This window comes from Arthrobacter sp. CP30, from assembly GCF_053470025.1.
The window spans coordinates 227665-285335 of the sequence record NZ_JBQEMM010000005.1 but is presented as its reverse complement, the minus strand read 5'-3'; the positions used below and the strand labels follow the sequence as shown (position 1 = coordinate 285335).

Annotated in this window: 47 protein-coding genes (2 of these 47 only partly in view); 19 read left to right on the top strand and 28 right to left on the bottom strand. The window is 69.7% G+C overall.

All coding sequences use genetic code 11. The annotated features are described in order from the left end of the window. Nucleotides 1-1047 carry the 3' portion of a DUF6541 family protein gene (locus ACTIMO_RS09545; protein ID WP_448182257.1) on the top strand. It extends 1020 nt beyond the left edge of the window, so only the last 1047 of its 2067 coding nucleotides appear in the window; the start codon falls outside the window, past its left edge; the stop codon is at nt 1045-1047. 167 nt (nt 1048-1214) lie between these two features. Here the strand turns inward: ACTIMO_RS09545 and ACTIMO_RS09540 are convergent, their stop codons facing one another. From ACTIMO_RS09540 to ACTIMO_RS09510, 7 genes are all read right to left on the bottom strand, one after another. After that, the gene (locus ACTIMO_RS09540; protein WP_448182256.1) at nt 1215-1544 is read right to left on the bottom strand and encodes a hypothetical protein; all 330 of its coding nucleotides are present in this window, start codon (nt 1542-1544) and stop codon (nt 1215-1217) included. Nucleotides 1545-1701: 157 nt separating this feature from the next. Then, nucleotides 1702-2733 (bottom strand): hypothetical protein, encoded by a 1032-nt coding sequence (locus ACTIMO_RS09535; RefSeq protein ID WP_448182255.1) that lies wholly within the window; start codon nt 2731-2733, stop codon nt 1702-1704. 87 nt (nt 2734-2820) lie between these two features. Beyond that, nucleotides 2821-3564, bottom strand: a complete 744-nt coding sequence (locus tag ACTIMO_RS09530) for an ABC transporter ATP-binding protein (protein ID WP_448182254.1) — start codon at nt 3562-3564, stop codon at nt 2821-2823. 2 nt (nt 3565-3566) lie between these two features. After that, complete coding sequence (locus tag ACTIMO_RS09525) at nt 3567-4412, bottom strand: ABC transporter permease (protein ID WP_448182266.1); 846 nt, start codon at nt 4410-4412, stop codon at nt 3567-3569. Between the two features lie 41 nt (nt 4413-4453). Further along, on the bottom strand, nt 4454-6484 hold the full coding sequence (locus tag ACTIMO_RS09520; RefSeq protein WP_448182253.1) for a glycosyltransferase: 2031 nt from the start codon (nt 6482-6484) through the stop codon (nt 4454-4456). Then, nucleotides 6481-7668 (bottom strand): UDP-galactopyranose mutase, encoded by a 1188-nt coding sequence (glf, locus tag ACTIMO_RS09515; RefSeq protein ID WP_448182252.1) that lies wholly within the window; start codon nt 7666-7668, stop codon nt 6481-6483. The genes ACTIMO_RS09520 and glf overlap by 4 nt, the downstream gene beginning before the upstream one ends. 115 nt (nt 7669-7783) lie before the next feature. Continuing rightward, nucleotides 7784-9835, bottom strand: coding sequence for an acyltransferase family protein (locus tag ACTIMO_RS09510; RefSeq protein WP_448182251.1), 2052 nt, complete (start codon nt 9833-9835; stop codon nt 7784-7786). Between the two features lie 193 nt (nt 9836-10028). On the opposite strand from ACTIMO_RS09510, the gene ACTIMO_RS09505 reads away from it, so the two are divergent. Further along, nucleotides 10029-14228, top strand: coding sequence for an FtsK/SpoIIIE domain-containing protein (locus ACTIMO_RS09505; RefSeq protein WP_448182250.1), 4200 nt, complete (start codon nt 10029-10031; stop codon nt 14226-14228). Here ACTIMO_RS09505 and ACTIMO_RS09500 read toward each other — a convergent pair. After that, entirely contained in the window at nt 14191-14613 is a 423-nt protein-coding gene (locus tag ACTIMO_RS09500; RefSeq protein ID WP_448182249.1) for a hypothetical protein, read from the bottom strand. The two genes, ACTIMO_RS09505 and ACTIMO_RS09500, sit on opposite strands and share 38 nt — an antisense overlap. A 241-nt stretch (nt 14614-14854) precedes the next feature. Here ACTIMO_RS09500 and ACTIMO_RS09495 point away from each other — a divergent pair, with 241 nt between their 5' ends. Next, on the top strand, nt 14855-15103 hold the full coding sequence (locus tag ACTIMO_RS09495) for a WhiB family transcriptional regulator (protein WP_055769355.1): 249 nt from the start codon (nt 14855-14857) through the stop codon (nt 15101-15103). A gap of 91 nt (nt 15104-15194) precedes the next feature. On the opposite strand, the gene ACTIMO_RS09490 is transcribed toward ACTIMO_RS09495, so the two are convergent. The 4 genes from ACTIMO_RS09490 to ACTIMO_RS09475 form a co-directional block, all read right to left on the bottom strand. Then, a complete protein-coding gene (locus tag ACTIMO_RS09490) occupies nt 15195-16673 on the bottom strand; it encodes a sensor histidine kinase (protein ID WP_055768745.1) in 1479 nt (492 codons plus the stop codon). A gap of 135 nt (nt 16674-16808) precedes the next feature. Then, on the bottom strand, nt 16809-21638 hold the full coding sequence (locus ACTIMO_RS09485) for an NAD-glutamate dehydrogenase (protein ID WP_448182248.1): 4830 nt from the start codon (nt 21636-21638) through the stop codon (nt 16809-16811). A 47-nt stretch (nt 21639-21685) separates the two neighbouring features. Continuing rightward, nucleotides 21686-23017, bottom strand: coding sequence for an AAA family ATPase (locus tag ACTIMO_RS09480; RefSeq protein ID WP_448182247.1), 1332 nt, complete (start codon nt 23015-23017; stop codon nt 21686-21688). Then, entirely contained in the window at nt 23014-23670 is a 657-nt protein-coding gene (locus tag ACTIMO_RS09475) for a hypothetical protein (protein WP_448182246.1), read from the bottom strand. The genes ACTIMO_RS09480 and ACTIMO_RS09475 overlap by 4 nt, the downstream gene beginning before the upstream one ends. Before the next feature lie 186 nt (nt 23671-23856). Between ACTIMO_RS09475 and ACTIMO_RS09470 the strand changes: the two genes are divergently transcribed. Beyond that, the gene (locus ACTIMO_RS09470) at nt 23857-24084 is read left to right on the top strand and encodes a helix-turn-helix domain-containing protein (RefSeq protein WP_055768736.1); all 228 of its coding nucleotides are present in this window, start codon (nt 23857-23859) and stop codon (nt 24082-24084) included. A 50-nt stretch (nt 24085-24134) separates the two neighbouring features. Here the strand turns inward: ACTIMO_RS09470 and ACTIMO_RS09465 are convergent, their stop codons facing one another. Then, nucleotides 24135-24695, bottom strand: a complete 561-nt coding sequence (locus ACTIMO_RS09465) for a hypothetical protein (RefSeq protein WP_448182245.1) — start codon at nt 24693-24695, stop codon at nt 24135-24137. Between the two features lie 113 nt (nt 24696-24808). Here ACTIMO_RS09465 and ACTIMO_RS09460 point away from each other — a divergent pair, with 113 nt between their 5' ends. Then, nucleotides 24809-25609: a LysM peptidoglycan-binding domain-containing protein gene (locus tag ACTIMO_RS09460; protein WP_448182244.1), complete on the top strand. Its 801-nt coding sequence runs from the start codon at nt 24809-24811 to the stop codon at nt 25607-25609. 147 nt (nt 25610-25756) lie between these two features. Further along, nucleotides 25757-26287, top strand: a complete 531-nt coding sequence (locus ACTIMO_RS09455; RefSeq protein ID WP_448182243.1) for an Rv3235 family protein — start codon at nt 25757-25759, stop codon at nt 26285-26287. Here ACTIMO_RS09455 and secA read toward each other — a convergent pair whose 3' ends face one another. From secA to mtrA, 7 genes are all read right to left on the bottom strand, one after another. Then, nucleotides 26288-29008 carry a preprotein translocase subunit SecA gene (secA, locus tag ACTIMO_RS09450; protein ID WP_448182242.1) on the bottom strand — a complete coding sequence of 907 codons (2721 nt, stop codon included), beginning with the start codon at nt 29006-29008 and terminating at the stop codon, nt 26288-26290. 123 nt (nt 29009-29131) lie between these two features. Beyond that, entirely contained in the window at nt 29132-30346 is a 1215-nt protein-coding gene (locus tag ACTIMO_RS09445) for a winged helix-turn-helix domain-containing protein (protein WP_448182241.1), read from the bottom strand. A gap of 98 nt (nt 30347-30444) precedes the next feature. Next, a complete protein-coding gene (gene hpf, locus ACTIMO_RS09440) occupies nt 30445-31179 on the bottom strand; it encodes a ribosome hibernation-promoting factor, HPF/YfiA family (protein ID WP_055769350.1) in 735 nt (244 codons plus the stop codon). Between the two features lie 107 nt (nt 31180-31286). Next, entirely contained in the window at nt 31287-32417 is a 1131-nt protein-coding gene (locus ACTIMO_RS09435) for a phosphoribosyltransferase family protein (protein WP_448182240.1), read from the bottom strand. Between the two features lie 61 nt (nt 32418-32478). Further along, complete coding sequence (locus ACTIMO_RS09430) at nt 32479-34224, bottom strand: LpqB family beta-propeller domain-containing protein (protein ID WP_055768711.1); 1746 nt, start codon at nt 34222-34224, stop codon at nt 32479-32481. Next, the gene (mtrB, locus tag ACTIMO_RS09425) at nt 34214-36001 is read right to left on the bottom strand and encodes an MtrAB system histidine kinase MtrB (RefSeq protein ID WP_448182239.1); all 1788 of its coding nucleotides are present in this window, start codon (nt 35999-36001) and stop codon (nt 34214-34216) included. Before mtrB ends, ACTIMO_RS09430 begins: the two co-directional genes overlap by 11 nt. A 136-nt stretch (nt 36002-36137) precedes the next feature. Further along, entirely contained in the window at nt 36138-36815 is a 678-nt protein-coding gene (gene mtrA / locus ACTIMO_RS09420) for an MtrAB system response regulator MtrA (RefSeq protein ID WP_422390246.1), read from the bottom strand. A 202-nt stretch (nt 36816-37017) separates the two neighbouring features. Here mtrA and ACTIMO_RS09415 point away from each other — a divergent pair, with 202 nt between their 5' ends. The 6 genes from ACTIMO_RS09415 to ACTIMO_RS09390 all read left to right on the top strand — a co-directional run bounded on the left by ACTIMO_RS09415 (nt 37018) and on the right by ACTIMO_RS09390 (nt 43889). Then, nucleotides 37018-38541 carry a DUF7847 domain-containing protein gene (locus ACTIMO_RS09415; protein ID WP_448182238.1) on the top strand — a complete coding sequence of 508 codons (1524 nt, stop codon included), beginning with the start codon at nt 37018-37020 and terminating at the stop codon, nt 38539-38541. A gap of 42 nt (nt 38542-38583) precedes the next feature. Continuing rightward, nucleotides 38584-39255: a DUF4129 domain-containing protein gene (locus tag ACTIMO_RS09410; protein ID WP_448182237.1), complete on the top strand. Its 672-nt coding sequence runs from the start codon at nt 38584-38586 to the stop codon at nt 39253-39255. 77 nt (nt 39256-39332) lie between these two features. Beyond that, nucleotides 39333-40613 carry a DUF4350 domain-containing protein gene (locus ACTIMO_RS09405; RefSeq protein ID WP_448182236.1) on the top strand — a complete coding sequence of 427 codons (1281 nt, stop codon included), beginning with the start codon at nt 39333-39335 and terminating at the stop codon, nt 40611-40613. Next, nucleotides 40610-41686 carry an AAA family ATPase gene (locus tag ACTIMO_RS09400; RefSeq protein ID WP_448182235.1) on the top strand — a complete coding sequence of 359 codons (1077 nt, stop codon included), beginning with the start codon at nt 40610-40612 and terminating at the stop codon, nt 41684-41686. Before ACTIMO_RS09405 ends, ACTIMO_RS09400 begins: the two co-directional genes overlap by 4 nt. Before the next feature lie 57 nt (nt 41687-41743). Next, complete coding sequence (locus ACTIMO_RS09395; protein WP_448182234.1) at nt 41744-43036, top strand: DUF58 domain-containing protein; 1293 nt, start codon at nt 41744-41746, stop codon at nt 43034-43036. Between the two features lie 184 nt (nt 43037-43220). Further along, a complete protein-coding gene (locus ACTIMO_RS09390; protein WP_448182233.1) occupies nt 43221-43889 on the top strand; it encodes a DUF4166 domain-containing protein in 669 nt (222 codons plus the stop codon). A gap of 12 nt (nt 43890-43901) precedes the next feature. On the opposite strand, the gene ACTIMO_RS09385 is transcribed toward ACTIMO_RS09390, so the two are convergent. The 4 genes from ACTIMO_RS09385 to ACTIMO_RS09370 are packed head-to-tail and all read right to left on the bottom strand — an operon-like array spanning nt 43902 to nt 47706. Next, a complete protein-coding gene (locus ACTIMO_RS09385; RefSeq protein WP_448182232.1) occupies nt 43902-44930 on the bottom strand; it encodes a hypothetical protein in 1029 nt (342 codons plus the stop codon). Then, entirely contained in the window at nt 44923-45300 is a 378-nt protein-coding gene (locus ACTIMO_RS09380) for a chorismate mutase (RefSeq protein WP_055768688.1), read from the bottom strand. The genes ACTIMO_RS09385 and ACTIMO_RS09380 overlap by 8 nt, the downstream gene beginning before the upstream one ends. A gap of 43 nt (nt 45301-45343) precedes the next feature. Then, nucleotides 45344-46483: a tRNA 2-thiouridine(34) synthase MnmA gene (gene mnmA, locus ACTIMO_RS09375; protein ID WP_448182231.1), complete on the bottom strand. Its 1140-nt coding sequence runs from the start codon at nt 46481-46483 to the stop codon at nt 45344-45346. After that, nucleotides 46480-47706 carry a cysteine desulfurase family protein gene (locus ACTIMO_RS09370; protein WP_448182230.1) on the bottom strand — a complete coding sequence of 409 codons (1227 nt, stop codon included), beginning with the start codon at nt 47704-47706 and terminating at the stop codon, nt 46480-46482. The genes mnmA and ACTIMO_RS09370 overlap by 4 nt, the downstream gene beginning before the upstream one ends. 116 nt (nt 47707-47822) lie before the next feature. On the opposite strand from ACTIMO_RS09370, the gene folP reads away from it, so the two are divergent. The 7 genes from folP to ACTIMO_RS09335 all read left to right on the top strand — a co-directional run bounded on the left by folP (nt 47823) and on the right by ACTIMO_RS09335 (nt 53729). Further along, nucleotides 47823-48767, top strand: coding sequence for a dihydropteroate synthase (folP, locus tag ACTIMO_RS09365; RefSeq protein ID WP_448182229.1), 945 nt, complete (start codon nt 47823-47825; stop codon nt 48765-48767). Beyond that, nucleotides 48764-49537, top strand: coding sequence for a pyrimidine reductase family protein (locus tag ACTIMO_RS09360; protein WP_448182228.1), 774 nt, complete (start codon nt 48764-48766; stop codon nt 49535-49537). Before folP ends, ACTIMO_RS09360 begins: the two co-directional genes overlap by 4 nt. A gap of 229 nt (nt 49538-49766) precedes the next feature. Then, nucleotides 49767-50726, top strand: coding sequence for a J domain-containing protein (locus ACTIMO_RS09355; protein WP_448182227.1), 960 nt, complete (start codon nt 49767-49769; stop codon nt 50724-50726). Between the two features lie 9 nt (nt 50727-50735). Then, nucleotides 50736-51203 (top strand): tRNA (cytidine(34)-2'-O)-methyltransferase, encoded by a 468-nt coding sequence (locus tag ACTIMO_RS09350; protein ID WP_055768674.1) that lies wholly within the window; start codon nt 50736-50738, stop codon nt 51201-51203. Nucleotides 51204-51222: 19 nt separating this feature from the next. After that, nucleotides 51223-52065 (top strand): class I SAM-dependent methyltransferase, encoded by an 843-nt coding sequence (locus tag ACTIMO_RS09345; protein WP_448182226.1) that lies wholly within the window; start codon nt 51223-51225, stop codon nt 52063-52065. A gap of 178 nt (nt 52066-52243) precedes the next feature. Beyond that, entirely contained in the window at nt 52244-52861 is a 618-nt protein-coding gene (gene sigK, locus ACTIMO_RS09340) for an ECF RNA polymerase sigma factor SigK (RefSeq protein ID WP_448182225.1), read from the top strand. Between the two features lie 16 nt (nt 52862-52877). Further along, nucleotides 52878-53729, top strand: a complete 852-nt coding sequence (locus ACTIMO_RS09335) for an anti-sigma factor (RefSeq protein WP_448182224.1) — start codon at nt 52878-52880, stop codon at nt 53727-53729. Nucleotides 53730-53910: 181 nt separating this feature from the next. Here ACTIMO_RS09335 and ACTIMO_RS09330 read toward each other — a convergent pair whose 3' ends face one another. The 4 genes from ACTIMO_RS09330 to ACTIMO_RS09315 all read right to left on the bottom strand — a co-directional run. Beyond that, a complete protein-coding gene (locus ACTIMO_RS09330; protein ID WP_055768668.1) occupies nt 53911-54663 on the bottom strand; it encodes a PIG-L deacetylase family protein in 753 nt (250 codons plus the stop codon). Between the two features lie 3 nt (nt 54664-54666). After that, complete coding sequence (locus ACTIMO_RS09325; RefSeq protein ID WP_448182223.1) at nt 54667-55614, bottom strand: electron transfer flavoprotein subunit alpha/FixB family protein; 948 nt, start codon at nt 55612-55614, stop codon at nt 54667-54669. A gap of 33 nt (nt 55615-55647) precedes the next feature. Next, entirely contained in the window at nt 55648-56475 is an 828-nt protein-coding gene (locus tag ACTIMO_RS09320) for an electron transfer flavoprotein subunit beta/FixA family protein (protein WP_448182222.1), read from the bottom strand. Between the two features lie 260 nt (nt 56476-56735). Then, on the bottom strand, nt 56736-57671 hold the 3' portion of the coding sequence (locus ACTIMO_RS09315; protein WP_422390257.1) for a S1C family serine protease. The gene runs 681 nt beyond the window's last position; the window shows 936 of its 1617 coding nt (coding positions 682-1617); its start codon lies off the right edge, out of view; its stop codon occupies nt 56736-56738.

The following is a 57671-nucleotide window of genomic DNA, read 5'->3' as shown; positions in this document are numbered from 1 at the left end:
AGCGAGGGATCACGCCCGGTGCTCTGGGGCGTCCTGTTCGTCGTGTATGCGGGCATCACGCTCGTGGCATGGCTGAAGGTCCGGCCGTCGTTGGCCTTCGCCCCCTGGACACCTTTCCAATCCAACGCCCGCGCGATCGGCGAGGTGCTCGGAAGTGCACCGATGGGCGCGACCACCGCATGGGTACTCCTGATCCTCACGGTTGCCGGGATCTACGTCGCAGCCCGCCAGTTCCGCACCATGTGGTGGATCCTCATGATCTTCGTCGTCGGGGGCGTGCTCTACATGGTCGTGTCCAGTTGGAGCCTGGGCTGGTTCCGGACCTTCCTGACCGGCGTCTGGTACAACGACAGCTTCCGCCTCGCGGCACTGCTGCCCGTCGTGACACTCCCCCTGAGTGTGCTCGGTGCGGAGTGGTTGACGGGTCTCCTGCGGCGGACACGGAAGGTGCAGGCGGTCGAGAGTGAGGGCGCGGTCCGCAGTGCGAACCCGTCGATCGCCCGAAAGGTGCGGGGAGCGGTGCCCACGGTGACGGGCAGTCCACTCGCAGCTGTGGCGGTCCTCCTCGTCCTCGGACTGGGGACCCAGGGCGGGACCCTGGCCGGCGTCCAGGACAGGATGGAGGAAGTTTTCGCACTCGAGGAGGACTCCCCACTCCTCACGACCGACGAGCTGGCGCTGCTGCAGCGCGTCCCCGACCTCGTGCCGCCCGGGGACGTGATCGTCGGCAACCCCCGGACCGGCGCCTCCCTCGTGTATGCCTTCGCCGATCGACGCACCATCGCGCCCCATATCTTCGGTGAGCGCACCGACGCCGAGCAGGCGCTCCTCGATCACTGGGACGAAGCAGGCTTCAATGTGGCGGTCTGTGATGCCATCGAGAGCGAGCGAGCGTACTGGGCCCTCGACTTCGGCGACCAGGAGATCGTTCCGGGCGACGAACCCTACATCGGCTTCCGGGCCCTGGAGGACCAGAGTGCCCCCGGCATCTCGCTCGTGGCAGAAGAGGGCGACGCCCGTCTCTACCGTGTGGACGCCTGCACCTGATCGTGACGGGGCGCTCGCCGGCCGGTGGAATCACCCCGGCGGTGCGCGCTCCCGCCCTCGCAGATCCCAGCCGGATGGCAAGGCGTCGATGATCGCCCGGGCGAGCGGATCCGGCCAATGGCTCGGGCCGGAACCGGTCGGATGGTGCTGCCGGAACAGCCTGATCGTCAACTACCGGCGACACCATCGCGCTCGAATCGGACCACCGAGGTGCCGGTACCGTCGAAGCGCTCCCCCGCGCGGTAGCCGAGTGTCTCCTCGGACGAGCGGCGCCCCTCGTTCCTGATCCGCCGTCCGATGGCGACCATCAGCTCCGCGGCCAGGCCGACGGCGATCAGCCTCGGCACATGGAGCGCGAACTCGGAGAGGCCGAACGGCGGCGCCCACGCGCGCAGGACGAGGTCGTAGAAGCCGTGGACGAGACCGACGTTTCCCAGTCTCCGCACAAGGTCGGGAAGGCTGCGATCGATGGCGCTGATCGTCGCCGCTTCGTCCACCCAAAAGCTGGGGGCGTCCCCGAACCGGAGGAGACGATGCACAGGGCGCGACGACGACAGCTGGTGCTGCCGACCCCCGCAGCTGACCGGTTCACCTCCCACCGCTGACACGCCGACGACAGGGGTTCCGGCGGCCGACGCCCTCCCGGGCGCCGGACTACTGGCGCGCGTCGAACGCTGCCTCTGCGAGCATGGGAACGAAGTTCCGCGCCAGCCAGTCGATACTGAGCGGCGACACCATGATCATCGCAGCGCCCATCTCGTCCTTCGGGGCGGGGACGACCTGCACGGCCGGGTCGAGATCCCCCGCCAGTTCGTCCGCCAACTCCTGGGCCCGCCGTCGTTCCGCGACCAGGACGAGGACGTCCGCCCGGAGTTCCTCCGCCCGGGCGCGCGGCAACCGAATCTGACCAACCCGCCCGAAGACGTCGTCCACCAACTCCTCGGCTTCCTCCAGGCCTGCCGGCAACGGGGCGGCGCTGATACCGAACTCCTCGAGGATGCCGACCGGTCCGCTTGCGCCGTCGTAGACCCCGAGGTCCGCTCCTGCCGCCGTGAACGCCTCGACCGCGAGGAAGGTGGTCCCGGGCAGATCCGGATAGTCGGAGGTCGACTCCCGGATGCGCTGCTCGGTGTCCCGGATCAGCTCGGTGCCCCTCCCGGAGCGACCAATGGTCCGTGCGACCTGGTCGACGGTCTCACGCCAGGAGGGTTTTCCCTCGCCGGGCCCGTGGACGACCGGCGCGATGTCGGACAGCCTGCTGTACTCGTCACGCGAGATGTCGGCGCCGAGGGTGAAGATCAGATCCGGCTCGAGATCCTCGATCGCCGCGAGCGCCAGGTCGAGCTCGTCGGGGTAGAGCACCGGCGTCATCGCCTCCTCGGCGACGCGCCCCAGGTTGTACCAGGGGGTGGAGTTCGATCCCGGCATGCCGAGGGGCGCGATCCCGAGCAAGAGGCAGACGTCCGCCGCAGCGACACCGAACGTCGCGATCCGGACCGGCCGGTCGGCGATGGTCGTCACCCCGAAGTGGTGGCGCACCTCGATCGGGAAGACGGCGTCCTGGGCGTCGGTCTCCTCCGTGGGGCTGCTGGTGCACGCCGCGGCGATGAACGGCAACCCGAGTAACCCCAGGACGACGGCCCGTCTGCTCGTCACCGGAGCCGTGCCGGCGATCTCGTCTCTCACTATTCTTCCCTCTCGTGAAATGCTTGCATCCGGAGCCTGCCCCGTCTCCGGTGGCCCCCGGCCTTCGCTTGTGCTCGCTCGTGCTTCCTAGTGCTCGCGCGCGCGCTGCCTCAGCTCCGCGACGACGGAGGCGACGTCGCCGTCCTTCACGAGCCGTCCGCTCTCGAGGAGGATCCCGCGCTCGCAGACACTGGACACCAGGTCGAGATCGTGGCTCACGACGATGAGCGTCTTCCCCGCCGCCGCGAGCTCCCTGATTTTCGCCAGACACTTGCGCTGGAAGGGTTCGTCTCCGACGGCGAGGATCTCGTCGACGAGGAAGATGTCCGGATCGGTGTGGACCGCGATCGAGAAGGCGAGGCGGAGGTACATCCCGGACGAGTAGAACTTCACCTCGGTGTCGATGAACTCGCCGATCTCGGCGAAGTCGATGATGGAGTCGAACCGCTCCTCGATGTCCTGCTGGGACATGCCCAGGATGGCGCCGTTCAGGTAGACGTTCTCCCTCCCGCTGAGATCGTGGTGGAAGCCCGCCCCGACCTCGATGAGCCCGGCAAGATGGCCTCGGGTACGGATGACTCCTGCATCAGGCTGAAGCACACCGGAGATCAGTTTGAGAAGCGTCGACTTGCCGGATCCATTGAGGCCCAGCAGGGCGACCGTCTCGCCCGTGCACACCGTGAAGCCGACGTCGTCCAGTGCATTGAACTTCTGCACGAGCTCGCCCCTCCTCCCGCGGACGAACCAGACGAAGGCCTCCTTCAGCGATCGGGTATGGCGGAGGACGAACCGTTTCCGCAGGCCGGTGGCGACGATCGCGTCGGTGGACATCTTTACAGCTCCTGCGCGAAGTTGGCCGACAGTCGCCGGAAGACGAACTGGCCGAGGACGAGGACCAGCAGCGAGACGGCCCCGGCCACGGGTACCCACAGACCGAGGAGACCGGGCATCGAGGCGGAACCCGCCGCCCCGTCTCCGAGGGTGGGTACCCAGAACCCGACGTGGAAGAGTTCGACCGCCACGGTCATCGGATTGAGCTGGTACAGGAAGAACCATTTGCCGAGAGCGTCACTAACGAGGACCCAGCTGTACAGGACGGGAGACGCCCATGTCACGACCATGAGAATCATGTCGACCAGGTTCTCCGCGTCCCGGAAGTACACGTTCACCGCCCCGAAGAGGAGGCCGAGCCCACTGGCGAGACAGGCGACGATCAGGAAGCCGACGAGGACCAGGAGCAACTGGAGGATGTCGGGACGCCATCCCACCACGAGACAGGCGCCCGCGAGGACGAGGACCTGCGGGACGAAGTGCACCGCCGAGACCCAGACGGCCGAGATGGGGAACAGCTCACGAGGAAGGTAGATCTTCTTGATCAGGTCCCGGTTCTCCACGATGGATCGGGTCGCGTTGCCGAAGGCCTCGGTGAAGAAGTTGATGAGGACGATCCCTGAGAACAGGTAGATCGCGTAGTTCTCGGTCGTGCCCTGCAGGTTGAGGAAGATTCCCAGCGCGACGTAGTAGACGGAGAACTGCAGGAGCGGCTTGAGGTAGGACCAGAGGAGTCCGAGCACCGACCCGCGGTAGCGGACCCGTATCTCCTTCCGCACCAGAAGCCGCAGGAGGAATCTGTTCCTGAGGACAGCTGCGAGTCCGCCGCCAGCACCAGGTGTCTGCATAGCGCCCGGGAGGTCCGCCGCGGAACCCCGCACCCCGTTGCTCAATCTGCCGTGTCTCCCTCGATCTCCCCGGAGTACCGGCGGAACGTCCTGGTCCAGGCCTGGCGACCGGTGAAGTCGGGCAGGGCGTCGCTGTACCGTCCCTGCAGTTCCGACCAGTTGCTCACGAGCTTCAAGTGCCGCGAGAGCGTCTTGCCGAGGAGGGAGAAGAACATCGAACGGTCCCGCCGGTACCAGGACACGCCTGTCCCGTCGGAGGCGGTGACCAACGCCGAATCGAAGCGCGCCAGTCGCCACCAGCGCGCATCCATCGCCGGGATCTCCGCTGCGGGTCGCTCTGCCGCGTCGGCGTGCACCGGCCGCGATTGGGAGATCAGTGCAAGGGCCGCGCGGACGAGGGACTCCAGGACCGTCGCGGGCTCCTGGATGTGCTGGTGGTTCTTCCGTTCCCGCACCGCGGGGAAGTCGGACCGGTTCGGCATGACCCGGGCGTCCGTGAACTCGCGCCGGGTCGTCCTGACCCACTGGAGACGTTCCCCCAGGGTGGCATGGAGGTGCGCGGGTCCCTCGAGGACGTCGTCGAGGGCCTGGATGCGGACGGCGACGGCGGAGTACTGCATCGACAGGAGATGCCGGACGTCGAGTGCGAGGCTCTCGAAGGGCATCCTGCCCCCGCGGTCGAAGGGCGAGTGGCTGAGCGCGGCGACCCACCGGTTGCGCTGGTGGTAGTACGCCTGCCAGTCGATCGTGTCGTCCTTCTCCGTCCAGGGCATGTGCCAGACCGCGGCGCCGGGGAGCGTGACGGTGGTGAAGCCCGCCTTCTGCGCGCGCACCCCGTACTCCGCATCGTCCCATTTGATGAAGACCGGTAGGGCGAGCCCGATCTCACGGACGATGTGCAGAGGGATCAGACACATCCACCATCCGTTGTAGTCGACGTCGACCCGGCGATGGATCCATGGAGTCATCCGGAGATTGCGCTCGGAGAAGTCGTGGCCCTCGAGACTCTTCGCCGCCGGCCCCCAGAAGAAACGCCGGCGATCCACCTGTTCGCCGAATGTATGGAGGACCGCGCGCTCGTAGAGGTTGAACATGTGGCCGCCCACGATCGTGGGATCGGTCGTGTAGTTCGCGAAGTGCAGGGCGCGGAGGACGCCTTCGGTCTCGATGCTCACGTCGTCGTCGAGCAGCAGGACGTAGTCGCTGTCCTCGTCGCGCAGGGCCTCTTCCATCCCTCGCGCGAACCCACCCGAACCTCCGAGATTCGCCTGCTCCACGAGGCGGAACCGATCACCGAGACGCTCCGCGGCCGCTGGGTAGGCGCCTTGCTTCGCGACCCTGTCGTCGCCCTGGTCGATGATGATCAGGCGGTCCAGGACCTCGAGCAGATCAGGGTCACTGGCAAGGGTGTGCATGTGCCGCACCGCGTATTCGGGGCGGTTGAAGGTCGTCACCGCGATGGAGAGGGACCCCTGGCTGCGCGCCGACGCTGCGGGCACGGACCAGTCGGCCCGGGACAGGGTGACTTCCTCGTCGTGCGCGACGAGGTCGAACCAGTACCAGCCGCCGTCGACGAACGAGGCCAGCGGCAGATCGAAGACGAGTTCACCACTCGCCGTCGTCGTCGCACTCTCCACCCTGTTGGACGTGCCGCGTGGACTCGAGCGGTAGACGATGACCGATGCCTCGCTGCCCGCCCCGAGATCCACCTCGACGCGCAGTCGAACGGTGCGTACGGGGGTGTGACGGCGCCAGTAGCTGGCCGGGAAGGCGTTGAAATACGTGCCGAGGGACACCCTCCGGTGCGCCGGCAGCTTCAGGCTCGTACGTCCGGCGATGAAGTCGGACCTCTGGTGGCTCAGTACGGGGAACGCCGGCGTCGTCTTGGGTGCCCCGAGACGGATCGCACGTCGTGACGGGTCGACCACGCGTCGCGCCGGATTGAAGTCCACATAGAGGGGCAGGACATCGGTGTCCCCTTCGACCGGGAGCACGATCTTGTGGACGACCTGGTATGCGGTCGTCCCCGCTCCCGCCGTGCTCCCCACGTCCTCCGACGCTTTGCCGGTCATGCGTCGACTCCGCCGCTCTCGAATCTCTGTCCGCTCGTGAAATGGGGCGTGACCTTGTTGTCGAACATCGAGAGCGCGGAACCGATCGCCATGTGCATGTCGAGGTATTTGTAGGTCCCCAGGCGGCCGCCGAACAGCACGGACTTCTCACCCTTCGCCAGGTCGCGGTACGCAAGCAGCTTCGCGCGGTCCTCCGACGTGTTGATCGGGTAGTACGGCTCGTCGTTCTTCTCGGCGAATCGCGAGTACTCGCGCATGATGACGGTCGCGTCCTTGGTGTAGTCACGCTCCGGGTGGAAGTGGCGGAACTCGTGGATGCGCGTGAACGGAGAATCCTCGTCGGGGTAGTTCATCACCGAACATCCCTGGAAGTCCTCGACGGGGAGTACCTCCTCCTCGAGGTCGATGGTCCGCCAGGAGAGGTCTCCCTCGGCGAAGTCGAAGTACCTGTCGACGGGACCGGTGTAAATGACCGGAACCTGGCCGAGCGTCGTCGACCGCGAGTACTCGTGGCCCTCGTCGAAGAAGTCCGTGTTGAGGTGCACATCGATATTGGGATGATCCGCCATCCGCTCGATCCACGCGGTGTAGCCGTTGACCGGCAATCCCTCGTACTTGTCGTTGAAGTACCGGTTGTCGTAGGTGTAGCGCACCGGCAGCCGCGAGATGATCTCCGCCGGGAGGTCCTTCGGGTCGGTCTGCCACTGCTTGCCCGTGTAGTGCTTGATGAAGGCTTCGTAGAGCGGCCGCCCGATGAGCTGGATACCCTTGTCGTTCAGGTTCTGGGGATCCGTACCCGCCAGTTCGCCCGCCTGCTCCTGGATCAGTGCCCGCGCTTCCGCCGGACCGAGAGCCGTGCGGAAGAACTGGTTGATCGTCCCGAGATTGATCGGCATGGGGAAGACCTCACCCCGGTGCCGGGTGTAGACCTTGTGGACGTACGTGGTGAACTCGGTGAAGTTGTGGACATAGTCCCAGACACGCTCGTTCGACGTGTGGAACAGGTGCGCCCCGTAGCGGTGGACCTCGATACCGGTGTGGGCCTCGTTCTCGCTGTACGCGTTGCCGCCGATGTGGTGCCGACGGTCGAGCACAGCCACCTTGAGGCCCAACTGGGTGGCCGCTCTTTCCGCAATGGTCAGGCCGAAAAAGCCCGACCCGACGACAACGAGGTCAACGTTCACAAGTGCTCCTGAATTGATTCTGACGACGGACATGCCCGCTCAAGGCTACCCGACGGAAGCTGAGCGCCCCCCCAACCGGAGGGGCGGCAGGACCGGGGAGCCCGGCGTGGCCGCCCTACAGGCGGACCGCCTGGTCGAACCGCTGGGTGAAGATCGGCAGCATGGATCTGAGGTACGTGGCGCTGACGTGGTTGTCGTCGATATACACGAAGACGTTGCCCACGACGGCCGGACAGTCATCCTCCCGGCAGAGGTAGTCGGTGAAGTCCAGAAAGGCGACGTTCGGGGCCTGTGCGAGCAGCTCGTCGACCGGGGGCTGGTCGGTGAGGGTCGTCGAACGGGGAGGGTTGCATGCAGGACTGTCCACACCCTGCGTCTCGACGCAGAGCACCCTGTTCGAGGTGAAGCGCGGATTGTCCCGGACGGCTGCCACCTTGATACCGCGCTCGTCGAACATCCGCGCGGTCGCGGGGAACCCGGCGGGCAGGACATCCTGCGGATCGTCGCTCCTGGCGACCGTACCGACCGTGTAGACGAGGTCGGGCGCCTGGGCCAGCACGTAGTCGGTCACCGCCGCGTTCCACTGCTCGCACTGCGGCGTGCGTCCTTCGGGGCCGGACCCGAACTTGCATCCTCCCAGCAGGACGAAGGTCATCTTCCAGCCCCGCTCCTGCGCCATCTCGGCCAGGGGGGTCGACCACTGCTGGGAGTGGGAGTCGCCGACGACGATGATCTCCCGCACAGGCTCCGACGGCGGCACGATGACATAGCACTCGCCCCGGAGCAGTTCGTCGTCGGGTTCGTCCGCTCCTTCGCAGACCCGATCGAGCGGGAAGTACTCCTTGCTCAGCTCGGTGGTCGCAGGGATCGGCGGCACGTTCTCGGGGGCGGACAGGTCGAGGAGCGGATCAAGCACCAGCGCACCGGGATTGTTCGTGTCGGCATGCGCGGCGCTCTCCCGGACCTGCTGCGTGATCGCCTGCTGCCAGAGGGTCAGCGGTGCTGCGACGAGCGCCGTGCTGACGGCCACCACCAGCAGCGCGCGGCGACGGCGCTTGTCCGCCCAGACCAGGGCTCGCAGCGGCCGCTCGACGAAGCGCATGGTGAGGTAGGCGAGGACGAGCGACACGGCGATCACCAGCACGCCGCCCAGGACCCCCGGCGACGGCTGACCGCGCCAGATCAGGAACAGCACCAGGACCGGCCAGTGCCAGAGGTAGAGGGCATACGAGAGGTCGCCCATGCGCACCAGCGGCCTCGATGACAGCAGACGGTCAGCTCCGACAGCACTACCGGTCTGGCCCGCGACGATCACCAGAGCAGCCGCCAGGAGCGGCCAGAGGGCCACGTAGCCGGGGAACTGGCCCTGCACGTCGAGCAGGAATCCTCCACTGAGCATCGCGCCGACACCGACCCAGCCCGCCATGATCCGCAGGGCCCCGGGCAACCGGAGGAAAGGCAGGGCAAGCGCAAGGAGCGTACCGAGAGCGAACTCCCACAGGCGGGCGCGCGTGTCGAAGTAGGCGTAGGCCTGGTTCGTGGCGGTCTCCCAGACCGAGAAACCGAGCGACGCCAGGAACAGCGCACCGAACACGAGGAGGACGACGCCGCGGAACCGCAGGCGGAAGCGCCGAGCCACCAGTGCGCTGAGGACGAACAGCAGAGGCCACAGGATGAACACCTGGCCCTGGACCGAGAGCGACCAGAAGTGCTGCAGCGGACTCGCGAGGCTGTGGTCCTCGGCGTAGTAGTCCACGGCATTGGAGGCGAGGACCCAGTTCTGGACATAGAACAGCGAGGCCCAGGCCTGCTCGAGGATGTCCGGCCAGCGTGACCTCGGTACGAGGAGATAGGTGGCACCGAGCGTGCCGAGGATCACGACGACGACGGCGGGCAGGAGGCGCTTGAACTGGTGCAGCCAGTGGCGGCCGAGATCGAGCGGCCTCCCGGATTCGACCTTACGCAGGAACGACAGCGCCAGCAGGAACGCGGAGATGAGAAGGAATACGTCGACCCCACCGGATACCCGGCCGAACCAGACGTGGTAGGTGACGACCATCAGGACGGCGAGCGCACGCAGACCCTGCACCTCGGCCCTGAAGCCACGGTCGGCGGCCCTACCGCCACCCCGCGGGGCGACAGTTCGGTTTGATTCAACGACCGTCATCAGAGGCCTTCAGAGTAGACACGTTCACCGAGTGTACCGGCGGGTGCCGGGACGACCCTGTGAGCCCGGCACCCGTGCCCCGACGGAGGTGTCGCCCGGCGGGGTCGCACGCACGTTGTCCACATCATTGCTCTTCGCCACCGCTCTCGGGCCGTGCGGCCTAGCCTCGGACCTGACGACGACGGGAGGCACGGTGGATCTGCACGTCACGCTGGTTGCCGCACCGCCGCACGACTTCGCGACGGAGGAGATCGTCGTCGACACAGCTCGCCTTCCCACCGGGTCGGCCCTTGCCGAGCGGCTGCTCGAAGCGGGCTACCCCGGGCCCTTCAGTGTCGACGGGAGGCCTCTGGGCTCCCTGAACCTGGCACCGCTGGAGGAGGTCCCACCCGGTTCCGTGATCGTCGCCGGTCGGCCACCCGAGAGGAGCAGTGCGGCCCTCCCCCCTCTGGCGTTCGTGGTGCACTCGGGCCCCGACGCGGGTCAGGTCTTCCCCCTGGTCCGTGGCAGCTACACGATCGGGCGTGCCCGGACAGCGATCACCTTGGCGGATCCGGGACTGTCCAGGAATCATGCCCTGCTCACGATCGGAGAGCACTCCATCGTCATCGAGGACCTGGGGTCGGCCAACGGCACGTGGGTGGACGGGATCGCCGTGACGAAGGCGGGGATCGATGTCTCGTCGGAACTCCGCTTCGGGTCGAGCCGCTGCAGCATCGACCTCGTGGATGGACAGGGCTGGGCGCCACCGACGGACCCGTGCATCCTGGATCCCCTACCTGTCGGTCACCGGGTACCGAAGCGGCCGTCGAAGGTCCTCGTGCTCACCGCGCTGCTTCCGCTGGTGCTGGGCGTGGTGCTGGCCCTGACCACCGGCATGTGGTTCTTCCTCGCCTTCAGTGCACTGTCCGCCGTCACGGGGCTCGTGCCGCTTGCTGCCTACCGCCGAAGCGCCGCCCATTTCGCTTCCGCACTCCAGGACGCAGCTGATCGCGACCGGCGGCGCCGTGTCGTGGCAGTCCCCGATCCCGGGCGATCGGCCCTGGACGCCCTGCGGCCGGCGGGCAGCGAGATGTCGACATCCCCGCCACGGCAGCGGACATCCGCCGTCGTCCTCCTACGCCTCGGGACAGCGCATCAGCCTGCCCATGTGTCCTCGGACGGGTCCGACACACCGTTTGTCCCGCCCATGCTCCACGACGTACCCTTCCTCCTGCCGTGCGGGCGAGAGAACGGAGGGACAACGAGGTTCACCGTCACCGGTGCCGCAGAGGCGGTCCGCGGCCTGCGGCGAGCGCTGCTGCTCCAGACGGCTCATCCACGGGCGGCTCGCACGGTGGTGGTGATCTGGGCTGCTCCGCAGGACCTGGCCCGGCACGCCCGGTTCCTCCCGCACGTCGTCCTGACCCGCGACCCGGCCGTCCTCGCCCACCTCACCCGCGCGCCGGGTGTGCTCGTCGTGCTCCACGACGCCGAGGACGTGCCGGTCACTCCCGGCGCAGCGACAGTCGTGATCCTCCGCTTCCTCGCGGACCCTCGCAGTTCCCGCCCCGGTGCTGCCACGGAGGTCGCCGCCGGCGATCGGTGCGTCCTGCTGAGCGCCGACGACGGCGTCGTCCATCTCGACGGTGAGCAGGTGAAGATCGTCCCGGACGGAGTGTCGGAGCACAGCTTCGAACGGGCGGCACGGGCCCTGGCGCGCTCGGAAGCCGCTGACCGGCGGGCCGGAGGCGGTGACCAGGAGGAACCCGGGACCCTGCTCGGTGCGCCACCGACGTCGGCGTCGCTCTGGTCGGAGGTACCGGGTCCGCTGTCCTTCCGCGACACCGTGGCCGGACAGTGGCAGGTGTCCGATCCGGACCATCCGACGGCGCTCATCGGTCGATCGTCCTCCGGTCCGCTTCTGCTCGACCTCGTCAGGGACGGACCGCATCTGCTGGTGGCCGGGACCACCGGCTCGGGGAAATCGGAGCTCCTGCGCACGCTGGTGATCGGACTTGCCCTGCACCAGCCACCGGAGCACCTGAATCTGCTCCTGATCGACTACAAGGGCGGATCGGGACTCGGGGCGCTCGCCGCTCTCCCGCACTGCGTCGGGAGCATGACGGACCTGTCCTCCGAATCCACGGCCCGCGCACTCGCGTCAATGCGCGCAGAACTGCGCCGGCGGGAAGCCCTGTGCGCCGACCAGGGCGTGCCCGACACGGACGCGCTCCGGCGAGCGTCCCCCGCGACGTGTCCGCCGCGACTGGTCGTCGTGATCGACGAGTTCCGCATGCTCAGCGACGACGTCCCGACGGCGGTCGCGGATCTCATGAAGATCGCCGCGCTCGGACGATCGCTCGGGGTGCACCTGGTCCTCGCCACGCAGCGCGTTCAGGGCGCCATCACGCCCGACCTGCGCGCGAACATCACGTCATCGATCCTCCTGCGCGTCCAGACCGCGACGGAATCACAGGATCTTCTCGGCTCCGGTGCTGCCGCGGAGATCCCCGTGGATCTTCCCGGCCGTGCATTCCTCCGACGCGGTGCGGAAGAGCCCCTCTCCTTCCAGGTGGCATCATCGTCCACCCCGCCGAGGAGGGCCGAGTCACCCGACTGGCAGTACCTGACTCAATTCCTCGACGAACGGGACATGGGGCAGCCCGACCGGCACCGGAATCATGGTGCGCCCGCGAAGCCACCGCCTGCGTCCGCGTCGGTCCTCGCGGATGCCGTCGAAGCCGCCGTCGACGCGGCAGGTGGTCCTGGCCGGCGTCGACCGCCCGGACCCGTGCTACCGCCTCTCCCGGCCTCCCTGACGCCGGACCACTGCCGTGCACATCCCCCGGCCGCCGATCGGCACGGGATGGCGTACGCCTCGGAGCGTGGCCAGGACCAGCGCGAAGATCACGGCAGAGATCACGGCAGAGACTACGGCGCCCACCCCGATGCGGCCATGCGCTCGGGAGTCGCCCGCAGCGGGCAGGTTGCGCTCGGCCTCATCGACCTGCCGGAGCGCCAGGAACAGCGCGCCCTCCTGTGGAGACCGGAGGACCACTCGCACCTTGCGCTGATCGGACTGCCCGCCAGCGGCCTGGAGGACGCAGTCGCCGCCGTCGTCACCGGACTCCCCCAGGCCGACCACGAGGTCCACCTGTACCTGCTGGACGGTGACGGTTCCCTCGCGAGCCCGGCGGACAGCCGCCACACCGGGGCGTACGTCGGGGCAGCGGAACCCGCCAGAGCGGCCCGCGTCCTGGAACGGCTTGCCGCGCTCACCACGGACGGGACCCGTCCCGGGTCCCCGGTCGTGCTGGCCGTCACCGGTTGGGGCCGCTGGAGCACACTGTTCCGCCAGGGACGTCGGGCGCGCGCGGAGGATGATCTCCACGCCCTCGTGCGCGACGGCGCGGCCTGCGGCGTCTCCGTCCTGATCACCGGTGACCGCGAACTCACGACGGCGCGCTTCTTCGCGCTCGTGCCGAACCGCGTCTATCTCCCGCTGGGCGCGCACCAGGAGACGACGATGACGTGGCCGAGGATCCCGCCGATCGACGCCCTCAGGGGACGTGGGCTCGTGCAGGGCCGGATCGCCGGGGCAACGGGAGACGCCGTGTGCCAACTGGTGCTGGCAGCCGAGATGCCGCAGGAGCGGCCGCCGGCTCCCACCCGGGCACCGTTCCCGGTCCACGCCCTCCCGAAGGCGGTGACCCTCGAGGAGCTCCACGAAGCGACGCTCGCCACCGGTGCTACCGACCAGACGGGGACCGCGCTGGCTCTCGGCCTGCAGGGCGACGACCTCCGGCCGTACCTGCTCCAGCTGCGCGGCGGGGAGGCCGTCCTCGTCCTCGGACATGCCGCCTCCGGACGGTCCAACACGCTCCGGGTCCTCGAGGCATCATCGAGGCTCCTGCAGGCACCGCTCCAGGTGCTCAGACCGCGACCGGGAGCTACAGGGGGTGGCACGGCCGCGTACTGGCGCGGCGTGGCAGGTACCAGCGGCTCGAGCTGCGAGGGCTTCCTCCTCCTCGTCGACGACGCCGACCAGCTACAGGCCGACGTGCAGCAGGCACTCTCGTCGCTCGTCACCCGGGGAGCCGCCGCGGTGCTGACCGCCGCTCCGAGCCCGGCCCTGATGGCCCGGGTCCCCCTGTCACTGCAGGCCCGCGCCTCGGGGCAGGGCATCGTCCTGTCGCCGCGGAATCCTTCGGACGGCGACTTCCTCGGGGTCCGGATCGACTCGAGTGGGCCGTCGGTCCTCGGTCGGGGTTTCGCCTGCGGCCCCTCCGGCGTGCAGGAGCTGCAGATCGCTCACGCCCCTGGACCATCGGAGTCCGGCGCACGAAGCGACGTCACCGGTCGGGGGCCGGCACCTACAGGGTTCGTTCGGGGGTCGTCGTTCGGACGGTGAAATCCAGGACACGGCGGGAGAACAGCAGCACGATCACGACGGCGGCGGGCACCATGAGCAGGAATCCCACGAGCGGACTCCCGGAGGAGAAGTAGGGGAAGGAGAGAATCACCAGGAAGAGCTGCACGACCAGTGCCGGCGACCGCGGCCACCGGAAACCTCCCGTGAGCCTGACGGCGAGGATGGAGAGGCCACCCGCCACCATCAGCAGCAGGACGGCCATGAAGACCGATCCACCGACGGAGAGAGGGGCTGCCGTGAAGACGGTCAGGATCGAGACCACGGCCAGGACCCCGAGTGCGACACCCTCGAGCAGGAGGATCCCTGCGATGACGAGGACGCTGCCTGGCCTCGCGGGCTGCTGGACGGCGGGATCGGTGGACATCCTCGCACCCTACCCGACCGGTGCGGACGCGCCACATGTCGGCGACGACGCCCCTGCTGTGACATACCCCTCACCCGCGCCACCAATTAGAACTGTAAAACCCTTGTTTACCGATTGGTAACGTGACAGCCTTAAAAGCAGAGCAAATCAGGGGGCCGATGTCGGCCCCTTTACTATGAGCCCCCTCGTGAATCTTTTCACAAGACCCATGTGTGCGTGGCTGAAGGAGAATGTGATCAACATGGATTGGCGTAGTCGCGCAGCCTGTCTGGACAAGGACCCGGAGCTGTTCTTCCCGGTCGGCAACACCGGACCGGCGCTTCTTCAGATCGAAGAGGCGAAGAGCGTCTGCCGCCGCTGCCAGGTGCAGGACACCTGCCTGCAGTGGGCCATCGAATCCGGGCAGGATGCCGGAGTGTGGGGCGGATTGAGCGAGGACGAGCGCCGGGCGTTGAAGCGCCGGGCAGCCCGGGCACGGCGCGCGTCCTGACGGACGCGATGCACCCGGACCTTCGGGTTTCGGATGAGTGAGGAAGGGCCGCCCGATGGGCGGCCCTTCCTCGTTCCGGCGATGACCCGGTTCACATACCCTGGTTCAGCCGGAGCCCGAGTTCGAGGGTGACCGATGTCCCCCCACCCGGTCGCGTGCTCCACTCGATCGTGCCGCCGAGTTCACTCGTGACGAGGGTCCGGACGATCTGCAGGCCCAGCCCTTCTGCGTGACCACCCGCCGGCAGCCCGACCCCGTCGTCCGCGATCGTCACCCTGAGCGTGTCCTCGCCGTCGGCCTCGGTCTGCCGGTCCGCCATCAGCCACACCGTCCCGGTTCGTCCGGACAAGCCGTGCTCCACCGCGTTGGTGACGAGTTCGTTGATCACGAGGGCCAGCGGGGTCGCCAGGTCGCTCGGCAGTTCCCCGAAGTCCCCGCTCCTCTCCGTGCGGACCGCCTGCGACGGCGAGGCGACCTCGGCGGACAGGCGGAACTGGCGCGAGATGAGTTCGTCGAAGTCCACGCTCTGCGCCAGCCCCTGGGACAGGGTCTCGTGCACGAGCGCGATGGTCGACACCCGCCGCATCGCCTGCTCGAGACCGAGCTTCCCCTCCTCGCTCACCATCCTGCGCGACTGCATCCGCAGCAGCGCCGCCACGGTCTGGAGGTTGTTCTTCACCCGATGGTGGATCTCACGGATGGTCGCGTCCTTGGAGACGAGCTCCATCTCCCTGCGCCTCAGCTCGGAGACGTCCCTGCAGAGCACGAGAGCACCGAACCGCTCCTTCTCGTCCCGCAGGGGGATGGCGCGCAGCGAGAGACTGACTCCTCGGGAGCCGATCTCGGTGCGCCAGGGCATGCGCCCGGTGACGACCAGCGGCAGTGTCTCGTCCACCATCCGCCGGTCCTTGAGCAGCGCCGTGGTGATCTCTGCCAATGGACGGCCCTCCAGCGTCTCGACGTCGCCGAGCCGACGGAAGGCGGAGACACCGTTCGGGCTGGCGTACTGCACGATGCCGTCGACGTCGAGCCGGATGAGGCCGTCGCCGACCCGGGGGGCGCCCCGTCGCGATCCTGTGGGGGTGGCGAAATCGGGCCAGAGTCCGAGCGTCCCCATGCGGAGCAGATCGTACGCGCACTGGCGGTACGTCAGCTCGAGCCGCGACGGCATACGCGAACTCGAGAGATCCATGTGCGTCGTCACGACGGCGAGGGTCCGGCCGTTGCGCACCATCGGCACGGCCTCCACGCGCATCGCCATCTCGGTGGTCCAGTTCGTCTCCCCGGACCGCTCGATCTTCTGCGATTCCCACGCGACGTCGACGAGCGGCTGGAGATCCGCACGGATCCTCTCGCCGACGAAGTCGCTGTGGAAGACCGTGTGCGATGTCGAGGGCCGGGCGTGGGCGAGGGCGACATAGCCGCCGCCGTCCAGCGGGAACCAGAGCGCGAGGTCGGCGAACGCGAGGTCCGCGACCATCTGCCAGTCCCCGACGAGCAGGTGCAGCCACTCGGCGTCGCCGGGCTCGAATCCAGCGTATTCGCGGATCGGGTCAGTGAAGATGGCCATGAAGTCCTTCGTCGTTCGGCGTGGCGGTCCGGGTCCGGCTGCGCCGCCCCACCGCTCCGACCGTTGCTCCCACGGTCGGGTCTTCAGTCTGTCACCCCCGGTCGGCTGCTGCCGACCGGGGGTGGGGCCCTCCCGCTACCGGACGATGGACCGCAGCAGTCGAAGCGCGACGGACAGGGACGAGATGTCGTCCTGCTCCAGCCGGTTGACCTCCGCAAACATGTTGCTCGCCCGCTGCAGCTGGTCGGCGTTCTGCTCCTGCCAGGCGTGCAGCCGGTCGGCCGCGTCGCGCCGGCGCATGTCCTGCGAGGCGCGCATGACGGCGACGGCGATGTCCGCGACGGTCGAGTAGAGATCGTCACGGAGGGCTGCCCGGGCGAGCGCCTGCCACCGGTCGCTCCGCGGTAGTTTCGTGATCCGCTCGAGCAGGTTGTCGACCTCGAACCTGTCGTACACGGCGTAGTACACCTGCGCGATGTTCTCCACCGGTTCGTCCACGCGGCGCGTGCTGTAGGCGATATCGAGAAGCGCGAACGACTCGAACTGCTCGGCCCAGTGCCGCCCGAGCTCCTCCGGCAGGTTCCACGCCGTCGCCGTCTCGACCCCGACGCGTGCCCGCTCGAGGTCGCATCCGCGCAGGTAGCCGGACAGGCGTGCCATGAACGGCGCGATGAGCGGCTTGAAGGCGTCGATGTCGGCCTGGACCGGCGTCCCCTGCTCCACGTGGTTCACGAACCAGCGGACGGCGCGGTCGAGCAGCCGGCGCAGGTCCAGGTGCACTGTGGTCCAGTGCTCCGTGGGGAAATCCGCCGGCAGCGCGGCGAGGGCGTCGACCGTCTCGTCGAAGGAGTAGATCTCACGCAGCGCCGCGAAGGCCCGGGCGATCACCGGTTCCGGCACCGACGTCTCCTCCATCACCCGGAAGGCGAAGGTGATGCCGCCCAGGTTGATGATGTCGTTGGCGATGACGGTCGAGATGATCTGGCGACGCAGCGGGTGGGTGTCCAGCAGGTCGTCGAAGCGCTCGACGAGCTGGCGGGGGAAGTAGCGCCTCAGCGTCTCACTGAAATAGGGATCATCGGCGAGGGTGCTGGCCGACAGGACCTTCGTCAGCTCGATCTTCGCGTAGGCCGCGAGCACGCTGAGTTCCGGAGAGGTGAGTCCCTGACCGGCATCGATGCGTCGCCGCAGCACCGCGGTCGTCGGGAGCGCCTCCAGATCGCGGTCGAGATCGGCCTTCTGCTCGAGCCAGTCCATCATGCGCTCGTAGCTCGGGCTCCATTCGACGACCCGCTGCCGGTCGTTGAGCAGCAGCACATTCTGGTCGATGTTGTCCTGCAGCACCAGGCGCGCGACCTCGTCGGTCATGGAGTGCAGGAACCCGGCCCGCTCCTCGGGCTGCAGGCGACCCGCGCGCACCATCCGGTCGACGAAGATCTTGATGTTGACCTCATGGTCGGAGCAGTCGACGCCCGCACTGTTGTCGATCGCGTCGTTGTTCAGGATGACCCCCGACAGCGCTGCCTCGATCCGGCCGCGCTGGGTCATGCCCAGGTTGCCGCCCTCGCCGACCGCCCGGGCACGCAGTTCGTCGCCGTTGACCCGGATGGCATCATTGGCGCGGTCCCCGACCTCGGCGTGGGTCTCGTCCGAGGCCTTGACGTAGGTCCCGATACCCCCGTTGTACAGGAGGTCGGCCGGAGCCCTGAGGATCGCCTTCAGCAGCTCGGGCGGGCTGATCCGTGTGACACCGTCATCCAGTCCGAGTGCGTGGCGGACCTGCGGCGACACGGGAACGGACTTCGCCTGCCGAGGGAACACACCGCCGCCCTCACTGATGAGGCTGCTGTCGTAGTCCTCCCAGCTCGACCGGGGAAGCTCGAACAACCTCCGCCGCTCCGCGAAGGAGGCAGCGGCGTCGGGGTCGGGATCGAGGAAGATGTGGCGGTGGTCGAAGGCCGCAAGGAGGCGGATGTGCTCCGAGAGCAACATGCCGTTGCCGAAGACGTCCCCGCTCATGTCACCGACACCGACCACGGTGAAGTCGTCGGTCTGGGTATCGACGTCGAGCTCGCTGAAGTGCCGCTTGACCGACTCCCAGGCACCACGGGCGGTGATGCCCATGGCCTTGTGGTCGTACCCCACCGACCCCCCGGACGCGAACGCGTCACCGAGCCAGAAGTCGTACTCGGCCGACAACTCGTTGGCGATGTCCGAGAAGGAGGCCGTCCCCTTGTCCGCCGCGACCACCAGATAGGTGTCGTCGTCGTCGTGCCGTACGACGCGCGACGGCGGCACCACCGTCTCGGTGGTCCCGTTCGTGATCACGTTGTCCGTGATGTCGAGCAATCCCCGGATGAAGGTGCGGTAGCTCGCCTGTCCCTCTGCCAGCCAGGCCTGCCGATCCACGGACGGATCGGGGAGCTGCTTGGCGAAGAACCCGCCCTTGGCACCGGTCGGCACGATCACCGCATTCTTGACGGTCTGCGCCTTGACCAGGCCGAGCACCTCCGTGCGGAAGTCCTCGCGGCGGTCCGACCAGCGCAGCCCCCCGCGCGCTACCTTGCCGAACCGGAGGTGCACACCCTCCACCTGCGGGGAGTAGACCCAGATCTCGAATTTGGGCCGCGGGAACGGTGCACCGTCGATCCGCGCCGTGTCGAACTTGAGACTGACGTACCGCTTGTCCTGGAAGTAGTTGGTCCGCAGCGTCGCCTCGATGAGATTGGCGAAGGTCCGCAGGACGCGGTCGGCATCGAGCGTCGGAACCCCTTCGAGACCTTCATCCAGTGCGGCTCGGGCCGCTGTCGAGGCGGCGTCCCGGTCACCCTCCAGGTCGGGATCGAAGCGGGCGGTGAACAGTGCGACGAGCGCGCGGGTCACCACCGGATTCCGCAGCAGCGTGTCCGCGACGAAGCCGTAGGAGTTCGTGTTGCCCATCTGGCGCATGTACTTGGCATAGGACCGCAGGATCACCACCTGGCGCCAGCCGAGCTCCTCGCTCAGCACGAGGCGGTCGAAGGCGTCCGACTCACTGCTGCCGGACACCGCGGCGGAGAACGCGTCCTGGAGCAGGGACGCCGTACCGAGGGCGGAGATACCGGCCGGGTACCTCAGCCCGAGGTCGTACAGGAAGAACGACCGCCCATCGGCCCGCGTGATCTCGAACGGCCGCTCGTCCAGCACCTCCAGGCCGAGGTTGTGGAAGTAGGGGAGGATCTGCGTCAGGCTCTTCGCCTCGGTGAGGTAGAGCTTCAGCCGCGCATCCTCCGGCCCGTCATGCTCCGGGACATACACGTGCAGCTGCGGCACCCCCGCGCCCGAGTCTGCGAGCCTCTCGAAGCGGGCGATGTCCTCGAGAGCGTCCTCCACCTCGTAGTCCACCCGGTAGCTGGGCGGGAACGACTCGGCCCAGTAGGTCGCCAGGCTCTGCGCGGAGTCCTGGTCGAACCGCTCCTGCGCGACCTCCACGATCCCTTCCGACCAGGACCGTGCTGCCCGGACGAGCCTCTCCTCGAGCTGCGCGGCGTCGATCTCGGGGATCTCCGCTCCCCGCTGCAACCGGATGCGGAAGAAGAGCCGTGCCAGCGCGGATTCACTCATCCGCGCTTCGAAGTCGATCGAGTCGGCGTCCAGAGCGGCTCGCAACTCGCCCTCGATCCGCAGCCGGACACTGGTGGTGTAGCGATCGCGCGGGAGGTAGACGAGCGCGGACATGAAGCGCCCGTAGACGTCCGGCCGGAGGAACAGGCGCGTGCGGCGTCGCTCCTGGAGGCGCAGGATCCCGAGCGCGGTGGTGACGAGGTCCGTCACGCCGATCTGGAAGAGCTCGTCACGCGGGTACGTCTCGAGGATGGACAGCAGGTCCTTGCCGGAGTGCGAGTCCGACGGGAACCCGCAGCGGCGCAGCACCTCCGAGACCTTGTCCCGGACCAGCGGGACATTGCGCACAGAGCCCGTGTAGGCGCTGGTCGCGAACAGCCCGATGAAGCGGCGCTCGCCGCTGACATTGCCCTGGGCATCGAAGCTCTTGATCCCGATGTAGTCCAGGTAGGCCGCGCGGTGCACGGTGGAGCGCGAGTTCGCCTTCGTGATGACGAGGGCGCGTCGCTCCCGGGCCTTCGCACGCCCTGCTGCCGTGAGCTGTTGGAGATGTCCGCCGGCACTGCCGAGCCGCAGCAGACCCAGTCCGCTGCCCTCGCGCACGCGCAGGGCGTCGTCGCCGTCGTCATCCGTGACGAGGTCGTACTCCTTGTACCCGAGGAAGGTGAAATTCCCGCTGTCGAGCCACTGCAGGAGCTCCTGCGCCTGCCGCAGGTCCGGGATGTCCGCTGCGCCCGTGATGGAATCCAGGGAAGCCTCGATCGAGCGCACGGCGCTCCGCATGGCGGGCCAGTCCTCGACGGCGGACCGGACGTCCCCGAGGACCCGGTGCAGGCCGTCGATGATGGACTCCTTCGCTGCGGCGTCGGCCAGCCGGGTGACCTCCACCGACATCCAGGACTCGATGTGCGTCGTCCGACCCTCGAGGCCGACGAGCTCGCCGATGTTGGGCAGCGCGGCAGTGTCCCCGCTGGACGCACCGGCGGTCGAGGGCACACGTCGCAGCCCCGTGAGCGCGTGCGATCGGTCCTCCCGCACGGCGAGGAAGGTGGGGTGCACCACGAGGTGGATCGCCGCGTTCTGCCGGACGAGTTCGGCGGTGACCGAATCGACTAGGAAGGGCATGTCGTCGGTGACGATCAGGACGACGCTGGAGGTGCCCTGGTCCATGATGCCGATCGCCGCTGCCCCGGGCTCGCGCGTCTGGGCGAGGTCACGGTGCGCGAGAGCCCGCTGGCGGAGGTCGCTCGGCGCATAACCGGCGGCGTCCTCGTCCGCGAGGTGCTCGAAGTAATGCTCTACGAATTCCTCCCCTGACGTGTCCGAGCTTGACTGATCCGTTGTCCTGGATCCAGACGACATGGAAAGGGCCTCCGTCACGAAATGAAAGGCCGCTCCATTGCGACCTCTTACCGTTGAACCCTATCGGGGTTCACCTCAAACTTCACGTCGCGTCCGCGGGACACACGCCCACCGCGGCGCCGCCCTTCGGCGGCCGGGACACCGGCGAGTCTTGCGATGGCGAGGCGGAGCGGCGATGCCGGTGACGTCTCGAGCAGTGCCGTGCCGGCGAGCAGCGCCTGGTCCGCAGCGGAGGCATCCGCCGGCAGGAGGGCCTCGATGGCAGAAGCCGGACCGAAGCGCTCCCAGGCCTCCCTCAGCTGCGTCTCCGGCCCACGGCCCACGGCAGCGGCACGGACCCGGTTGAAGACGATGTGCGGTACGGCCGCCGGGATCATGTCGGCGAGTTCGGCGAGCGCCTTGACCAGGCGGGGCACGCCGATGGCGTCCGCCGACCCCACCGCTATCACCGTGTCCGCGACCTCGAGGCAGCGCAGCGTTGCACCGTTGCGGCGGGGTGCGAGGGTATCGAAGCTCAGCTCCTCGTCCGCCTCGAGACAGAATCCACAGTCGACCACCGTGACCGCCGCCAGCGCGCGGGCGGCGGAGAACACCTGGCTGAGCGCGGCGGGACGCAGCTCGGGCCAGCGATCAGGCCTCGTGATGCCGGTCAGGACCCGCAGCCGACCGCCCTTGATGGCGACACTGACCGAGATCCGCCCGAGAGCGGTTCCGTTGAAGCCACCCTGATCTGCGATCCGGCAGGCCTGCGCGAGGCCGGCGGACTCGTCGAGGAGCCCGAGAGACGCACCGATGCTCGCGCCGTAGGAATCGGCATCGACCAGCAGGACGGGGACGCCGGTCGCTGCAAGCTCGGCCGCCATGTTGATCGCCACGGTCGTGCGACCGGGCGCGCCGGTTGGACCCCAGACCGCGATGATGCGCCCCTCCCCCGGCGGCTCGGCGAGCTCGACCGCCGGCGTGACGGGATCCGCGGAGAGATTCATCGGGTCCGCATACGCATGGGACGTTCGCCGGACCGACGAGGTGGCGTCGAACCGCTCGACAGCCCTGGTCACCGCGTCGGCGAGTGCCGAGGGCGCGATCGACGACTGCACGTAGTCGACCCCGTCCACTACTGCCGCGGCCGGGTCCGGCAATCCGTCGTACAGCGAGACCACCACCACTCCGGAGAAGGCCAGGCGGTCGACGAGGCTCACTGTCAGGTCGGCGGCACCGGGGGCGATGACGACCGCACGCGCGAGGCCCGTCTGGCAGGCCGCGATCAGTTCCGGCAGGTCCTCGCACCGTCGGACGACCGTCACCGGGCCGCGCAGCTGTTCGAGGCCCGGTACGTAGGCGCTTGCCGTCGCGCCCAGCGTGATGATCGGGATGCTCACGAACCGGCGCCAGGATCCAGCACGACGGCTATGCGGGCGTCGTTGGACAGGGCGTTGAGCAACTCGGGCATGGCATCGTCCTCGACGAGGACCTGCACGAGGGTCGAGGAGCTCGAGCCGAGGGCCGACTCGCCGACCGTCAGTTCGGCGATCTCGGCCGCTTCGAGCAGGAGTCGCGGTTCGTCGTACGTATTCGTGTCGGTCCGGAGGGAGATCCAGACGTCCACCCGGTCGCCGGCGTCCGCTCCGGTGGGCAGAGGATCCTCGACCGTGAGGCCGACGGGCTTCCGGTCGAGCTCGTCCGCGGTCCCGAGGGCAGCGGACGGCACCAGTTCGCCGCGTGCGACGAGCCGTGTCGCGACCATGCCCGCCGGGATTCCCTCCGAGACCGGTAGATAGGATCCCGCCGCGTCGCCGAGATGCACGGGGATCGCGACGAGATCCTCCGCCGTCAGGGTCGCTCCGACGGGAAGATCCATGCGCGCGGAGTAGACCTGCGTCGTCATGTCCTGGCTCTGGAGCAGGGCGATCACCCCCGTCGTGGACGCGAGCACGAGCAGCAGCCCGACGAGGAGCCGGGGATCCTTCCAGGAGGGCTTTCTCAGCCGCGGTGCCTCGGCCGGCGATGGCGTGGTGCGCGCGTCGATGCTCACTCGGGTCTCCCCCCCCACAGGGCGTACTCCGCGTCGGACCACGCTTGGACAGCCAGTCTCGTGCACGGACGATCTGAAGGGAACCGAAGAGCGCCAAATCGGGTCAAACTGTGGAAAGTCGGCCTGACCGCGCTGGTGCGATGGCAGACTGTTCAAGGACGACACCCGACCAGGAAAGGCGGACCCGTGGCCGAACGACGTTTCCTCACGCTCGCGGACGTCGGCGAGGTGCTGAACATCAGTTCCTCCCAGACCTACGCCCTCGTCCGTTCGGGCGAGCTCCCCGCGATCCAGGTCGGCGGCCGCGGCCAGTGGCGGGTGGAGACGCGCGTTCTCGAGGAGTACATCGCACAGGCCTACGAGAGGACCGCCTCGGCGCTCAGGGCCGAGAGCGAAGCGCCGCAGGTCCGCTGAGCTTCACGGGTCGCCCGGGGAGGGCGACCACCCAGGTTCCCCTGCAGCGCTCATGCCCCCGAGTGCGCGGCGTCGACCGTGTCGATCGAGGTGAACGGGATGGTCAGGCCTTCCCTGCCCTGCGACGACCTGCGATCCTGGCCCGCACCCGAGAGTCCGAGTTCGAGGAAGTCCGCGCCCACTCGCTCGATCACACCGATGACCTGCGCGGCCGGACTCCCCAGCCAGAGCGCGACGACGGACCGGTCGCGGCACAGCTCGCGGAGCACCGACCCGAAGCCGAGTCTCGCCTCGACCCCGGTGAGCGGCTGACCGGCCACCCGGTCGAGCTCACGTAGGACCTGCACTGCGGTGAACGGGACGACCACCGACCTGCCCTCGACGACCAGGGAGACCCACGCGGAGCCGACGTTGGTCACGAGTCCGGAGACCGTCCTGCCGCCCCGCGTCGAGACGGACAGGTGCCGACCGATCTGGGCGATGAGCCTCTGCGACATCGTCACCCGGGACTGTTCCGTCCGCGTCCTGTCCCTGATCTCGCCCTCCCGGTGCGCGACAGACGCGGAGTGCAGCTGTGTTTCCAGATCGGTGAACAGGGCATCCCATCGCATGCGTTCACGCTAGGCCTGAACCCGGGCATCGTCAACGAGCTACAAACCGGTTCGATGGAATCAAACGTAGACAAACTCCATCAAATGAGATCAAACTGAAAGCGGAGGTTATCATGAGCGGAACGGACGCACTTTCAGCAGGGTTGATCCTCGCGTGCGGCGGCGTAGCGGCCCTTGCGGGACGGGCTCTCGCAGCGATGTCCACCACTCCCGGTCGGACGTCCGTCGACGGGTTAATCGGCGTGGCGATATCGGTCGTGGGCGTCGTCGCCGTCGTCTGGTGGGTTCTCACGCTCCTCGTCGCCATCGCCACCGACCTGGTCCTGCGCCGCGGTCCGTCGACGGCAGCCCGGCTGGCGCAGCGGTGCACGCCTGCACTCATGCGGCGTCTCGCCGCCGCCCTCGTCGGCATCAACCTGGTGACCGTGCCTGCCGTCGCCCATGCCGCCCAGATGAACCCGTCCTCGATGGTGCGGACGTCCACGGCCGTCCCGCTCCAGGACGCGCAGGCGGGACCACCACCTTCGGGGGGCGTCGGGTCCTTCCTCCCGGCGGATCCGGCACCGAAGCTCGCCATATCCCCCTCCTGGTCATCCGTACCCGTCGCGGCCGCATCGGCGACAGGGCCGGACGATCGGACTCCCGTCTCGCCCGGATGGAAACCGGCCCCGATGCCGACAGCGGGAGGCCCGCTCGTCCGGACACCGACGCGCTCCGATCCTGACCGCGTGGCCGTGGTGGTGGCGCCCGGGGACTCTCTCTGGTCCATCGTCGAGCATCACCTCGGCCCCCTCTGCACCGCTGCCGATGTCGCCGAGGCGTGGCCCGCGTGGTACGACACGAATCGAACCATCATCGGGGACGACCCGTCCCTCCTCCTGCCCGGTCAGGTCCTCCGCGCGCCACAGATCTGAGCACGCGCACCATTCCGGAAGAGCAGCACCACCCCGCCGTCCTTCAGCGCGCCCCGCTCCGGGCGGACGCGATCCTCCACAGGGTCGCAGCGACGCCGATCGGACGACATCACCCGATCACCATGCCCAGCCCACGAGAGGAACACCATGCCCGCCGTCACGCAGCTCCATCGAACCGCTGACCACCAGCTCGCCGAGGTCAGCGGTGCTCCGCGCCCCCTGGTGGCGAGGCCCCCTGGGCCTCCGGCCTCCGGCGGCGCGACCGTCCTGCCGTTCACCCCGACGGACGGCGCCGGGGCCGACCGTGCTGCCGACCCGGCGATCGTGCAGCGCATCTCGGGGATTGCCAGGTCCGTGGCGCAGGGCGCTCTCGAGGTCCTCAGCGGCGTCCGGCCGCTGCAGCAGATGTCACGCTGGCTCGACCCGGAGAACTACGAACGCCTGCACCTGAGAGCGAATCTCGTCCGCTGTATCGGTGCCGCGTCGGGGAGCAGCGGCTCCCCCACCGGGACCGGTGTCCGCCAGGTCGTGGTCCGGTCGGCACGGGTCTGCCCGATCAGCCCAGGGGTCTACGAAGCCTCGGTCGTCGCCTTCGACCGGACACGCGTCCGCGCCGTCGCTCTTCGCATAGAGCAACGGCGCGGGGTGTGGCGGGTGACCGCCCTGGAGATCGGCTGACTACTTCTTCCGGGCCTTCTTGCCTGTGGCCTTGCCGGTGGCGAGAGCGGCCTGGGGCTTGTTCCGCTCGACATGCATCTCCGCTTCGCCCTGCGCGTTCGGCGCCGTGAAGTTCAGGGTTGCGGGCTTCGCGGGAGCTTCGAGCCCCGCCGCCTTGATGGTCGGGGCCTGGACGATGCCCCTGGCGTCGGTCACCCCGGGCAGCCCGGTCTGGGCCGGCGCGGCGACCTCGACCTCGAGGTTGAACAGGTAGCCGATGCTCTCCTCGCGGATCGACTCCATCATCGCCTGGAAGAGGATGAACCCCTCACGCTGGTACTCGACCAGCGGGTCCCTCTGGGCCATGGCACGCAGGCCGATTCCCTCCTTGAGGTAGTCCATCTCATAGAGGTGCTCCTGCCACTTCCTGCCGATGACCGACAGGACCACGCGCCGCTCGAGCTCGCGCATGGTCTGCTCACCGAGCGCTTCCTCCCGTGCCTGGTAGGCCAGCTTGGCGTCCGAGAGGATCTCGTCGTGCAGGAAATCGCGCGTGAGCTTCGACGCGCCGCCCGCCTCGTCGATGACCTCGTCGGCGGTCAGCGTGATCGGGTACAGCGTCTTGAGGTTCGTCCACAGCAGCTCGTAGTCCCAGTCGTCCCCGTGACCCTGCGCCGTGGTCTCGTCGACCATCGCCGTGATGACGTCCTCCAGGAAGAACTGCACCTTCTCCTTGAGATCGCCGCCCTCGAGGATCCGACGGCGGTCCCCGTAGATGGCTTCGCGCTGCCGGTTCAGGACGTCGTCGTACTTGAGGACGTTCTTGCGCTGCTCCGCGTTGCGGCCCTCGACCTGTCCCTGCGCGTTCTCGATCGCCTTCGAGACGAGCTTGGACTCGAGGGCGACGTCGTCGGGCATGGTGGCGCTGTTCATGATGCGCTCGGCACCGCCCGAGTTGAAGAGACGCATGAGGTCGTCGGTGAGCGAGAGGTAGAAACGGGAGCGGCCGGGATCGCCCTGGCGTCCGGACCGGCCACGGAGCTGGTTGTCGATGCGCCGTGACTCGTGGCGTTCGGTGCCGAGCACATAGAGGCCGCCGAGCTCGCGGACCTCGTCCTGCTCCGACTTCACGGCCTCCTTGGCTGCTTCCAGGGCCTCGGGCCACTTGGCCTCGTACTCCTCCGCGTTGTCCGCGGGGTCGAGCCCGAGCTTCTCGAGGGCGGCGACGGCGTTGAACTCCGCGTTGCCACCGAGCATGATGTCGGTCCCTCGTCCGGCCATGTTCGTGGCGACGGTGACGGCACTCCTGCGCCCGGCCTGCGCGATGATCGCGGCTTCCCGCGCGTGGTTCTTCGCGTTCAGGACCTCGTGGCGCACACCGGCCTTCGCCAGCTGCTTCGAGAGGTACTCGCTCTTCTCCACGCTGGTGGTGCCGACGAGCACGGGCTGGCCGGTCTCGTGGCGTTCGACGATGTCCTTGACGACGGCGTCGAACTTGGCGACCTCGTTCTTGTAGATGAGGTCCGAGAGATCCTTGCGGGCCATCTCCCTGTTCGTCGGGATGGGTACCACGCCGAGCTTGTACGTGGACATGAATTCGGCGGCCTCGGTCTCGGCCGTGCCGGTCATGCCGGAGAGCTTCTCGTAGAGGCGGAAGTAGTTCTGGAGGGTCACGGTGGCGAGCGTCTGGTTCTCGGCCTTGATCTCCACACCCTCCTTCGCCTCGATCGCCTGGTGCATGCCCTCGTTGTAGCGGCGACCCGCCAGGATGCGTCCCGTGTGCTCGTCGACGATCATGACCTCGCCGTTGAGGACCACGTAGTCCTTGTCCCGCTTGAACAGTTCCTTGGCCTTGATCGCGTTGTTGAGGAATCCGATCAGCGGGGTGTTGGCCGACTCGTACAGGTTGTGGATGCCGAGGTAGTCCTCGACCTTCTCGATCCCGTCCTCGAGCACGCCGACCGTGCGCTTCTTCTCGTCCACCTCGTAGTCGGCCTCGACGGTGAGCTTCTGCACGACCTTCGCGAACTCGTTGTACCAGCGGTTGACGTCGCCGGAGGCCTGCCCGCTGATGATCAGCGGCGTCCGCGCCTCGTCGATGAGGATCGAGTCCACCTCGTCGACGACGGCGAAGTTGTGGCCACGCTGCACCAGCTCCGCCGCGCTCCACGCCATGTTGTCGCGCAGGTAATCGAACCCGAACTCGTTGTTGGTCCCGTAGGTGATGTCGGCCGCGTACTGCTCACGGCGCGTCGCGGGATCCTGCTTGGAGAGGATGCAGCCGCTGGTCAGGCCGAGGAAGCGGTAGACGCGACCCATGAGGTCCGACTGGTACTCGGCGAGGTAGTCGTTGACGGTGACGACGTGGACGCCCTTGCCGCTCAGGGCGTTGAGGTAGGCGGGTGCCGTGGCCACGAGGGTCTTGCCCTCGCCGGTCTTCATCTCCGCGATGTTGCCGAGGTGCAGGGCGGCGCCGCCCATCAGCTGGACGTCGAAGTGGCGCAGTCCGAGCGTCCGGCTCGATGCCTCGCGAACTGCGGCGAAGGCTTCGGGCAGAAGGTCGTCGAGGGAGGCGCCGTCCGCATGGCGCTGCTTCAGCCGGTCGGTCTCGCCGCGCAGCTCCGCGTCGGACATCTCACGGAATTCGTCTTCCAGCACGTTGATCGCGTCAGCGTAGTTCCGGAGTCGCTTCAGTGTCTTCTTATCGCCGGTGCGGAGTACTCGTTCAAGAAGTGATGGCACTGGTATCTGCTCCCAATCTGATGCTGCCCAAAGATGGCGTCTCTAGTCTACGGGAGGGACGTTCCGCCCCTCCGTTCCGGGGCCCGTGCGGCGCGCTACGGCGACCGGGCCTGCGTCTTCCGCTCAGGGTATCCTGCCGACCTGACCGGCGAGCGCGGGGGCGAGGTCGCCACGGTCCTCGACGACGACGTCGTCCAGCCCGAGCCAGCCCGCGAGCAGGTGAAGCTCCGCAGCGAGTTCGTGCGCGGTGTCCGCGGGCGCCTCTTTCTCCGCATAGCTGCCGCGCACGAGCAGCGTGCGGCCGGGCCGATCCGCCTTGAGGTCCACCCGCGCGGCGATGCCGTCCCGGAGGAGGAACGGGAGGACGTAGTAGCCGTGCACCCTGCGTTCCTCCGGGGTGTAGATCTCGATGCGGTAGTGGCAGCCGAACAGCCGCAGCAGCCTGTCGCGCTCGAAGACGAGGGAGTCGAAGGGACTGAGGAGGGCCCGGCCCTGCGCCTTGCGCGGAATGGTTTCGGCGGTGGGGTGCAGGTACCAGGGGTCAGCCTCCCCACGCACGGCGATGCTCCGGACCGACCCGGCCCCGACGAGTGACTCCAGGACCGCGCGGGTCTGCCGGACCGGCGTCCTGAAGTAGTCGGCGACCGAGCGGGCCGACGCCACGCCGAGCGCACCGAGGGCCCGGTCCGCCAGGACGGCGAGCGCTTCCGTGGCGTCCACCTCCTGGCCGGCGAGCCGCGGATCCGGCAGCACGGCCGTCAGGGGCGCGTAGAGGCGTTCGAACTGTGCGTTGCGTCCGGCGGAGCCGATCCTCCCCCGGGCGAACAGATCCTCCAGCACGCGTTTCGCGGCGGTCCACCGCCAGCCCCAGCCTTCGGCCGGACGGGACGGGTCCCCGCCCACCTCCCGCTGGACGGCGGACGCCGTCAGGGGGACTCCCCGGGCGAGCAGCCCGAGGATGGTCGACTCGAGAAGGGCTCGCTGCTCCGCAGGGACGCTGGACGCACCCATCCAGGTGCGCCGCTGATGCGCCACGAGATGCGGGTACAGCTCGGGTGGCACGAGGCTCGCCTCGTGGGCCCAGTACTCGACCAGGGAGCGCGGCGCGACGGAGGACATGGCGTCCAGGTGGGCGCGGTCGTAGGACCCGACCCGGGAGAAGAGGGGGAGGTAGTGGGATCGCACGAGGACGTTGACGGAGTCGATCTGCAGGACCTGCAGGCGGAGGGCTGCGGCGCGCAGAGCCCGGAGCGACGTCGGTGCCTCGAGCCTGGGGCGGTGCAGGCCCTGTGCGGCCAGGGCGATGCGTCGGGCCTGCGCGATGGTGAGTGTCTGCATCGTCCGGTGAGGGTCTCCCGCACGGAACTGCCCCCGCGCCGGGCGCGGAGGCAGTTCCTCGTCGTCGTGGTGGGGCGGCGTGCCGACCCCTGGATGGGCTAGGCGGTGGCGGCTTCGCGCGCCCGGTAGGCCAGCAGTTCCTCGTGGGGTTCCTCGGTACCTTCCGCGCACTTGGAGTCGAGGGTGATCACGCCGTAGGTCCAGCCCTGCCGCCGGTAGACGACGGAGGGAGCACCGGTGGCGGAATCCACGAAGAGATAGAAGTCGTGACCCACGAGTTCCATGTTGTCGACGGCGTCGTCGAGGGTCATGGGCGTTCCGGAGAACACCTTGCGGCGGATCAGCACCGGCGAGTCCCCGGCGGGCACGTCGTCCGGCGACGAATAGGTATCGACGTCCTCGGTCTCCGCGACCGGTTCGTGGGAGGTCGGCTCGATGACCGGCGTCTCGAGGTAGATGGGCTGCACCGGGTCGGCGGGCTCGAGGTCGGCCGTCGCGACGCGCACCGCGAGCGGGGTGTGCCGACCGTGGTGGACCTTCCGCCGGTCGCGCGCCCGGCGGAGGCGCTCGAGGAGCTTGGCGTAGGCGAGATCGAAGGCGGCGAACTTGTCGCCCGCCGAGGCCTCGGCCCGGACGACAGGGCCCCTGCAGAGCACCGTCAGCTCGACCGTGAGCGAGGTGTCCGCCATGCGTGCGCTGGGTTCCTTGGTGATCTTGGCGTCGACGCGCTGTACCTTGTCGCCGAGCTGCTCTATCTTGTCGATCTTCTCCGTCGCGTACTCACGGAAACGGTCCGATACCGCCAGGTTACGACCATTGATCACAAATTCCATGGTGCCCTCCACATCGCTAGGTGACACGACGGCGGCCGTGGCGTTGAGCAGAGCCGCCGCCGACGGGTACGTGTCGTCACTGTGTGGTACCCGTACTTCACGGTAGTTCACGGCTGTCCTTTATTCACCCCTCCACGCTGCAAAACTTCCGGTAGCTTGCTGGGTGTCCCCGGGACCGGCCCCGGCGCCACCGTGGTGCTGCTGCCCGGTGTCCGACCAGGCCCGCCGGACGGGCGGACAGGGGCGGTACCGGCGGGGCTCGTGCCGCCGGGAGCAGGACTGGCGGGAGCGGTACCGGCGGGCGAGGAGGTCGCGGCGACCACGACCGCCCCCTGGACACGGGCTCCTCCGGCGTGCAGCACCCGGTGCATCTCGTTGATGGTCGCGCCCGTCGTCAGGACGTCGTCGACGATGATGCAGGAGCTGCCCGGTACACGGTGACGTGCCCGTCCGGCGAGGAGCATCGTCCCCAGGACGTTCGACCTTCGTCGCCGCCGCCCCAGACCCTTCTGCCCGCCCTGCGGTCCTGCACGCAGCGCTGCCACGGTGGACCGCACGAGCGCGCCGGCCCGACGCCCGCGCCGGCCCATCCACCAGCGCGAGAGAAGGGACCGTTGCCGGACCGCCGGGACGACAGCGGTCCCCGCCGGGAGGGTCCCCGTCCGCTCGAGCCTCGTGAGCAGGATCATCAGCGGTTCGTACCCGCGACGGCGCGACGACGAGGATCGGCTCGGCACCGGTACCAGCAGGACGGGTGACGCGGCGCCCATCCCTGGCGCGCTGAGCCCTCGGACCGCCTCGTGCAGTGCACCGGCGAGCGCCGCGGCGACCGGAGGAGCCAGATCGACGTGCCCATGATTCTTGAAGGCGAGCAGCACCCCCGACACCGCGCGACCGTAGCGACCGGCGGCGACCACCGGCAGCGGCCCGACCTCGACGAGCGCTGGAACCGCCTCCGCCACCCGTCCGCCTCCCTGCCACGGGCCCCGGCCGGCGTCGCGGGCGGCGATCCCGACGGGGACGTCGGGCAGGGATTCCGCGTCGGCCTCGGCGCGGTACGGCCGGGACGTCGCGCGCCGGAAGACGGTGAGGCAGTCGGGACAGAGTGAGGTGTCCCACCGGCCGCAGAGAACGCAGGACGACGGCAGGACGAGGGCGACGAACGCCGTGACGGCAGCCGCGACGCGGACGGAGAAGCGGGCGAAGACGAGTCGGTCCAGGAAGTCACCGGGGTGCATGCCCAGAGCCCATCACGGGGCTGTCCCCGGGTCACCGGCGGATGGCCCTAAGTGGACATCCTCACCCCGGGAACGCGGGGTCGCTGACCGCCAGGTCCTCGTTCACCCAGCTCGTCACGATGCGCCGGTAGAGGGATCCGTCGGCCTGCGCATAGAAGGTGTCCTCGGCGTCCGACCCGGCACTGATGCCCTCCACGCCCTCGAGTGGGGCCATCGTCTCCACGGCGCCGTCGAGGTGCAGCACCACCGGGACGGCCTCCTCGTCGATACCGATCGACGAGGCGACGATCGTGCTCTGTCCCGCCCACCTGGCCGTGTCGACCTGGCCGGGGACAGGCATGCTCACCGGTGTGGTGAGCCCCAGCGGGGCTCCCTGCGCCGACCGGGTGATACCCGCGAGCAGGATCTCGCCCGCACCCTCACGCTCCGCGACGACCAGGGCACGGGAACCGTCACGCGAGATGCGCAGGTCCTTGACGATCCGGCCCCCGAGCCATCCCGCGGCGAGGACGACCGCGTTCTCCTCCGTGCCGCCCGGGGGGAGGGCGAGGACCTCGCTGCCCGCCCCGACGGAACGCGCGGTCCACAGCCAGTTCTCGGGGTCGAACGAGGGCTGGGTCAGTCCGGTTCCCGACAGGACCTCGCGGACCTGGCTGCCCGGAGCGGTCACGAAGAGGGCGGACCTGTCAGCGTTCACGAAGGAATAGGCGCTGCCGGACACGGACGTCGCCGGGTCGACCGGGTCGTACTCGGCGACCGAGGGTAGGCCGTCGATGGCGACGATACCTCCGTTCCGCACCCGCACGAGGTCGTTGTCGGCGATGGCCACCTGCTCGCCCCCGACATCGGGCGTACGTTCAGGGGTCACCAGGTCGGGAGCGCGATCCCCGAGCTGGATCGGCTGTCCACTGGTCATCTCGACGGACGTCACGTCGTTCAGTCCGACGAGGTTGGCCTCCAGTTGCTGGTTCATCTGCTGCAGCTTCAGATCGGTCGCGTCCTCGAGGATCTCCGGGGACAGTTCGACCGAGGCCCGCCCGGAGGTGATGGGGATCGAATCACGGGCGAGGGTGACGCCCTCCGGGAAGGCACTGGTGACTGCTCCCTGCAGATAGGGCGCAGGTCCGGCGAGCATGGCCTGGACGATCCGCGCCGTCACGCCCGTCCGCCGCACGAACCAGCGGGCGTCGGGCACCCAGTAGCGGTAGTTGCTGCTGTAGAAGGCGAGGCTGTGTGATGTCAGCAGATCCGTCGCGCTGCTCTGCGCGATCATGATGCCGTCCGGGATCTCATCGATGCGCCACTCGCCGTCGACCTCGACCATGCGGACCCCGAGGGTCTCCGTGGACGGTCCGGCGCTGTTGGTCCGGACGCCCCGCGCGTCGACGGTCCCCGTGGTCTCGAGCTGGATCTGGTAGACGCCCTCGGTCTCGCGCTTCTCGACCCGGGGATCACCGCGGAACAGGACGATCCGTTCCTCGGGCTGCCAGGCCTCCGCCAGTTCCGCGGTCAGGAACTGGCGAGCCACGCTGTAGCCCTCACCCGCTCCGGTGCCGGCCCTGATGAAATCCTGCAGGATGCGCTCGGGTGTGGCTCCACTGGACGGCCCCTGCGGGTCGAAGACGGGCGCCACGACGTCGGGCTCGCCGTCCGACGCGGAGATCACGCCGACGGGGCCCGACGTCGGGATCGCCGAACACCCGGTGACCAGCAGGACGAGAGCCAGGAGCGCCGAGAGGGCTGGCCCGGCCCGGTGCGGCCTCCGCGCGTGTGCGGCGCCGCGGTCCCGCCGACGATCAGTGTCCACTGCCTCGCCCTTCGTCGTCGTTCCGTGGTCGCGGCGCCGGAGCGTCCGCGCGGGTGCCGGCTCCCTGCGCCGCGTGCTGCGAGGCGGGCACGGGAGCGGAGGAGGGCGGCAGCGCGAGGGGCGAGCACGCGAGGTCGGTGCCCTGGTGGCGTGGCAGGGTCAGGCGGAAGCAGGCTCCCGCGGCGGGCTCCCCCCAGGCCTCGAGCCAGGCGCTGTGCAGCCGCGCGTCCTCCATGGCGATCGAGAGCCCGAGTCCGCTGCCGCCCGTGGTGCGGGCGCGGGCGGGATCGGCGCGCCAGAACCGGTCGAAGGCGCGGGAGGCCTGCAGCGGAGTCATGCCGATGCCGTGGTCCCGCACCGCGACGGCGACGGCTTCCGGGTTGCAGGCGATGTGGACCTCGACGGGCCTGCCCTCGCCGTGCTCGAGCGCGTTGACGATCAGGTTGCGGAGGATGCGGTCGATCCTCCTCGCATCGGCGTCGACGATGCACATCGACTCCCCGGACACGATGACGAGGTCGGAGCCGAGCCGCTCTGCGAGGGGTCGCGCACCGTCCATGGCGTGCTGCGCCAACTGGACGATATCGACCGATTCGGCCTCGAGCACCGCCGCGCCGGCGTCGAAGCGGGAGATCTCCAGGAGGTCCGCGAGGAGCGCCTGGAACCGCTCCACCTGGTCGAAGAGGATCTCGGCGGAGCGCTTGTTGATCGGGTTGAATTCCTCACGCGCATCGTGGAGGACCTCGGCTGCCATCCTGACCGTCGTCAGCGGCGTCCTCAGCTCGTGCGAGACGTCCGAGACGAAGCGCTGCTGCATCTGCGACAACTGCGCGAGCTGCGTGATCTGGTCCTGCAGGCTGCCCGCCATGTGGTTGAAGGAGGCGCCGAGCCGCGCGACCTCGTCCTCACCGGACACCTCCATGCGCTCCTGGAGTTCGCCCGCGGCGAGCTTCTCCGAGACGGAGGCCGCGTAGCTGACCGGCCGCACGACGCTTCGGGTCACGTACCAGGCGATCGCACCGATCACGATCAGGAGCACGACGCCGGCGAGCCACAGCACACGGTGGATGTCGTCGAGCGTCGACTGCATGGTCGAGAGGTCGTAGTAGACGTAGAGCGCAACGGGGTTCTGCTCGGGAGGCAGCGTCACTTGGGTGCCGAAGGCGAGGCCCGGCGCGTTGGTCGCCCCGCTTCCCGTCACCGGGATCACCATCGGCGCCCAGTAGATCTCCTCGCCGTCCGCGACGGCAGCCTGCAGATCGGGTGGGAGCATGCGCGCCGTGGCCCCCGCCTGGCTGGTCGTCGTCGAGACGACGGAGCCGTTGTCGGTCGGCAGCGGCACCAGGATGGACTGGCGCGGCGCATCGGAATCGGTGCCCACCAGCTGGGTCACGGAGTCGAGGACCAGGCGGTTGATGGTGTCCGTGTCGGTCGCGGACGAGTTGCGGAACACCGCCTTCTCGTCGTCGAGCGCGTCCGAGGCCTCGGCGCTGAACTGGTCGAACCGCTGATCGTAGAGGGCGTTGGTGATCTGGTTGGACAGGAACCCGCCCACGGCCACGAAGGACACGGAGGTCAGCAGCATCGTCGCGACGACGGTACGGAACTGGAGGGAGCGCCGCCAGTGGCGGGACACTGAGCGGTACACGGTGCGGACGCCCCCCAGCACCCCCTGCGCGGGGCCGGACGCGCGCCTGTCGCTCGACGGAGAGGTCGCTGCCGGAGCGGTGGCCCCGACCTCGTCGACGAGCTCCTCGACGGCGGTGGACGTGCCCACGGGTCCAGGAGCAGTCCTGCCGGAGTCACCGACGGAGCGGTCGACGGCGGCACCGGTCACCCGGGGGGCGGGTGTCGGTGTCTCGTCGACGGAGGACTCGGAGGGGACGTCGGCTCGAATGCCATGCCCTCCCGCGTCAGCCCTGCCCGGCCTTGTAACCGACACCACGCACCGTGAGGACGATCTCGGGCGCCTCGGGATCGCGCTCGATCTTAGAACGCAGCCGCTGCACGTGGACGTTCACCAGCCGGGTGTCCGCGGCATGGCGGTAGCCCCAGACCTGCTCGAGCAGCAGTTCGCGGGTGAAGACCTGCCACGGCTTGCGCGCCAGGGCGACCAGCAGGTCGAATTCGAGGGGAGTCAGCGAGACGCGCGTCCCGGCCCGCGTCACCTCATGCCCGGCGACGTCGATGCTGACGTCGCCGATCTTCAGTGTCTCGGGCGCCTTCGACTCGGCGGGCCGGAGCCTGGCGCGCACGCGGGCCACGAGCTCGGCGGGCTTGAAGGGCTTGGGGACGTAGTCGTCCGCTCCGGATTCGAGTCCACGCACGACGTCGGAGGTGTCCGACTTCGCGGTCAGCATCACGATCGGGAGGTCCGACTCGGCGCGGATCTGCCGGCACACCTCGATCCCGTCGATGCCGGGGAGCATGAGGTCGAGCAGGACCAGATCGGGGCGGGACGATCGGAAGACACCGAGCGCCGCGGACCCGTCGGCACAGAACACCGGGTCGAACCCGTCGTTCCGGAGGACGATGCCGATCATCTCGGACAGGGCCTCGTCGTCATCGATGACCAGTATGCGAGCCTTCATCCCCCAATACTGTCCCATCATGGCCACAAAGTCCCACCAGCCCCACCGGAAGGGAGGCGGGTCGTGTCCCCGTCCAGCGGAGCGGGCCGCTCGCCGGCCGCTCCCGCGCGGCGCGCTCCTGCGCATCCGTGTCACCGCTCACTATGATGCAGGTGGGGATGCTGAGTCCATGCCTCCCGGCAGCGCCGTTCGAGGGGATGCGATGAGTGATCAGGTAGACGGTCGGCAGGACGACGGGGGCGACCCCGGGCGCGAGGAGCGCAGCCACGACGCAGGCGCCCGGGATTCTGCGGCCCGGGCGGCCGAAGGATCCATCGACACCCCGCCGTCGCCGTGGCAGTCACCCGGCGGCCAGGGCCGTTCCCCGGCACAGACCGCAGGTCCGTCCTACCGTCCGGATCCTGAGCACCAGGGACCGTACGGGCATGCACCGACCAGCCAGGGACCCTACGGACAGGCACCGACCAGCCAGGGATCCTACGGTCAGGCACCGGCGGGCCAGGGACCGTACGGACAGCATCCCGCGTGGTCCGGACCCTCGACGCCGCCCGTGGACGGACGTCCTCATGGCGCACCGACGGCGGGCCCGGCGTCAGCCGGACCCGGTCCGGTCTCCGCTCCGCCGCGTGGATGGGGCAACCCGTACCAGGGAGAGGGGGCCGGCCAGGGTGGTGGACCGTACGGCGGACCCGTCTACCATCCGGGCCAGTACCAGGCGCCGCCCAAACCGGGCGTCATCCCCCTGCGTCCGCTCGGGCTCGGCGAGATCCTCGACGGCGCTTTCCAGGCCTGCCGCAAGAATCCCGTGGCCACCTTCGGGATCGCGATCCTCCTCCAGGCCGTCGTGGCCCTGGTGACGGTACTGCTGCTCGGCAACCTCTTCTCCTCGATCGAGGTGCTCGACCAGCCGAACCCGTCCACGGACACGATCATCGGCGCCGTCGCCGGCCTGGGGGTCTTCGCCTCGATCGCCGGCGTGGTGTCGGGCGTGGCGCTGCTCGTGCTGCAGGGGATCCTCGTCATCCCGATCGCCCGCGCGGTCATCAACCAGAAGACCACCTTCGGCCAGGCCTGGCGGCTCGCCCGGGGCCGGCTCCTCCCTCTCCTGGGCTTCGGCCTGATGTCCTTCGCGGCGGGCCTGGTCGGCCTGCTGCTGCTCGTCGGGATCTCGGTCCTCGCGATCGCAGGGCTCGAGGAGTACTCGGCGCTGGTGATCATCCCGCTGGTGCTCGTGGCCGTCGCCGTGCTGATCTGGGTCAGCATCAAGCTCGTCGTCGCCCCGGCGGCCCTCATGCTCGAGGGCACCGGTCCCTGGACCTCGATCAGGCGCTCGTGGCAGCTGACGCGCGGCAACTGGTGGCGGACCTTCGGGATCGTGATCCTGACGAGCATCATCGTGTCGATCATCGCGTCGGTGATCTCGACGCCGCTCACCTTCGCGGTGTCGCTCTTCCTCGGCTTCAGCGCCAGTTCCTCCGCGACGCCCGACGCCCTCGACTCCCTGCCGGTCCTCGCCGCGACGCAGGCCATCACCGCACTGTTCACCGCCATCGGTTACGCCTTCCAGGCCGGCGTCACGTCGCTCCTCTACGTCGACCTGCGGATCCGGCGCGAGGGGTTCGATGTCGTCCTCATGCGCGAGCACGAGCAGGCCGGCATCGCGCCCTCGGACGCGCTCCCCGGTGGGACGACCGCCTTCGGCCACCAGCCGGGCGGGCGTCCCTGATGCGGTCGGCGAGGGACGCGTGACGACGCCGCGGAGCAGCACGTGATCCCACCCGTCCTGCCGTCCCTTGGCCGTGCCCCGGACGCCGACGAGGCGCGAGGCCTGCTCGAGGACGAACTCGCGAAGACCGTGTACGTGGAGGCCCAGCCCTCGATCTTCGAGCGAATCCTCACCGACCTCCTCCGCGGGATCGCCCGCCTGTTCGACGGCATCGGCAGCCTCGGCGCGGGACCCGGCACGCTCGTCCTCGCGATCGGGGCCGCGCTCGTGATCGTGGTCGCGGTCGTGCTCATCAAGCCCCGGCTCAATGCCCGGGGGCGTACGCCGGAGGCCGCGGTCTTCGACGACGCCACACACCTCACCGCGGCACAGTACCGGGACCGGGCATCGGCCCACGCGGCCGGCGGGGACTGGAACAGGGCGGTCGCGGACGTGCTGCGGGCCGTCATCCGTGCGTCCGAGGAGCGGGTGGTGATCGCTGAACAGCCGGGCAGGACGGCGACCGAAGCCGCCGTCCAGCTCGGCCGGGTCCACCCCGCGCTCTCCCCGGACATCGCCTGGCTCGCCGACCTCTTCAACGAGACGCACTACGGCAAGGGCACGGCGACGGGTGAGCAGTACCGGCGTGCGTCCTTGCTCGACGCGAGCTTCTCCTCGGCACGCCCGGCAGGGTCGCCGGATCACGGCGCCGACGTCCTGGCGGCCCCGCGGTGACGCCCCCGGCAGGAGCCGGATCCGGTGAGGTCGCCGCTGGACCCCGCTCCCGTCCGGCTGCGCCCTCCGCAGGGACCGTGCCCTCCGCACGGCGGACGGCTCCCGGCCCGGACGCCGAGATCATGGGCGACGGAGGCAGCGCCCTGCGCACGGCGCGCACCCGCGCCCGCCGGGTTCTCCCCCTGCTCGTCGGCGCCCTCGTCCTGGCGCTCGTCCTCCTCGTCAATTTCATCCCCGGCTCGGAGGAGGACGACCGCCCCCTGTCCCCCGGGAATCCCGGTCCCGCAGGTGCCATGGCCGTCAGCGAGGTCCTGTCCGCCGAGGGCGTCGACGTCGTCCGGGCGACGTCGTTCGAGGACGCTCTCGACGTGCTGTCGGCCGGTCCCGCAACCCTGTTCCTGAACGATCCACCGCAGTACCTCAGTGCGGATCAGGTGGCCGAGCTGGCATCCGCCTCCGATCGCGCCGTCCTGGCCGCGCCCGGTGACCGCCAGCTGTCGGAACTGGCGGACGGATTCGCCGTCGTCGGACCGGCACCCGTCGGTCTCGCCGGGGACGCCCCGACCGCGGCGGCGCAGTGCGCCGACCCGGACGCGACGGCGGCGGGCCGCATCACCGCAGCGGGAACGGCCTACGCGGGCAGCACGGAATGCTTCGCCGTCGAACCTCCGGCCGCTGCGGACGGACCGGCGGGAGGCGATACCGACCAGGAAAACGACGAGGACACCGACCAGGACGACGCCAGGACCGGTGGCCTGTACGTCACCGGCAGCAGCGGGCGGGTCTCCGTACTCGGCGCGCCGGAGCTCCTGTCCAACGCCTTGATCACCGAGGAGGGCCACGCCGCGCTGGCGCTGCGCGCCCTCGGATCCTCCCCGACACTGGTCTGGTACGAACCCACCGGGGCGGACATCGTCTCGGTCGGTGAGGGCATCGATCCGCTAACCCTCCTCCCGCCGTGGGTGAATCCCCTGCTGCTCTGGCTTCTCGCCTGTGCGGTACTGGCGATGCTCTGGCGCGGCAGGCGCCTCGGTCCGCTCGCCGCCGAACCGCTCCCCGTCGTCGTCCGCGCGGCGGAGACAGCGGAGGGACGTGCGCGCCTCTATCAGGACGCACGCGCGGTGGACCATGCGGCCCGGAACCTCCGCGCCGCGACGCTGGCCCGCATGGCCCGTCGACTGCGCGTCGACCGCTCGGCGTCACCGCTGGAGGTGGTGGACGCAGCGGCCCGCCACACGGGCCGGCCCCGGGTCGAGCTGGAACAGCGACTGCTCCACCACACCCCGACCTCGCACCGCGACCTCGTGCACTGGGCACAGGAGATCCTCGACCTCGAGAAGGAGATCACGTCATCATGACCGACACACCCGGCGGGCAGGACGCGTCCCGGAACTATCCGACAGCCGGCTCCGGAGGGTCCCACCCGGCGACCCGCGTGGCCGACCGCCCGGACGTCGCCCAGGGCGGCGAGACCGAGGGCAGCCGGTCCGCGCGCGCGGCGCTGCTCCGGGTCCGCAGCGAGGTGGGCAAGTCCATCGTCGGACAGGACGCCGCCGTGACCGGTCTGCTGATCGGCCTCCTCGCCGACGGCCACGTACTGCTCGAGGGTGTTCCCGGCGTCGCCAAGACCCTGCTCGTGCGGACGCTCGCAACTGCCCTCGACCTGGACACGAAGCGGGTCCAGTTCACCCCGGACCTCATGCCGGGTGACATCACCGGATCGCTCATCTACGAGTCCGCGACCTCGGAGTTCACGTTCCGCGAGGGCCCCGTCTTCACGAACATCCTGCTCGCCGACGAGATCAACCGGACGCCGCCCAAGACCCAGGCCTCACTCCTGGAGGCCATGGAGGAGCGCCAGGTGTCGGTCGACGGCGTCTCCCGGGCGCTGCCGACGCCGTTCATCGTCGCTGCCACCCAGAACCCGGTCGAGTACGAGGGCACCTATCCGCTGCCGGAGGCGCAGCTGGACCGGTTCCTGCTCAAGCTCACGCTGCCGCTGCCCGGCCGGGAGGACGAGATCGAGGTGATCCGCCGGCACAGCGTCGGCTTCGACACCCGCAACCTCGGTGCCGCCGGGATCCGTGCCGTCGCGGATGCCGGTGACGTAGACCGCGCCCGGGCCGCGGTGGACGCCGTGTCGATCGCTCCCGAGGTCCTCGCCTACATCGTGGACCTCGTCCGTGCCACGCGCAGCTCGCCGTCGTTCCAGTGGGGCGTGTCACCGCGCGGTGCCACCGCCCTGCTCAACACCTCGCGCGCCTGGGCCTGGCTCTCGGGCCGGACCTTCGTGACGCCCGACGACGTCAAGGCCCTCACCCTGCCCGCGCTGCGGCACCGCGTGGCCCTCCGGCCGGAGGCGCAGATGGACGGGGTGGAGGTCGACGACGTCCTCGGCAGCATCCTCGGTACCGTCCCCGTCCCCCGGTAGACCGACCCACCCGAAGGGCCGCCGCACGGACCGTGCGGGGCCCGAGAGGAGTTCACCGTGGTCATCACCGGCCGCTTCGTCCTGCTGGCGCTGCTCGGCGTCGTGCCCGTCATCCTGTTCCCGGGCGCGACGCCGATCCTGCTGTGGGCCACCCTGCTCGCCGTCCTCGCGGCGGTGGATGCAGCGCTCGCCGCGTCGCCGAGGCGCGTGGGCATCGTCCGGGCCCTGCCGGACAGCGTGCGGCTCGGCGAGGAGTGCACCAGCGCGCTCGTGCTGCGCAACGACACGGCGCGGAGGCTCCGTGCCACCGTGCGGGAGGCCTGGCAACCGTCTGCCGGCGCACGCGATCCGGAGCAGCGCGTCGTGATGCCGCCGGGTGAGTCACGGCGGATGTCCGTGCTCCTGCAGCCGTCCAGGCGCGGGATCCTGCGGGTCGGCACCGTCACCATCCGCAGTTCCGGCCCGCTGGGGATGGCGGCGCGCCAGCTGGCCGTCCCCGCTCCCGGCGTCCTGCGGGTCCTGCCCCCGTTCAACTCCAAGCGCCACCTGCCCTCGAAGCTGCGCCGGCTGCGGGAGCTCGACGGGCAGTCCGCCGTGCAGATCCGGGGTGCCGGGACGGAGTTCGACTCCCTGCGGGACTACGTGCGGGGCGACGACGTCCGTTCGATCGACTGGCGCGCCACCGCACGCCGACGCGACACGGTCGTGCGGACGTGGCGCCCGGAGCGGGACCGTCGCGTCGTCGTCGTGCTGGACACCTCGCGCACGTCCGCTGCGCGGGTGCTGGACGAACCCCGGCTGGACACCGGGATCGAGGCGGCACTGCTGCTGTCCGTGCTCGCCGAGCGGGGCGGTGACAAGGTGCACTTCCTGGCGTTCGACCGCAGGCTGCGCGCGCGCGTCGACTCGACCGCGAAGGGCAACCTCCTCAGCTCCCTCGTGACGGCGATGGCGCCCCTGGAGGCGGAGCTGATCGAGGCGGACTGGTCCCGGGTCCCGGCGCAGGTGCGCGCGGCGTCGGCGCACCGTTCGCTCGTGGTCCTGCTGACGTCCCTCGACGCGGGCGCGGTGGAGGAGGGCCTGCTGCCGGCCCTGCCCGGCCTCACCGAACGCCATGTGGTCCTGGTGGCGTCGGTCCGCGACCCGCGGCTCGAGGAGATGCGGGACGACCGGACGACGGCGGCGGCGACGTTCCGTGCGGCCGCCGCCGAGCGCGCCCTGCTCGACCGCGCCGCCGTGGCGCAGCAGATCCGGTTGCTGGGCGCGGAGGTCGTGGACGCCGTGCCGTCCGAGCTGCCGCCGCAGCTGGCCGACGCGTACATCCGGCTCAAGGCCGCCGGCCGGCTGTGACGGGTTTCCCTGGCCGTCGGATCGCCCGGGGTATGCCTCGCTCTCCGCGTGCGGTACGCGGCCTCCTGGAGGACGCGCTCGGATGTGGGGCCCGACGTCCCGCGCAGCCCCGGCTGCGCACGCACGGCGGGTTCACGGCGAGCAGCATGGTTGACTGGTTGTCCGAGCGACGGAAGTGGGCAGCATGACCTCGATCTACCAGCAGGCGATGGGCACCGGGTTCGGACGCCTCCAGCCCGAGCTGCGCGAGTATTTCGGCCTGCATGCCGGCAGCGGCCTCGCCGGCCACGGGCGGGGCGTGTTCGACGTCGCCGGTTCCCCGGCGTGGTTCGCGCGGCCTGCCTTCCGGCTGACGGCGCTCGAGAACGCGTTCTTCCCGGAGTACAACACCGACGTCCCGTTCACGATCGACAACTACCCGCACACCGATCCGTTCGGACGCCCGGCACTCACGGCGCGCCGCGAACTGGACTTCGGCACCGTGGTGCGGGTCTTCGAGGACACCACCTCGCTGCAGGACGGCATCCTCACGGACTACGTGGGTCGGCACCGCCGGATGGCCACGCTCCTGACCTGCACCGCCTCGGAGCAGGGCCGGATGCGCATGGTCTCCTCGCAGACGCGCGTGTTCGCGGGGCTCCGGCTCCCCCTGCCCGACGTCCTCGGCGCACTCGCCTACATGGAGCAGTGGTGGGACGACGACCTCGGCGCCTTCCGCATCACGACGAATGTCATCCACCGGCAACTGGGCACCCTGCTCGTGTATGCGGGGGTGTTCGAGTACGCCACCCATCCGTTCGACGGCGCCCTGCCCGCCGCCGCGCAGCCGAGCCGCTGGGAACAGCGCGTCTGACGGTCGCCGCCGTCAGCCCTCCGCGCGTATCTGGTCGAGGGCGTCCGCGGCCTGGGCCAGTCGCGTCAGGGCCCGCACCGCATCCGCCGGCGATCGCATCGCGAGGCCCGACGGCGTCGTGACCGTCACGGCCGAGAGGGCCCGCGGCGGGAGTCCGACGCGACGCCAGGCGGCGAGGACCGGCTCCACGAGCGCGCTGACCTGTGGAGTGCCGGCCCGCGGATCGAGGATCGCCAACCAGAGCGCCCGGCCTGCCTCGACGTCCTCGGCGAGCGCCTCCCACTGGCGGTCGGAGATGGCGGGCAGCTGCAGGGCCAGCGCCGTGCCGTCGACCTCCCGGGCCGCTTCCAACGCGGTGTCCGTGGTGCCGGGGGCGAGCACGGTACCGGCCGCTCCTGCGGCCAGGACCGACGACGCCACGAGGCCCCAGGCTTCCGTCGCCTCGCGCCGGTCGATCGCGCGGAGGGTACGGTAGCCGCTGGCGGTCGGCACCCGGCCGCTGAGGATCCTGTCCGCGTCGGGTTCGTCGAACTGGATGACGAGGTCCGCGCCGCGCGCCACGGAGGACACGCGCCGGACGACGTCTGCCGCGCCCGCGGCCAACGATGCATAGAGCTCCCGCCGGGCTCCGTGGTCGATCAGGACGCGTTCGCCGCTGTGCAGGTGCAGGCCGGCGGCCAGCGACAGCGGACCGTGCAGGTGCAGCTTCAGTGCGGCGGCAGGACGGTCCTCGGCGCCCGCGACGTCGCCGAGCGCGTTCAGGTCGGAGGACAGGGCGGATTCGGCGCGGCGCTGGTCGGCGCCAGGGCGCTGGACGAGGCGCCACCCGTGCGGCTGCAGGTCGAACGGCAGCTCGACGAGCATCCCCAGGGTGCGGCCGACGTCGTCACTCCCGGGTCCGCGCGCGGGCAGGGCCGGGAGGAAAGGGAGATTCGCACCGCCGAGCTCGCCGCGCACCGCGCGGTCGGCCTCGAGGGGGTCGGTCCCGGGCCAGTCCCCCGCCGCCGTCGCCCCGACGGTCGCGGACCCGGTCTCAGGCACGGGGCCCACCGGTCGCGTCCGGACGGCGGTTCTCCGAGATGGCCTGATGGTGCCGGATGACCTCGGAGATGATGAAGTTCAGGAACTTCTCGGCGAACGCGGGGTCCAGCTGCGCCTCCTCGGCGAGCATCCGGAGCCGGGCGATCTGCGCGGCCTCGCGCTGCGGGTCCCCGGCGGGCAGATCGTGCTCGGCCTTGAGGTGGCCCACGCGCTGCGTCGCCTTGAAGCGTTCGGCCAGCAGATAGACGAGCGTCGCGTCGATGTTGTCGATCGAGCTCCTCACGGAGAGCAGTTCGGCCATCACCTCGGGGGCGACGCCCCCTGCGAGCGAGCTGGCAGACGGGTCGAAACCACTGCGGGGATGCGTCATGACTCCAGTCAAGCAGACCCTGGAGGGGGTCCGTGAACTGCGACTAGCCCTCGGCCGCCGCGAGGTCCGGTCGGAGCGCGGAGCGCGCGGCATCGATGGTCGCCTGCCCGAGGACACGCGTGCCCTGGTAGAGCACCACGGTCTGGCCCGGGGCGACGCCGCGCATGGGCTCGACCAGCCGGACCACGAGCGTCGGGGCACCCTCGCCTGCGTGGACGCGTGCCCGGGCGGCGACGGGATCGCCGTGGGCGCGCACCTGCGCCTTGCAGTCGAACTCCTCGCCCGTGGCGACCTCGCCGATCGGGAGGCCGGCCCAGGACACCTTGATGCCGGTCATCTCGTCGATCGCGAGCAGGTGCTCGGGACCGACGACGACCTCGTTCTGCTTGGGCCGGATCTCGAGGACGAAGCGGGGCTTGCCGTCCGCGGCGGGCGTGCCGAGCTTGAGGCCGCGACGCTGACCGACCGTGAACGCATTGGCGCCGGGGTGGCTTCCGAGCCGCTGACCGTCGACGTCGAGGATGTCCCCTTCGGTCATCTCGATCCGCTCCTCGAGCCAGCCGCGCGTGTCGCCGTCCGGGATGAAGCAGATGTCGTGGCTGTCGGGCTTGTTCGCCACCGAGAGTCCCCTGCGCTCGGCCTCGGCGCGGACCTCGGCCTTGGACGGCGTCTCGGCGAGCGGGAACATCGAGTGCCGGAGCTGCTCGTGCGTCAGGACCCCGAGCACGTAGGACTGGTCCTTCGCCCAGTCGGCGGCGCGGTGCAGCTCCGGGTTGCCGTCGGCGTCCTCGACGACCCGGGCGTAGTGGCCGGTGCAGACGGCGTCGAACCCCAGGGCCAGGGCCTTCTCGAGGAGTGCGGCGAACTTGATGCGCTCGTTGCAGCGCATGCACGGGTTCGGGGTGCGCCCGGCGGCGTACTCTGCCACGAAGTCGTCCACGACGTCCGCCTTGAACCGCTCGGAGAAGTCCCAGACGTAGTAGGGGATCCCGAGGATGTCGCAGGCGCGCCACGCATCCCTCGAGTCCTCGATGGTGCAGCAGCCCCGGCTGCCGGTCCGGAGCGTCCCGGGCATCCGGGAGAGCGCGAGGTGGACGCCGACGACGTCGTGTCCCGCCTCGACCGCCCGTGCCGCCGCCACCGCGGAATCGACGCCGCCGCTCATCGCTGCCAATACCCTCATGCCGAAAAACCCGTCCCTGCCGTCTGGATGGTCGATGCGTGTCCTGCCATGCCCGCCGTACGGGCACGCCCGTAGGCTTCGCCGATGGCCTCCACCACGGCGTCAACGTCGTCGTCCGTGGATGTATGCCCGAGGCTGAAACGCTGCGCGCCGCGGGCTTCGTCCTCGCTCAGGCCCATGGCGAGGAGGACGTGCGAGGGACGCGGGACGCCGGCGGTGCAGGCCGAGCCGGTCGATGACTCGATGCCCGCCAGGTCGAGGAGGAACAGGAGCGAATCCCCCTCGCAGCCGGGGAAGGTGAAGTGGACGTTGCCGGGCAGGCGTGCGCCCTCGGGCGCGGGGTGCGGTATCCCGCGCAGGACGGCGTCGGGCACCTGGCGCGCGATGCCCTCGATCAGGCGGTCCCTGAGCCGCGCGAGCCGCAGCGCCTCGACGGGCAGGTGCGCGACGGCGTCGTCCGCGGCGGCCGCGAAGGCCGCGATACCCGCACCGTCGAGCGTGCCCGACCGGATGTCCCGCTCCTGTCCGCCGCCGTGCTGCACGGGCGTCAGGGTGACGTCACGGCGGACGAGGAGCGCGCCGACCCCCACCGGTCCGCCCATCTTGTGTGCGCTGACGGCCATGGTGGCGAGTCCGGAGGCGGCGAAGGAGACGGGCAGGGAGCCGAAGGCCTGGACCGCGTCGCTGTGGACCGGGATGCCGTGCCGGGCGGCTTCGGCGACGACGGCCTCGACGGGCTGCACCGTCCCGACCTCGTTGTTGGCCCACATGACCGTGACGAGGGCGGTACGCTCCGGCGCGTCCGCGAGCGAGGCTCTGAGGTCGTCGAGCGAGACGACGCCGGCGGCGTCGACGGGCAGCCACACGACATCGGCCCCCTCGTGCCGCTCGAGCCACTCGACCGTGTCCTGCACGGCGTGGTGTTCCACGGCACTGCAGAGGATGCGGGTGCGCGCGGCATCGGCGGACCTCCGCGCCCAGTAGAGGCCCTTGATGGCGAGGTTGTCCGCCTCGGTGCCGCCCGAGGTGAAGACGACCTCCGAGGCGTGCGCCCCGGCAGCAGCAGCGAGCGTCTCGCGGGATTCCTCGACCGACCGGCGGGCGCGACGACCCGAGCCGTGCAGCGAGGAGGGGTTGCCGCTGCGGCTGAGTTCGAAGGTGAGTGCGGCGAGCGCCGGCGCCGAGATGGGCGTGGTCGCCGCGTGATCGACATACACGGGCATGCTCCGATTCTACGGGCGCCACGCCGCGCAGCCCATTCCGGTGGCGTCGGTCACCGCGGGCGGTGCCACCCCGGACGTGCAGCGGGACGCGCAGGGTGCAGTGGTATGAATGCAGGGTGGACAGTCACGCAGCGGCTCCTTCCTCGCCCGGCACCTACCTGCCCGGCTTCCGGCACGCGGTGCACACCTTCGGCACGCGCACCGTCGACTTCAACCGCAAGGTCGCCCTGATGGCCGTCGTCAACCGGACCCCGGACTCCTTCTACGACGGCGGGGCGACCTTCGCGCTCCAGGCCGCGGTGGATGCCTCCCTGAAGGCCGTGCACGACGGCGCGGACTGGGTGGACATCGGCGGCGCACCGTTCTCCCCCGGCGATCCCGTCCCCGCCGCCGAGGAAGCCGATCGGATCGTCCCGGTCATCAGTGCCGTGCGCGCGGTCTCGGACGTGATCATCTCCGCGGACACGTTCCTCCCCGAGGTGGCACGCCAGGCGCTCGCGGCCGGGGCGAACGTCGTCAACGACACCACCGGCCTGCGGGACCCGGACATGGCCGCCGTCGTCGCCGAGGCCGGCGCGCACCTCGTCATCACGCACAGCCTCGCGGCTCCCCGCACGGTCTACCCGCGCCCCACCTACGACGACGTCGTCCACGAGGTCGCGGACTTCCTTCTCCGCAGGGTCGACGACGCCGTCCGGCTCGGCATCCGCGAGGACCGCATCCTCATCGACCCCGGACACGACCTCAACAAGAACACGGTGCACTCGCTCGAGATCACACGACGGTTCGCGGAGATCGCCGGCCTCGGCTTCCCGACGCTCGCCGCCGTCTCCAACAAGGACTTCATCGGTGAGACGCTCGACCGCCCGAAGCGCGAGCGGGTGGAGGGGTCGCTCGCGGCGGCCGTGATCTGCATCCTCGGCGGTGCCAGGGTGCTCCGCATGCACAACGTCGCGGCATCCCGCGCGGCGATCGATCTGACCGAGGCAGTCCTCGGCTGGCGCGAACCCCTGTACCTCCGCCACAACATGGGCGACTACAACGAACCGGCGGCCTCATGATCACGTCCCTCCTCCCCCCGACCGGCACCTCGACCGGCACCTCGACCGGCACCTCCGCCGGCATCGACGACGAGGCCCTCCACCGCATCTACGCCTACCCCGCCGTGGACCGGCCCTACGTCCGCTTCAACTTCGTGGCGGCGGCCGACGGCGCGGCGACGAGCGGTGGCTTCTCCGCCGGCCTCGGCAATGACGGCGACCAGCGGATCTTCACGGTGCTGCGCCGGCTCGCCGACGTCGTCCTCGTCGGCGCGGGCACCATCCGTGCCGAGGGCTACGAGGGGGAACTCGTCGACGACGACGCGCGCGCCTGGAGATCACAGCGCGGGCTCGCCGCGCACCCGGCCATCGCGGTAATCTCCGGCAGCCTGGACCTCGACCCGGAGAGCGGCTTCTTCACGAAGGCGCCCGTGCGCCCGGTCATCCTCACGGCAGGCACCGCCGACCCCGGCAAGCGGGCCGCCCTGTCGGCCGTGGCCGACGTCGTCGACTGCGGTACCGGGACCGTCGAGACGTCCGCGGTCCTCGCCGAGCTCGGCCGGCGTGGACTGCTGAGGGTCCTGTGCGAGGGCGGACCCGCCGTGCTGGGAGATTTCATCCGCTCGCACACCGTGGACGAGCTGGCCCTGTCCATCAGTCCGCTCCTCGTCGGCGGCGAGGGGCCGCGCATCTCGACCGGCGACAGTCCGCAGGACGCCGTCCCGATGCATCTCGCCTCCCTCCTCACCGAGGAGTCCGCCCTCTACACGCTGTACCGGCGGGGCGCCTGACCGTCGGTGCGCTGCGTCCGCGGCCGGGTGGGTCCCGTCACTCCCGAGAACTTACCGACGGGCTGCGCCGTTGTACCAGGGTCGGTACGGGCAGCCGTTCCGCCCGGATTTTTGTGCGGCCACCGGCGGGCCTCTAGTCTCGGGTGGTACCGGACGGCTCAGCGGGGCGCCACCGGACCACCGCGGACACCTGAACGGTCGACGCGAACATCCCCTGGAAGGGCCATCGATGGCAGAGGCAGCACGGACGTCCCACTACGATGTCCTCGGCGTGCCGCCCGAAGCCGACGCGAAGGCCATCAAGGAGGCCTACCGCCGCGCGGCCCGGGCAGCCCATCCGGATCTCGGCGGGAGCGCGACCCGGTTCCACGACGTCACCGTGGCCTACGAGACACTCGGAGATCCGCTCCGACGCGAACGGTACGACGCCGAGACGGGTCGACGCCGGCCCGCAGCCCCGCCCGCCCCCGGAGCCGCAGCCGGCCGCCCGGACGCAGCCCGGTCGCCGCAGCCCGGCCGCACGCGGCTCGAGGACGAAGAAGCAGCCAGAGCTCCGGCCACGTACCTGCCACCCTTCTCGCCGTCGTCCCCACCTGCCGTACCGCTCATCCTCGCAGGGAAGCAGCTGCACGGTGCGCCCCGGCAACCGGGCATGTTCGGCAGGCTCAACGCGGGGGTCCGGGCGCGCATCGACGGGGAACTGCGGACGGCCGCCCTGCTCGAGCGCGCACTCCTGCCCACCTACCCGGCGGCGCGGCTCGTCAACGGGCTCGAGTTCGACGACCGGGACGACACCGAGGCCGGGCATGTGCTGCTGGCCGGCTACCGCATGGCGGTCATCGACTCCTTCACCGCTCCCCCGGGCACGTTCTCCTGGGACGGACGTGTCCTCCGGCAGCAGGGTCGCCCGGTCGACTACCGCAAGGGGGCGAGTGTGCGGGCCGTGCAGGAGTTGTTCCCCGAGTGCAATGTGACCGGGTGGGTACTCATCCACGGCGCTCCCGACAACCCCTTCGCCCCGGTGATCGACGTCCCCCCGGGATTCGACCGGTCGGCGCCAGGCCTCGTCCAGGTGGTCAACGCCGGCACCGCGGTCCGGACCATCCGTTCCTTCCTCGCCTCCGGGCCGTCACCGAGCGTGGTGCAGCTGCCGGTCCTCGCGCGTCTGCTCGCCGGCGCGGAAAGTTAGGATGGGATCGTGTTCCGCATCCTCTTCCACACTCCTGAAATCCCCGGTAACACGGGAGCCGCCATTCGACTCGCCGCCGTTGCCGGCGCGGAGCTGCACCTCGTCGAACCCCTGGGCTTCAGCCTCGAGGACTCCAAACTGAAGCGCGCCGGCCTGGACTACCACGACCTCACGGTGCTGCACGTGCACCGTGACCTCGAGGCGGCATGGACCGCGCTGCAGCCCCGACGGGTCTTCGCGTACACCTCCGACGGCGACGTCTCCTACACGGACATCGCCTACGAGCCCTCGGACGTCCTCATGTTCGGACGGGAGTCCGACGGACTCCCGTCCGAGGTCAAGGAGGACGCTCGCGTCACCGCCCGCGTCCGGGTCCCCATGCTCCCCTCGCGCCGATCGCTCAACCTCGCCAACACCGCATCCATCGTGCTCTACGAAGCCTGGCGCCAGCAGGACTTCGCAGGTGCCCAGCGATGAACCCCGCCTAGGAGCCCCCATGCCCGTTCGCCATGCCGCAACCCTGCCCGACGGGGGCGCGGAGGACTTCGACCGCCTCGCGCCCGCCGTGTGGAACCCGGTGAGCAATGCCGTCGTCGCCGCGGCCGACATCCTCGTGGGCGAGCGGGTCCTCGATCTGTTCGCCGGTACGGGCAGCGGAACGGTGCCCGCCGCACAGCTGGCGGGTCCCGCCGGCCGGGTGGACGCGATTGACCGCTCCGCGGCCATGCTCGACCTCGCGACGGCGAAGACCGAGGCGCTCGGACTCGGCAACGTCTCGTTCCACCGCGTCGAGCCTGCCGACTGGGTCCCGGAAGAGCAGTACGACGCCGTCATCAGCTGCTACGGGATCTTCCTCCTCGACGACATGGACGCCGGCATGGACCGGATCGTGCAGCTGCTGCGTCCCGGCGGCCGGGTGGCCATGAGCGCCTGGGACGAAGGCGCCCTCGACCCCTTCGGCGAGCTGCTGCTGGAGGTCCTGCGTGGTGTCGACACGGAACGCCGAGGACCCGAAGGGACGGATGGGGAGGACTCCGACCCTCGCGCTGCCCCCGTCTTCGTCGAGAACTGCCGGCGCCTCGCCTCCGCGGATCTCCTGCGGGCGTGGCTGGCCGCGCGCGGCCTCACCGACATCACGGTCGAGAAGCTGGGCCTGGCCGTCCCCCTCGAAGCCGACTACGCCTGGTCGCTGGCCCTCGGCAGCGGCTACCGCGGACTTCTCCCGGATGATGCCGAGGCCCTCGCCCGGGTCCGCGACACCTTCATGGACCGGCTCGGTGACGACTTCGTCCTGAACGCCGACTCACTCATCGCCGTCGCCTCCCGGCCCGAGCAGTAGCTGCACCACCGAGCCATCCGGCGCTGCACCTGCTGCGAATGATGGGTGAGGGGGTAGAGCCCCGAACCGATCGGAGGAATGGATGGTGCTATTGCAGCAGGGACGCGTTCGTCCCCCGCAGCACGACCCTCCCGATGCTGTTCGGTTTGAGGGATCCGGCGCTTTATGCTGGAGCCCTATGGAAACGCCACGAGTAAGCCGGGTCAGTCCCATCTCACCCGCAGCGGACGAGGTGGCCGTTGATCCCAGCACCGGTCCCACCCTCACCGATCTGCTGTTGCGGACCGCGCAGCAGGACCGCACGGCCTTCGCCCTGTTCTACGAGCAGACGTCGAAGCGGGTCTACGGACTCGCCCGGCGGGTCCTCATCGATCCGGAGCTGAGCGAGGACGCGACCCAGGAGGTCTACCTCCAGGTCTGGAACACCGCGGATCGCTTCAACCCGGCGCTCGGCAGTCCGATGGCCTGGCTGATGACGCTGGCCCATCGGCGGGCCGTGGACAAGGTGCGCTCGGAGCAGAGTGCCACGGACCGCGAGGCCCGCTACGGGGCGGCGACGCAGACCATCGATCATGACGACGTCGTCGACACCGTCACGCAGCGCCTCGAGGCCGAGAGCGTGGTGAGGTGTCTGGACACGCTCACCGCGACGCAGCAGGAATCAGTGAAGATGGCCTACTACGGTGGGCTCACCTATCGCGAGGTGGCCGAGAAACTCGGCGTCGCGGTGCCGACCATCAAATCAAGAATCCGGGATGGATTACTCCGACTCAAGACATGCTTGGGGGTGAACTGAGATGCAGGACAAGGATATGAACAGACAATTCGCAGATGACCTCGACACCGACCTGGCCCGTGGCCACGTGCTCGAGTGGGCGGAACTCTACGCGCTCGATGCCATCAGCGCCGAGGAACGCCGGGTCATCGAGGCGTTCCTGGAGGACGTCGATCCGGCCGTAGCCGCCACCTTCGCAGACCGTGTCCGCACGTGCCGCGAGACGGTCGCCTCCGCCTACGCCACGGATCAGATCGACCCTCCCGCAGACCTCTTCGAGCGGATCGTGGCGCAGCTCCGCGGCGCCCGCACCGACGGCTCCGAGGCCCCGACCACCGCCACGGCCGGCGGCGGGCCCTCCCTGTCGACCGCACCCCAGGGCTCCGACGTCACCGGAGTCCCCGACGAACTGGCCGGCCGCAGGGCTGCCAAGGCGTCGATGTCCTCCCGGGCAGCCCGCTGGGTCGTCGCCGCCGCAGCAGCGGTGGTCCTGGCCGTGGGTGGCGTGACCATCGCCCAGAACCTGCAGCAGACGAGCCTCGAGCAGCAGGTACTGCAGGCCTCCGACGTCCGCACGGAGGAGCTCACGCTCCAGTCCGGAGGCACTGCCGAACTCGCAGTCTCCGGCGAGCAGGACGCCGCCGTCGTCACGCTGACAGGGGTCCCCGCTCCTGCCGACGGCTTCGTCTACCAGATGTGGCGTGTCCCCGCCGATGGCACGGCCCCGGTCTCGGTCAGCACCATGACCGGGGAGGATGTTGCGGGAGGCAAGGTGACCGAGGTGTCCGACATCAGCGGCTTCAGTGCCCTGGCCATCACGGTCGAGCCGGAGGGCGGCTCGGAGGTACCGACGCTCCCCATCGTCGCCCAGATCCCGCTCGGAGCGTGACCACGGCCGCTGACAGCACGCCGAACATCTGAGAGAGCCCCGCCGGATCACCGGCGGGGCTCTTTTCATCCTGCGCAGAGTCTCTCCACCCTGCCTGCGGGGGGCAGCCAGCCCGCTCGTGACGAAGGAGAACCGGATCGCGCGGGAGGAACGACCCGTGGTGAGTTCCCGACCGAACGGACTAGAAGCCGGCGATGGTCTCATCGGTGTTGACGCCGACCACGTGGAAGGCCTCGGCACTGCTGCCCTCGGGCAGGCCGCCCCGCCGCGCATTGTCCTGGAGGAAGGCACGGACCCGGGTCTGCATCCGGTCCACGTCCGGGTGCTGGCTCCGGTGCGCGGTGATCGCCGCGACCTTCTGGTCCTCCCTGCCCGTGACGTCGACGAAGCGGTTCTCGTGGTGGGTCGGCGACCCGTAGAACCACAGCCAGGGCACGCGGTAGCTGTGCAGCCCGGCGGCCTCCAGTTCCGGGTAGGCGAAGGGATTCTCGACGGCCGGGTAGACGGCCCGCGTCACCGCCTCGCCGCACGCCAGATGGTCGGGGTGGCTCTTCTGGATCCTGTCCCAGCTCCGCTCCGGGTGCATGGAGAGCACCACGTCCGGGCGGACCTCGCGCATGCGCCGGACGATCTCCCGGATGACGGCATCCGTGGGTTCGAGGTAGCCGTCCGGCTCGCCGAGGAAGGTCACCTCCTGCACGCCCACGAGTGCCGCTGCGGCACGCTGCTCCTCCCGCCGGAGTGCGGCGATGCCCGGGCGGTCCTCGTCGCTGAAGCCGCCGGCGTCACCGTCCGTCAGGACGCAGTACTCGACCGATGCGCCACCGGCCGTCCACGACGCGATCGTCGCCGAGGCGCCGAAGTCGATGTCGTCGGGATGGGCGGCGAACACCAGGACCCGGCGGGGCGCGGCGGGCTGCACGTCCTCGGTCATGCCCTACAGCCCGCGCTTCCGGATTTCCTCGGTGGCCTGGGGCAGGACGGTGAAGAGGTCGCCCACGATCCCGAAGTCCGCGATCTCGAACACGGGAGAATCCGCATCCTTGTTGATCGCGACGATGACCTTCGAGGTCTGCATCCCGGCCTTCTGCTGGATCGCCCCGGAGATGCCGGCGGAGATGTAGAGCTGCGGGGACACGGTCTTGCCCGTCTGCCCGATCTGTGCGGAGTGCTCGATCCACCCGGCATCGGTCGCTGCGCGCGACGCACCGACCGCACCGCCGAGGGCGTCGGCGAGGTCCTCCAGCGGACCGAAGTTCCCGTCCACCCCCCGCCCGCCCGCGACGATCACACGGGCTTCCGCGAGTTCGGGACGCCCGCTCACCGGCTTGTCCGTCCGCCCGGTGATCCTGGCGACCGCCTCGGGGACCTCGACGGGGATCCGCACCTCGCGGGGCGGGGACGGGAGCCCGGCCTCGGTCGCCTCGACGCTGTTGGGCTTGATGGCGAGCACGGCGATCCCGGTGGTCACCCGGCAGTCGACGGAATAGGACCCGGCGAAATCGGCCTTGGTCGCCGTCAGGTCCCCTGCGAGGGCGACGACATCCGTGATGACGCCGGACTCGAGCCGGACGCCCACCCGCGCGGCGATCTCCTTCATCTCGTAGGAGTTCCCGAGCAGCAGGATCTCCGCGCCCGAGGCGCGGACCGCCTCCGTGAGGAAGACGGCCTTGCCCGCGACGAGGACGTCGGACGCCTCGGCGGAGTCCGGGCGGTAGACCTCCCCGACCCCGTAGGAGCCGATGCCGTCGAGGTAGGCCTGCTCGGCCTCCCCCGCAAGGGCGACGACGACGTCGCCCAGCGTGGCACCGAGGGAGAGGAGCTCGCGCTCGCTCTTGGCGAGGCTCGCTCCGGCGTGGTCGAGGAAGACGAGGACTGTGGTCATGGGCGGACTCCGGGAAGGAAGGCGAGCATCGGACTAGAGGAGCTTCTGGCCGGCGAGGAAATCGACGAGCCGGATGCCGGCGTCGCCCTCGTCCGTGATCAGGACACCCTGGGTGCGCGGCGGCCGCGGCGCGGCGGCCTCGACCCTGGTCCACGACCCCTCGAGCCCGACCTCGTCCGGCTCGAGGCCGATATCGGTCAGGGACAGGACCTGGATCTGCTTCTTCTTGGCCGCCATGATGCCCTTGAAGTTGGGGTAGCGGGGATCGTTGATCTGATCCGTCACCGAGACCAGGGCGGGAAGCGGGGCCTCGATCGTCTCTGCGAAGGTGTCGTTGTCGCGACGTGCCGCCAGCTTCCAGCCGTCGTCGCCGGGAGTGAGGTCGAGTGAGGCGGCGAAGGTGACCTGGGGCAGGGCGAGGCGCTCCGCGAGCTGCGCCGGCACGAGGGAGGTCTCCCCGTCCGTGGAGGCCATGCCGGTGAGGATCAGGTCGAAGGGGCCGACGTGTCGCAGGAGGGCTGCGAGGGCCTTCGAGGTGGCGGAGGCATCGGAGCCGCCGAGGGCTTCGTCGGTCAGGTGCACGCCGTCGTCGGCGCCGATCTGGAGGGACTTCTTGACGGCGGCGACGGCGCCTGCCGGCCCCATCGTGATCGCGGTGACGCGATGGCCGGATGCTGGTCCCCCGTGCGTCTCGACCAGCTGGAGCGCCGCCTCGAGGGCGTACTCGTCGAGCTCCGACAGGATGCTCTCCGAACGGACCGTCGTCAGGTCGTCACCGCTGATGTGCCGGTCGAACTGGGCGTCGGGAACATGCTTCACGAGGACCGCGATGTGCAGTCCGTTTGCTGGGGCCTCGTCCATTGATGACCTTCCTCGTTCGGGGATCTTCCCACCGCCTAGCTAACCACAGCGCGGTGACGCCTGCGCCCGGGCGCGGGCCGGCTCCGCCGTCGGCACTGCGCCCGCACCGGTCCGACGAACAGAAGGCGGACCCTGATCCGGGTCCGCCTTCTGTTCTCGGTGCTCCTGGGGTGCTGCAGGAAGCCGTCAGCGGCGTGCAGCGGGACCACCGACCGGTTCGGACGACGGTCGGGCGTCGGCCGAACCGCCCTGGAGTCGGGTCAGGGCGTGGGAGCCTGCGCGAGCGTGACCTCGATGGTGCGGCTCTCACCCCCGCGGATGATCTCGACCGGTACCTGCTGACCGACGGTCTGGATCCGGACGGCCGCGGTGAGCGACTGGGGATCGGAGATCGTGAAGGTGCCGACCTTCGTGATGACGTCGCCGACCTCGAGGGAGGCACCCTCCGCCGGGGATCCCGGCTCGACCGACTCGACGAGCGCGCCTGACGAGAAGGACGAGTCCGACTGCGAGCCGTCGCCGGCCGCAGCCGTGACACTGACACCGAGGAACCCGTGGGTGGCTTCGCCGTCGGCGATGATCTCCTGGGCGATCCGGTCCGCGTAGTTAATCGGGATGGAGAAGCCGACGCCGATGTTGCCGGTCGACTCGCCGGATCCCGCCGAGGCGATCGCCACATTCACCCCGATGATCCGGCCGTCGGCGTCGACCAGCGCGCCGCCCGAGTTGCCCTGGTTGATGGCGGCGTCCGTCTGGATGACGTTCAGGTAGATGGAACCCTGGGACTGGGCCTGCTGACCACCGGACCCGCCCGGCGGCAGGAAGTTGAAGCCCTCACCGTCCTCGGAGCCGCTGCTGTCGGGCTGCTCCTCGGGAACCGCGGAGGACGCCACGCTGATGGTCCGGTTGAGCGTCGAGACGATCCCGTCGGTGACGGTCCCACTGAGTCCGAGCGGAGCACCGATAGCGATCGCTGTGTCACCGACGTTCAGTTCGTCGGAGTTGCCGAGGGTCGCTGCCTTCAGGTCGGGGGCGTCGACCTTGATGACGGCGAGGTCGCTGAGCGGATCGGTGCCGACCACCGTGGCGGGGAAGACACGTCCGTCGTTCAGCTTGACCTCCACCGAGGGATCGGACACCTGCCCGCCGAGAGTCACGACGTGCGTGTTGGTGAGGATGTGCCCGTCGGTGTCGAG

Excerpts from the sequence above, each read along its gene's own strand:
- ACTIMO_RS09530 (WP_448182254.1), bottom strand. The coding sequence starts at position 3,564 with ATGTCCACCGACGCGATCGTCGCCACCGGCCTGCGGAAACGGTTCGTC.
- ACTIMO_RS09525 (WP_448182266.1), bottom strand. The coding sequence starts at position 4,412 with ATGCAGACACCTGGTGCTGGCGGCGGACTCGCAGCTGTCCTCAGGAAC.
- ACTIMO_RS09520 (WP_448182253.1), bottom strand. The coding sequence starts at position 6,484 with ATGACCGGCAAAGCGTCGGAGGACGTGGGGAGCACGGCGGGAGCGGGG.
- ACTIMO_RS09510 (WP_448182251.1), bottom strand. The coding sequence starts at position 9,835 with ATGACGGTCGTTGAATCAAACCGAACTGTCGCCCCGCGGGGTGGCGGT.
- ACTIMO_RS09500 (WP_448182249.1), bottom strand. The coding sequence starts at position 14,613 with ATGTCCACCGATCCCGCCGTCCAGCAGCCCGCGAGGCCAGGCAGCGTC.
- ACTIMO_RS09495 (WP_055769355.1), top strand. The coding sequence starts at position 14,855 with ATGGATTGGCGTAGTCGCGCAGCCTGTCTGGACAAGGACCCGGAGCTG.
- ACTIMO_RS09490 (WP_055768745.1), bottom strand. The coding sequence starts at position 16,673 with ATGGCCATCTTCACTGACCCGATCCGCGAATACGCTGGATTCGAGCCC.
- ACTIMO_RS09485 (WP_448182248.1), bottom strand. The coding sequence starts at position 21,638 with ATGTCGTCTGGATCCAGGACAACGGATCAGTCAAGCTCGGACACGTCA.
- ACTIMO_RS09465 (WP_448182245.1), bottom strand. The coding sequence starts at position 24,695 with ATGCGATGGGATGCCCTGTTCACCGATCTGGAAACACAGCTGCACTCC.
- ACTIMO_RS09460 (WP_448182244.1), top strand. The coding sequence starts at position 24,809 with ATGAGCGGAACGGACGCACTTTCAGCAGGGTTGATCCTCGCGTGCGGC.
- ACTIMO_RS09455 (WP_448182243.1), top strand. The coding sequence starts at position 25,757 with ATGCCCGCCGTCACGCAGCTCCATCGAACCGCTGACCACCAGCTCGCC.
- ACTIMO_RS09445 (WP_448182241.1), bottom strand. The coding sequence starts at position 30,346 with ATGCAGACACTCACCATCGCGCAGGCCCGACGCATCGCCCTGGCCGCA.
- hpf (WP_055769350.1), bottom strand. The coding sequence starts at position 31,179 with ATGGAATTTGTGATCAATGGTCGTAACCTGGCGGTATCGGACCGTTTC.
- ACTIMO_RS09435 (WP_448182240.1), bottom strand. The coding sequence starts at position 32,417 with ATGCACCCCGGTGACTTCCTGGACCGACTCGTCTTCGCCCGCTTCTCC.
- mtrA (WP_422390246.1), bottom strand. The coding sequence starts at position 36,815 with ATGAAGGCTCGCATACTGGTCATCGATGACGACGAGGCCCTGTCCGAG.
- ACTIMO_RS09415 (WP_448182238.1), top strand. The coding sequence starts at position 37,018 with ATGAGTGATCAGGTAGACGGTCGGCAGGACGACGGGGGCGACCCCGGG.
- ACTIMO_RS09400 (WP_448182235.1), top strand. The coding sequence starts at position 40,610 with ATGACCGACACACCCGGCGGGCAGGACGCGTCCCGGAACTATCCGACA.
- ACTIMO_RS09390 (WP_448182233.1), top strand. The coding sequence starts at position 43,221 with ATGACCTCGATCTACCAGCAGGCGATGGGCACCGGGTTCGGACGCCTC.
- ACTIMO_RS09380 (WP_055768688.1), bottom strand. The coding sequence starts at position 45,300 with ATGACGCATCCCCGCAGTGGTTTCGACCCGTCTGCCAGCTCGCTCGCA.
- mnmA (WP_448182231.1), bottom strand. The coding sequence starts at position 46,483 with ATGAGGGTATTGGCAGCGATGAGCGGCGGCGTCGATTCCGCGGTGGCG.
- ACTIMO_RS09370 (WP_448182230.1), bottom strand. The coding sequence starts at position 47,706 with ATGCCCGTGTATGTCGATCACGCGGCGACCACGCCCATCTCGGCGCCG.
- ACTIMO_RS09360 (WP_448182228.1), top strand. The coding sequence starts at position 48,764 with ATGATCACGTCCCTCCTCCCCCCGACCGGCACCTCGACCGGCACCTCG.
- ACTIMO_RS09355 (WP_448182227.1), top strand. The coding sequence starts at position 49,767 with ATGGCAGAGGCAGCACGGACGTCCCACTACGATGTCCTCGGCGTGCCG.
- ACTIMO_RS09345 (WP_448182226.1), top strand. The coding sequence starts at position 51,223 with ATGCCCGTTCGCCATGCCGCAACCCTGCCCGACGGGGGCGCGGAGGAC.
- sigK (WP_448182225.1), top strand. The coding sequence starts at position 52,244 with ATGGAAACGCCACGAGTAAGCCGGGTCAGTCCCATCTCACCCGCAGCG.
- ACTIMO_RS09335 (WP_448182224.1), top strand. The coding sequence starts at position 52,878 with ATGAACAGACAATTCGCAGATGACCTCGACACCGACCTGGCCCGTGGC.
- ACTIMO_RS09330 (WP_055768668.1), bottom strand. The coding sequence starts at position 54,663 with ATGACCGAGGACGTGCAGCCCGCCGCGCCCCGCCGGGTCCTGGTGTTC.
- ACTIMO_RS09325 (WP_448182223.1), bottom strand. The coding sequence starts at position 55,614 with ATGACCACAGTCCTCGTCTTCCTCGACCACGCCGGAGCGAGCCTCGCC.
- ACTIMO_RS09320 (WP_448182222.1), bottom strand. The coding sequence starts at position 56,475 with ATGGACGAGGCCCCAGCAAACGGACTGCACATCGCGGTCCTCGTGAAG.